The sequence below is a fragment of the Dyella terrae genome, assembly GCF_004322705.1.
GTDB lineage: Bacteria > Pseudomonadota > Gammaproteobacteria > Xanthomonadales > Rhodanobacteraceae > Dyella_D > Dyella_D terrae.
This window is the reverse complement of sequence record NZ_SIZZ01000001.1, coordinates 2,337,337-2,394,298: the sequence shown is the minus strand read 5'-3', so window position 1 is coordinate 2,394,298 and position 56,962 is coordinate 2,337,337. Positions and strand designations below refer to the sequence as shown.

Genomic DNA, 56,962 nt, shown 5'->3' with positions numbered 1-56,962 from the left:
CCTGGGGTGCGCAGGATTCGGGCCCGATCGTGCGCCGCATTCTCGAAGCCTGGATGGCAAGCGAGGGTGGGGCCGTACCGGCTCGCCCGACGGAAGAGCCGCCGACCAGCGTGCCACGCGCAGCACCCGTGCCCGAACCTGAGCCCGATGACATCGAAGATCAGCCCGTCGCGACGCCAGCTGACATGCCTGCGGCGCGCCCGTCCGACACCAGCAACAACCCATCGGACGACGGAGGCTCACCGTGATCGATACCCTGCAGGTCCGCCTCGGCCGCACGCTCCGCCGCATCATGACGCGGCCGCGCATCGATCTTCCCCTCGCGGGCGGGTTGTTCCTGCTTGCGATGGTGGGGCTGGTCACGCTGTACAGCGCTGGTGGCGGCAACATGTCGCTTGTCGGCGGCCAGGCAGGACGCTTCGTGCTGGGCGCCGGTCTGTTGCTGCTGATTTCGCGCATCCCGCCGACCGTACTGCGCAGTTGGACGCCATGGCTCTATGTCGCCAGCACCGGCCTGCTGGTTGTCGTAGCCCTGCTCGGTGAAGGTCGAGGCGCGTATCGCTGGCTTGATCTTGGCGTGATGCGCTTCCAGCCATCGGAACTCCTCAAGCTCACCATGCCGATGATGGTGGCCTGGTACCTGCATCCGCGCCAGTTGCCGCCGAGTTGGAAAGACATCATCGTCGTCGGCATCCTCATCGCGATTCCCGCCGGCCTGATCGCCGAGCAGCCCGACCTCGGTACGGCATTGCTCGTCGCCGGCGCCGGTGCCTTCGCGCTGTTCCTGTCGGGCATGGCGTGGTGGAAGATCGGCAGCCTGCTCGCCGTTGTCGGCGGCATGATTCCCGTTGCCTGGCACTTCCTGCACGAATACCAGCGCAATCGCGTGCGCACTTTGCTCGATCCCGAATCCGATCCGCTTGGCAACGGCTGGCACATCATCCAGTCGCAGATCGCCGTCGGTTCCGGCGGCATGTTCGGCAAGGGCTGGCAGCACGGCACGCAGTCGCGCCTGGACTTCCTGCCTGAGCACACCACGGACTTCGTGTTCGCCGTGTTCTCCGAGGAGTTCGGCCTGGTCGGCGTCATCGCCATCGTCTTGCTGTACGCCTTCATCATCGGCCGTTGCCTGTGGATCGCGATGGAAGCGCGCGATACGTACTCGCGTTTGCTCGCCGGCGCGATCGGCATGAGTTTCTTCGTCTACGTTTTCGTAAACGGCGGCATGGTCGCCGGTATGTTGCCGGTCGTCGGCGTGCCGATGCCGCTGGTGAGTTATGGCGGTACCTCGGCGGTGTCGTTGCTTACCGGCTTCGGCGTGCTGATGTCGATCCACGCCAACCGCAAAGTTCATTAGTAAGGCCGCTCACTTCGTTCGCTGTGAGGCCGGCCGCTGCGCGGCCTGTGAACAGTAAACGGAGTAAAGCGCGCGAGGTATCAGGGTACGGGTTTTTCTCTGTTCACTGTTTACCGCTTACAGGCCACGCAGTGGCCGGCCTCACAGCGAACGCAGCGGTCGACTTCACCCGTTCTTCTCCCCGCATCCGCTATCCAACGGCCTCCGGCCCGAGGAGAGCGAGATGCCATCCAAGCCAGAGTCCCCTTCGCGTCGTGTGTTCTTGCGACAGTCGCTGACGGCCGTACCTGCTGTCACATTACTTGGACCAGGTGCGCTCGCTGCACCAACGGCTGCCGCGGCACCGACCGCCGCAGCTGCCGACTACGCGCCGCGCTATTTCACGCAGCCCGAGTGGGACTTCATCAAGGCCGCCGTCGATCGACTGATTCCTTCCGATGCCGACGGCCCGGGTGCCGTTGAGCTGGGTGTGCCGGAATTCCTCGATCGCGAAATGGAAGGTGCCTATGGCCATGGCGGCTACTGGTACATGCAAGGCCCCTTCGTTCCGGATACGCCGCCGACGCTGGGTTATCAATTGCGCTACACGCCGCGCGAGTTTTATCGCGCCGGCATCGCCGCCGTTGACGCGTGGTGCAAGGGCCAGCACGGCAAGCACTTCGCCGAACTCACGCCGGAGCAACGCGACGATGTCTTGCATCAACTGGAGAAAAACCAGATCCAGCTGAAGGACGTTCCCGCTGGCATGTTCTTTTCACAACTGCTGACCAACACCAAGGAAGGCTATTTCTCCGACCCCATGTACGGCGGCAACAAGCAAATGGGTTCATGGAAACTCATCGGCTTCCCCGGTGCGCGCGCTGATTTCGCGGACTGGAGCGAGCAACCCGGCAAGCCCTATCCCTTTGGCCCGGCTTCGATTCGCGGGGACAAGACATGACGCGCATGAAACCCGTCGATGTAGTGATCGTCGGCTTCGGCTGGACTGGCGCGATCCTTGGCATGGAGCTGGCCGAAGAGGGCGTCAACGTGCTCGCGCTGGAACGCGGCAGTTACCAGGACACCTCGCCCGACTGGATCTACCCAAATATCGCCGATGAGCTGGCGTATGGCATTCGCGGCAAACTATTCCAGCCACTCTCGCGCGAAACCGTCACCATCCGCCACGCCTTGAGCGAAACGGCGGTGCCCTATCGTCAGTACGGCTCCTTTCTTTTCGGCAACAACGTCGGCGGCGCGGGTACGCACTGGAACGGCCAGCACTACCGGCCGTCACCCGAAGACATGGCCTTCGAAAGCCATATCCGCCAACGCTACGGCGCGAAGTTCATGCCGTCGGACATGCAGATCCAGGATTACGGCGTCAGCTACGACGAGCTGGAGCCTTTCCTCGATCAGTTCGAATACCTCTGCGGGACGTCGGGCCAGGCGGGTAATTTGAACGGCACCATCCAGGACGGCGGCAATCCCTTCGAAGGCGTGCGCAAGCGCGCATACCCCAATCCGCCCGTCGCCACGACCTACGGCGCGCAGCTGTTCGCCGATGCCGCCAAAAGCCTGGGCCATCATCCTTTTCCGCAGCCGGCGTCCAATGCGTCGCGGCCTTATACCAATCCGTACGGTGTGCGCCTGGGGCCATGCAATCTATGCGGCTATTGCGAGCGCTTCGGTTGCTACATGTACTCCAAAGCCTCGCCGCAAACGACGATCCTTCCCGTGCTGATGCGTCGCTCCAACTTCGAGCTGCGCACCAACAGCCACGTCATCAAGGTGAACCTCGACAGCACGGGAAAGAAAGCTACCGGTGTGACCTACATCGACGCGCAGGGCAGGGAAGTCGAACAGCCCGCCGACCTGGTCATCGTCGCCGCGTTCCAGATGCACAACGTGCGCCTGATGCTGCTGTCGGGCATTGGCACGCCGTACGACCCGAACACCGGCAAGGGCGTCATCGGCAAGAACTACGCGTACCAGATGATGAGCAGCATGTCGTTGTTCTTCGATCAGGACACGCACATCAATCCGTTCATCGGCGCGGGTGCGGGCGGTTCGCAGATCGTGGATGAGTTCAACTCCGATCACTTCGATCATGGCCCGTACGGATTCGTCGGCGGCGCCTACATCCTTGGCGGACAAACCGGTGGGCGTCCCATCCAGCAACTCGCGGTGCCACCCGGTACGCCCGGCTGGGGCTCGGCCTGGAAACGCGCCGCGCGCGACAGTTATCGACACACGCTGAGCATGCAGACGCATGGCTCCGTCATGGCCTATCGCGATCGCTATCTGGATCTCGATCCGACTTACAAAGATGCCTACGGCCAGCCCCTGCTGCGCATCACCTTCGACTGGCACGACAACGAATACAAAATGTCGCGCTACGTCACCGATCGCATGCTTGAGATCGCTGGCGCGCTGAACCCGAAACCCAAACAGCAATCGGTCACCATCCGCCAGTCCGGCGATCACTACGACATCCGTCAATACCAGACCACGCACACCACCGGCGGCGTGATCATGGGCAAGGATCCCCAGACCAGCGCACTCAACCGCTTCCAGCAAAGCTGGGACGTGCCGAACGTGTTTGTGACCGGCGCTTCCGCGTTCCCGCAGAACCTGGGCTACAACCCCACCGGCTTGATTGGCGGTCTCACCTACTGGGCGGCCAAAGCCATCCGTGAGACCTACCTGAAGAACCCCGGCCCGATGGTGCAGTCATGAACACGCAACGGCGTTCCCGCGGCGGTCGCGGCTGGCTGACCGCGTTGATCGTGATCATCGTGCTGGTGCTGCTGGCATGGCTCGCTACCAAGGTTTTCCGGGGCGGCGGCGATCCCGGCGCGAACCTGCCCACACCCGTCACCGATGCCATGGTGAAACAAGGCGAATACCTCGCCCGCGCCGGCGACTGCGCGGCCTGCCACACCGCGCCCGGCGGCAAGCCCTTCGCTGGCGGCCTGCCCATGGCCTCGCCGGTCGGCACCATCTACAGCAGCAACATCACGCCCGATCCGACAACGGGCATTGGCGACTACACCTATGGCGACTTCGAGCGTGCCGTGCGTCGCGGCATCTCGCGCGAAGGCCGCACGCTCTATCCGGCCATGCCGTATCCGTCGTACTCGCGGGTCAGCGACCAGGACATCCAGGCGCTGTATGCCTACTTCACCAAGGCCGTAGCGCCGGTCCAGCAGGCCAATCGCAAGACGGACATCCCCTGGCCGCTGTCGATGCACTGGCCGCTCACCTACTGGCGCTGGTTCTTCGCCCCGAAGGTCGAGCCGGCCACGACGCCCGCGCCGGATGCGGTGGTCGCCCGTGGCGCCTATCTCGTCGAAGGCCTCGGCCATTGCGGTGCCTGCCACACGCCGCGCGCGATCACGCTGCAGGAAAAGGCGCTCAGCGATCACAACGGCAAGGTCTATCTGAGCGGCGGCGAGAGCGATAACTGGATCGTCCCCAGTCTGCGCGGTGAGCCCGCCACGGGCCTGGGCAGCGTCAGCGAGAAGGAGCTGGTCACCTTGCTGCGCGACGGGCGCGGCGAGCGTTCGGCGACGTTTGGCGGCATGGCCGACGTCGTCGAACACAGCACGCGTTTCATGAATGACGACGACCTGACTGCCATCGCCCGCTATCTGAAGGCCCTCACACCCGCCCGGGAAGAGACGGCGATTACCTACGATGACGCCGCGCACCAGGCGCTCAAGCAGGGCAACGTGGCCGCCACGGGCGCGCAGCTCTACGTCGACAACTGCGCCGCCTGCCATCGCACCGACGGCAACGGCTACGGCGAGGTCTATCCGGCCCTGGCCGGCAATCCGGTGGTCAATGGCGACCGTCCTGGCTCGCTGATCCGCATGGTCCTCCACGGCGGCACCATGCCGATCGGGCGCGAAGCCCCCGCGCAGTTCACGATGCCGCCCTTCGACCATCGCCTCACTGACGAGCAGGTGGCGCAGGTGGTGACCTTCATCCGCACGAGCTGGGGCAATCGTGGTGCGGCGGTGACCGCGGCGCAGGTGCACGAGATGCGCGGCAAAGTGGGCGAGGGCAAGGCCGGCATGACGGCTTACGATCCGCGACGATCCGCCGAATGACGCGCGACGCAGGGATGCGTCGCCTTCGCCGCACTGCATTTTTCGCGGGAACCGTGCATTTTTCCGCCATCTTCCCGCCCTGACATGGCAAGCGATTTCATCGCGACACCGTGCTAGGCTTGCTCGCGGCAATCCGCAGGCGTGTTTCCCTACATGAAGTTGACCCGTTCGCGTACGTTCCGCATCTTCGCGGCCCTCTTTTTGAGCGCGCTCGGTTCCCCGTCCTTCGCCGAAACCCACCCTGGCCAAGCCCAGTTGGTGAACGAAGTGGCGCGCGAGACCGGCAAAAATCCGCAGCAGCTCAATGCGCTGCTGGATGGCGCGAGCAAGCAGCAAAGCATCCTCGATGCGATCAGCCGACCGGCCGAAGCCAAGCCGTGGAAGGACTATCGCCCGATCTTCCTCACCGACAAGCGCATCAACGACGGCGTCGCCTTCTATCGCGAACACCGCGAGCTGCTTGAGCGCATCGGCCAGGAATACGGCGTCCCGCCGGAATACATCGTCGCCATCGTCGGCGTGGAAACCTTCTACGGCCGCAACACCGGCAAGTACAAGGTGCTCGACGCACTGGTGACGCTGGGCCTGTACTACCCGCCGCGCGCCACGTTCTTCCGCGAACAGCTCAAGGTGCTGCTCAGCCTGCCCGACACGCAGTTGGGCGGCCCGCTCGACACGCTGACCGGCTCCTACGCCGGTGCGCAGGGCTGGGGCCAGTTCATGCCGTCCAGCATCCGCGATTTCGCGGTGGACGAAGACCACGACGGCCACATCGACCTGCACGATTCGCTGCCGGACATCTTCGCCAGCGTCGCCAACTACTTCGCCAAGCATGGCTGGGTCACCGGTGGCCCCGTCGCGGCACGCGCGCAGCCCGATGGCGCCGCCAAGCCGATCAGCGTGAAGGATTCCAAACCGCAGTGGGCACTGGAGCAGCTCGAAGCCTGGGGCTATGCGCCGCTGCAGTCCTTCAATCCGGGCATCGACACCAGTCTGCAGACGCTGGAGGGCCCCAATGGCCCGGAATACTGGTTCACCTTCCAGAATTTCTATGTAATTACCCGCTACAACCGCAGCCCGCTTTACGCTTTGGCCGTGCATCAGCTGGCCGAAGCCATCGCCAAGGGCGTGCGTGAAGGATCCAACCCGTGAAGAGGGCCCTTCAGGGGGTGGTCCTCAGCATGGCCGTGTTGGCGTTGGTGGGATGCGGAGGGAACAAGACGCGGGCCGGAAAATCCGGCAGCAGCTATCCGTCCAGCGGTTCGCGCACAAGTGGCGGTAGCAGCAGCGGCGGCAGCACGGCGCGCGGCGGCGTCAACGACGATATTTCCCGCTCGCAGAGCACGCGCTACCGCGACAACAACGACAGCGTGCCTTCGGGCCCGCCGCCGGACATCAGCAAGCTGATCGAACCGGTACCCAAGGTCGAGCCGCGCGCGCTGTACGGCAACAAGTCGCCCTATACGGTGCTGGGCCAGACCTACTCCGTCATGTCCAGCCCGACGGGTTACGTCGAGCGCGGTATCGCGTCGTTCTATGGCAACAAATTCCACGGGTACAAGACGTCGTCCCTTGAGGAATACGACATGTACCAGTTCTCCGCCGCTCACAAGACGCTGCCGCTGCCCAGCTATGCGCGCGTGACCAATCTGGAGAACGGCAAGAGCGTGATCGTGCGCGTCAACGACCGCGGCCCCTTCCACGACAACCGTCTGATCGACCTGTCGTTCGCGGCGGCCGTGAAGATCGGCGTGTGGCCCAAGGGCACCGGCCTGGTCGAAGTCCGCGCCATCACGCCGGGCGAGCCGCTGCAGGACCTGCCGCCGCCCCCGCCGCCGGTGGCCGCAGGCGGGCCCAAACCGGGCATCTACCTCCAGGTGGGCGCCTTCGCCGATGTGAGCAACGCCGAGCGCGTCGCACAGCAGCTGCGATCCGCGAATTTCGCGCCGGTACAGGTGGTGGATGCCCAAATTAACGGTCGTACCGTCCGCCGCGTGCGCGTTGGCCCCCTCGCCGACGTCGATCGCGCGGATGAAGTGACCACACGCATTGAAAATATGGGGCTGCCGCGCCCGCAGGTCGCGGTAGACTGAGACTTTTCGCACATACGGCGCCCGGGCGCCGGAAACACAAGACCGGATTGAAGAGAACGATGACCCTGATGCGCCGTACCCTGTCCACGTTTGCCGTCGCCGCCCTGGTGATCGGCACCGCCTTCGCCCAGCAGACCCCGCCCAAGCCTTCTCCGGTCCCGCGTCCGGTCGTGCCGGAAGCGCCGGTGCCGCCGCCGCCGGATGTGGACGGCAAGAGCTGGGTACTGATGGATTACGCCACCGGCCAGATCCTCGCCTCGAAGGATCCGGACGTGCGCCTGGAGCCGGCCTCCATCACCAAGGTGATGACCGACTACGTCGTCTCGGCCGAAATCGCCAACGGCAAGATCCACATGACCGATCCGGTCACGATCAGCGAAAACGCCTGGCGCGGCGGCGGTGCGGGCACCGACGGCTCCACCAGCTTCCTCAAGCTCAACAGCCAGGTGCCGCTCAAGGACCTGCTGTTCGGCATGATCATCCAGTCCGGCAACGACGCCGCCATCGCGCTGGCTGAGCACACCGCCGGCTCCGAGCCCGCGTTCGCCAACCTGATGAACGCCTACGCCAAGCAGCTGGGCATGGTGAACTCGAACTTCGAGAACGCCTCGGGCTACCCGATCAACAACCACTACACCACCGCCCGCGACATCGCGATCCTGTCGCGCGCGCTGATCCATGACTTCCCCGAGGACTACGCCATCTCGGCGGTGAAGGACTTCGAGTGGAACGGCATCAAGCAGCACAACCGCAACCTGCTGCTGTGGCGCGACCAGACCGTCGACGGCATCAAGACCGGCCACACCGCCGCCGCCGGCTACTGCCTGGCCGCCTCGGCCAAGCAGGGCGACTCGCGCATGATCGCCATCGTCATGGGCGCCGGCAGCGAGAAGGCCCGCGCCGATGCCGCGCTGGCGCTGATGAATTACGGTTTCCGTTTCTACGAAAGCCACAAGCTGTACGACGCCAACCAGCCGCTGGCCACGCCGCGTCTGTGGAAGGGCGCCACGAACACCTTGCCGCTGGGCGTGACCGAGAACGTGCTGGTGACCGTCAAGCGCGGTGACTACGACAAGCTCAAGGCCACCATGGACGTGCCGGCCACGCTGATCGCGCCGTTCACCAAGGGCCAGCAGGTGGGCATGCTGCGCATCACCCTTGACGGCCAGTCGGTGCAGAACGTGCCGCTCGTGGCCTTGAATGATGCGCCGCAGGGCGGCTTCTTCTCCCGCCTGTGGGACAGCATCATGCTGTGGTTCCACAGCGACAAGAAGCCTGACGAAGAAAAGAAGTAAGCGGAGGTTTCACTATGGATCTCGAAGCCATCAAGGCGGCCGACAAGGACAAGGGTTTCCAGTTTCCCGGCGAATTCGAAATCACCGCGATGGGCAACTCCAGCGCGGACCTGCCCAAGCGCGTGCCGCAGATTCTCGAAAGCATCGGCCTGCACGTGCTGCATGAGACGGTGAAGCACCGGCATTCACGCGAAGGCAACTTCCTGTCAGTCACGGTGAGTTTCCGTTGCGACAACCGTGAACAGTACGATCTGGCGCACAGCACCCTGCGCGCCGATCCGGACATCAAGTTCACGCTTTGAGCGATCAGGACAGGGGCGGGCATACCGCCCCTGCTTGTTGATGGCCCGGATTCAACCGGAGCCTTGCAACCGCAGCTGCCGCCCCCTACGTAGATTCGGTTCCCCAGCGATTACGTCCCCATGTCTCTCCCCCTTAAAGTCCGCCGCCTCGGTCGCCAGCCCTACGAGGTGACCTGGAAGGCCATGAGCGCGTTCACCGACGCGCGCGGCCCCGATACGCCCGACGAGCTATGGCTGCTCGAGCACGATCCGGTGTTTACCCTCGGCCAGGCCGGCAAGATGGAGCACGTGCTGGCGCCCGGCGATATCCCGGTCGTGCCGGTGGATCGCGGCGGGCAGGTGACCTATCACGGCCCCGGCCAGATCGTCGGATACCCCCTGATCGACCTGCGCCGCGCCGGCGTGGGCGTCCGCGAGCTGGTGACGAAGATCGAGCAGGCCATCATCGATACGCTGGGGCACTGGAACATCGGCGCAGAGCGCCTCGAGGGCGCCCCGGGCGTCTACGTGGCGGGCGCCAAGGTGGCGGCGCTGGGCCTGCGCGTGCGTCGCGGCTGCAGCTTCCACGGCCTGGCCTTCAACGTGGACATGGACCTGGAGCCCTATCACCGCATCAACCCCTGTGGCTACAAGGGTTTGGCGGTCACTCAAGTGCTAGACTTGGGCGGTCCGTCGCGGGTTTCGGACGTCGAGGACGCGCTGGTGGAGGAGTTCGCCCGCCAGTTCGACTTCGCGATCGAAGCCGCTGACCCGGTCATCCCCGTTCTTTCCCCCGAACTCCGCGCTCGCGCAGCGGTCTGAGCTTGTCTACATGAGCGAAATTTCCACCACCAAGGCCATCCCGATCAGCGTCGTCAGCGGCGCGCCTGCGGGTGAAAAACAGTTGGGCAACGACAAGATCGCGCTCAATCGCGCCGGTTTCGATGCCTCGACCCCCGCCTTGCGCAAACCCAGCTGGATCCGCGTGCGCCTGCCGCAGGGCAACGCTGTGCAGCAGCTCAAGGCGCGTCTGCGCGAAAACGCGCTGGTGACGGTGTGCGAGGAAGCCTCGTGCCCGAACATCCACGAGTGCTTCAGCAAGGGCACCGCCACCTTCATGATCCTGGGCGAAGTCTGCACGCGTCGCTGCTCGTTCTGCGACGTGGCTCATGGCCGTCCGGCCCCGCCCGACCCGATGGAGCCGGCGCGCCTGGCCGAGACGATCCGCGACATGCGCCTGCGCTACGTGGTGATCACCTCGGTCGATCGCGACGATCTGCGCGACGGCGGCGCCGAGCATTTCGCCTCGTGCATCCGCGCCGTGCGTCATGCCAGCCCGAACATCAAGATCGAAATTCTCACGCCCGACTTCCGTGGCAAGGGTCGCATGGAGCGTGCGCTGGAAGTCCTCAAGGATTTCCCGCCGGATGTGTTCAACCACAACCTGGAAACCGTGCCGCACCTGTACCGCGAAGTGCGCCCGGGCGCGGATTACCAGTGGTCGCTGGATCTGCTCAAGCGCTTCAAGGCGCAGCATCCGGACGTCCCGACCAAGTCCGGCATCATGCTTGGCCTCGGCGAGACGATGGACCAGGTGCTCGAAACCATGCGCGACCTTCGCGCGCACGACGTCGACATGATCACCATCGGCCAGTACCTGCAGCCCACGCCGCATCATCACCCGGTCGTGCGCTACTGGACACCGGACGAATTCGAAGCGCTGCGCGAAGCCGGTGAGGCGATGGGCTTCGGCCACGTCGCATCCGGCCCGCTCGTGCGCTCGTCGTATCACGCAGACCTGCAGGCCCACGCGGCCGGCGTCACCGAACACGCTTGATCCTCAAGAGTACCTTCATGAAACTGCGCCCAACGCTTGCCCTGCTGCTCGCCTTTACCCTGACCGGTGCGTACGCCCAATCGGCGGCCGACCTGGGCGCCGGCAACGGCGCGCGCAAAGTTTCCTCGCTGCCGTTGAAGCCCACGCCGGATCAGGCCACCGCCGCCAAGCTGTCGGCCGGTTTCCTCACGCGCTTCCATTACGCCGCGCAGCCGCTCGACGACGCGATGTCGGCCAAGATCTACAAGGCCTACTTCGACGCCCTCGACGGCGAGAAGGTGTTCTTCACCCAGGCCGACATGGCCCGTTTCGCGCCGCTGAAGGGTCAGTTCGACGACGCGATCTGGAACCAGGACCTCTCCGGTCCGTTCTCGGTGTTCAACCTGTATGTGCAGCGCGCCGTCGACCGCATGTCCTACGCGCGCAGCCTGCTCAAGGACGGTTTCGATTTCTCGGGCAACGAGAGCTACAACTACGATCGCAAGAAGGCCGACTGGCCGAAGGATCGCGCTGAGCTCGACACCCTGTGGCGCCAGCGCACCATGAACGACTGGCTGCGCCTGAAGCTCGCCGGCAAGACCGACGACGACATCCGCAAGACGCTGGACAAGCGTTACTCCAGCTACATCGATCGCGTGCGACAGCTGGACGGTGAAGACGCCTTCCAGGCCTTCATGAACGCCTACGCCGAATCCACCGATCCGCACACCGATTACCTCGGCCCGCGCGCGGCGGAAAACTTCGACATCTCGATGAAGCTCTCGCTTGAGGGCATCGGCGCCGTGCTGCAGCCGCGCGACGAATACACCCAGGTGCGCGAAGTGGTGCCGGCCGGTCCGGCCGCCAAGTCGGGCAAGGTGCACGTCGGCGACCGCATCGTCGCCATCGGCCAGGGCGACACCGGCCCCATGGTCGATGTCATCGGCTGGCGCCTGGACGACGTGGTCAACCGCATCCGCGGCAAGAAGGACACCACCGTCCGCCTGGAAATCCTGCCCGCCGACGCCGGCCTGGATGGCAAGCACGAGATCGTCACCCTGGTGCGCCAGAAGGTGAGCATCGAAGAGCAGGCGGCCAAGAAGAAGATCCTCGACATCAAGGAAGGCAACGTCACCCGCAAGATCGGCGTGATCGAGCTGCCCACCTTCTACTCGGACTTCGGCGCCCGTCGCGACGGCGACAAGAACTTCAAGAGCGCCACCCGTGACGTCGCCAAGCTGCTGGGTGAGCTCAAGGCCGCTGGCGTCGAAGGCGTGGTCATGGACCTGCGCAACAACGGCGGTGGTTCGCTGACGGAAGCCAACGAACTCACCGGTCTGTTCATCGACAAGGGTCCGGTGGTGCAGGTGCGCGATGCGCGCGGCGCCGTGGACGTGCAGGGCGATGACGAACCGGGCATGTCCTGGAGCGGCCCGATGGCAGTGCTCGTCAATCGTGGTTCGGCCTCAGCGTCGGAGATTTTTGCCGCTGCCATCCAGGATTACGGTCGCGGCCTGATTGTCGGCCAGCCGACCTTCGGCAAGGGCACCGTGCAGAACCTGGTCGACCTCGACCGCTTCGGCAACGGCAACAAGGAAAAGCCGCAGTTCGGCGAGCTGAAGATGACCATCGCGGAGTTCTTCCGCATCAACGGTGGCTCGACCCAGCTCAAGGGCGTCACGCCTGACATCGCGTTCCCCAAGAGCGGCGATGAAAAGGACTTCGGCGAATCCACCTACGACAACGCGCTGCCGTGGACCCAGATCCCGCCGGCCGACTACAAGCCTGTTGCCGATCTCAAGGCCTACCTCGGCCAGCTGCAGAGTAAGCACGACACTCGCGTCGCCAAGGCACCGGGCTGGAAGCTGATGCTCGACGAGCTGGCGCAGTACCGGAAGATGCGCGACAAGACCAGCATCTCCCTCAACCTCGCCCAGCGTCAGGCCGAGCGCAAGGACCAGGATGCCCTCCAGGCTGACTTCCGCGCGCGCCACAAGGCCATCGACGGCGACACCGGCAACGACGATGACCGTGCCTCGCTCGACGACGGCCTCAACGCCAACGAGCGCAGCCTGAAGTCCGAACTCAAGGCCGAGAAGGAAGCCAAGAAGGCGGCCGACCCGCAGCTCGACGAAACCGCGCGCATCCTGTTCGACGCCGTGGGCCTGATCAAGGGTGACTCGAAGCTCGCCGCGGAAGTACTCCCGTACGGCGGCCGCTACTCGGATTCGGCCGTGGCTTCGGGCTCGCCGGAAAAGCCGGCCACGCCTGTCAGCCACTGACCGGACCCCCGGCAGCAAACAAAAAGGGCGGCCCATGGGCCGCCCTTTTTTTTGTGCCTCGCTTCTCTCCGGCAGAGAGAAGCGAGGCACGACGCAAGCCTTACGACTTCTTCGCGTCCTTCATCTTCTTGAGCATCTGCTCTTTCTTCCAGTCCTGGAATTCCTTGAAGTGCGGCATCTCACGCAGCACCTTGCTGCGCGGATCGACGATCACCAACGCACCGGCCGGCGCTTCGATACTGCCTTCGCCGTTGGTCATCGGCACAGTAACGATCTTGTTGTCCACCTGCACGTCGATCGGCATGGGGAACGGCTTGTTCTTGGCCACTTCCCAATGCAGCTTCAGCGTATTGCCCTCGTGCTTCACGTCGAGCTTCGGCAGCGCGGCTTCATACAGGTACACATTGAAGAACCAGCTCAGGTCCTTGCCCGTCACCTTGTTGACGATGTCGATGTAGTCGCGCGTGGTGGCGTAATGCGGCTTGAAGTTGCCCGGCTTCGGATCAGGGCGGCCATAAACCAGGCGACGCACGGTGTCGAAGAACTGCTCGTCGCCGATCATCTGACGCAGCGTGTGCAGCATCAGCGAGCCCTTGTAGTAGATGTCGTTGCCCGGACCATGGTCCGCGTCGTACACCTCGTGCTCGAACTGGCTCTTGCCGGCGACGATCGGGAAGGCGTTCTTCACCATCGTGCGTTCGGTCTGCAGCATGGCGAAGTAGGGCATGTCGCCATAGATGTACTGGCCGTACAGCGGCTGCATGTAGGTGCCGAAGCCCTCATGGATCCACATGTCGTCCCAGTCGGCGTTGGTGACCTGGTTGCCGAACCACTCGTGCGCAAACTCATGCTGCAGCAGCCAGTCGAAATCGAACTCGCTGCGTGGGTAGCCATTGCCGTAGGCATTGAGGGTCTGGTGCTCCATGCCCAGGTGCGGCGTTTCCACCACGCCCATCTTCTCGTCGCCAAACGGATACGGGCCGATCTGCTGCTCGAAGAAATCGATCATGCGCGGGAACTCCGCGAACAGCTTCTTCGCCTGTGCTTCGTGGCCGCGCAGGTACCACATCTGCATCGGGAAGCTGTTGCCGTAGCGGCTCTTGTAATCGGCCTTCAGCACATCGAACGGACCAATATTGATCGAGATCGCGTAGGTGGTCGGGTGCTTGGCGCGCCAGTGATAGGTGTGGTTCGCGCCAGCGTCCTTGATGTCCACCAGAACGCCATTGCCCGGCGCGGCGAGATTCTTCGGCACGGTGATGTAGGTGTCCACCACATCCGGCTTGCCCATCGGCTGATCGATGCACGGCCAGAACAGGTCGCAGCCTTCGCCTTCCACCGCCGTGGCGATCCACGGCTGGCCGTCTTCGGTCTTGGTCCACACGAAGCCGCCATCCCACGGCGCGCGCTGCGCCACGTGCGGCTTGCCGCCGTACTGGATTTCCACCGTCGTCTTGCCACCCTTGGCCAGCGGCTTGGGCAGCGCAATGCGCAGGCGACCTTCCGGATTGCTCCACGCCGACGCCGCGACCGCCTTGCCGTCGAGCTTGATGCTGCCGATCGTCAGGTTGCGGTCCAGGTCCAGCACCAGGGCGTCCGTCGCTTCGCGCGCGGTGAAGGTCAGGCGGGCGGTGGCGTCGATCGTCTGCTTCGGGATATCGAAACCGAAATGCAGTTCCGCATGATCGAAATTCACGCGCTGCTGCTCCACCGGCATCGTGCCGCCGGAGTGCTGCGTCATCTCGGTGATCGGGGGCTGCGCAGGCGCCTTGGTGGCAGTGTCCTGGGCCCATGCGGCAGAGGTGCCAAGCACGGCGGCCAGGCCAAGGGCGAGAAGACGGGGACGCGGTTTCGTCATGGTGGGGACCAGTTGTCGGGACAAACCCGCAGGATGGCAGTGAAGCGGGGCGGGGCGACTGCGCCGAAAGTCATGGGTGCCTGCCATGGCAGTTTTTGGACGCCCCGGCAAATACCATGAAACGTCTGATGCACCCGCGTCCCATGCAGTCCTTTCGCATTGACGCTTCCTCACCCCGGCGCTACGCTCCCCTTGCCAACGGTGTGCATCCTTCTATCGCGATAGAGAGATGCAATTAAAAGGGAAGCCGGTACGGCCCTCGGGCCAACTCCGGCGCTGCCCCGCAGCGGTGTGTGGAAACGATCCTCGTCACAAGCACTGGCCCAAGAGGGGCTGGGAAGCGACGAGCCTTAGGCGAGGCCACCTGCCTCACGTCCACGAGCCCGAAGACCTGCCCTGGCCGGGAAGCCCTTGGCTTCCTGTCTGACCTGGAGCTTCCGAGGGGGAGCGGCTGGGGCGCGACGCCACCTTTCGTGGCGGCCGCCTCCGTGCGCGTCCTCGCAAGCCCGGTTCGCCCGCGGGGGCGAAGGTCGCTTGCGTGGCTGTCGTTCCTGGCGAAACAGCGCGCAGTTCCTTCGTTCCTCATTCACCACGAATCGAGGAATTGCAGTCATGACGCTTGTTACCAACCTCGGCTTCCCACGCATGGGAGCCCGCCGCGAACTCAAGCAGGCGCTGGAAACTTTCTGGCGCGATCCATCCACGCGTGAGTCGCTGCTCGCCACCGCGCGCGACTTGCGCATCCGCCACTGGCGACTGCAACAGGACGCTGGCGCCAACGTCGTTCCTTCCAACGACTTCTCGCTCTACGACCATGTACTCGACACCGCCTTCCTGGTCGATGCCATCCCCGAACGCTACCGCTCGCTGGCCGACGCCGATGCGCTGGACGGCTACTTCGCCATGGCTCGCGGCGTGCAGCGCGATGGCGTCGACGTGCACGCGATGGAGATGACCAAGTGGTTCGACACCAACTACCACTACATCGTCCCCGAGCTGCACGCCGGCCAGGACTTCCGCCTGCGTCACGAAGGGCCCGTCGACACCTTCCTTGAAGCGAAGGCGCATGGCTTCGACGCGCGGCCCGTCCTGCTGGGCCCCGTGAGTTTTCTTCTGCTGGCCAAGACCACCGATGGCAGTGACACCCTGGACCTGCTTGAGCGCCTCCTTCCCGCTTACGCCAGGCTCCTTGCCCGTCTCGCCGAGGCGGGTGCCGAGTGGGTGCAGATCGACGAGCCCTGTCTGGTGCTCGACCTGCCTGCCGGCGCCGATGAGGCCTACCGGCAAGCCTACGCACGACTCGCCGCCGGCACGCACCCGAAGATCCTGCTCGCTACGTACTTCGGCGCGCCAGGCGACAACCTGGCACTGACGCACGAACTGCCCGTCGATGGCCTCCATGTCGATCTCGTGCGCGCGCCCGGGCAGCTGGATCACGTTCTCGCAGCGCTTCCGGCAGATCGCATCCTGTCACTCGGCCTCGTCGACGGCCGCAACGTGTGGCGCGCCGACCTCGACATCGCCCTCAAGCACGCGCGACACGCCTGGGAAGTGCTCGGCAAACATCGCGTCTGGCTGGCGCCGTCGTGTTCGCTGCTGCATGTCCCTGTCGATGCCTCACTCGAAAAGTCGCTGCCCGGTGACGTCGGTTCCTGGCTCGCCTTCGCACGCCAGAAGATCGAAGAGCTTCGTGTCGTCATGGACGTATGCAAGGGCCTGGTCACGGCATGCCCCGCGCTCGACGATGCCCGCGAACGTATCGCTGCGCGTCGCGCATCGCTGCGGGTGCACCGCCCCGAGGTCGCCTCGCGCCTCAAGGCCGTCACGGCAAAGAATGCCCAACGCGAAAGCGCGTTCCCCGCGCGCCAGTCGGCGCAGCAAGCTCGCCTGCGCCTGCCGCTCTATCCCACCACCACCATCGGCTCCTTCCCGCAGACCCATGAAGTGCGCGAGGCCCGCGCCATGGTCAAGTCCGGCAAGCTCAGCCAAGCGGACTACGACACCTTCCTCGCCGAGCAAACCGCCCACTGCGTGCGCTTCCAGGAAGAGATCGGCATCGATGTGCTCGTGCACGGCGAGTTCGAGCGCAACGACATGGTCGAGTACTTCGGGGAGCAACTGGACGGCTTCGTCTTCACGCGCCACGGCTGGGTGCAAAGCTACGGCTCGCGCTGCGTCAAGCCGCCCATCATCTACGGCGACGTGCAGCGTCCGGCACCCATGACCGTGCGCTGGTCGTCCTACGCGCAGTCGCTCACGTCGCGCCCGATGAAGGGCATGCTCACCGGCCCCGTGACCGTGTTGCAGTGGTCGTTCGTGCGTGATGACCAGCCGCGCGAAGCCACCTGCCGACAGCTGGCGCTGGCGCTGCGTGACGAAGTGCTGGATCTCGAAGCCGCTGGCATCGGCGTCATCCAGATCGACGAGCCCGCCTTGCGCGAAGGCCTGCCACTACGCCGCAAGGACTGGGCCTCGTACCTGGCGTGGGCCGTCGAGAGCTTCCGCCTCACCGCCGCAGGCGTGGCCGACGCGACGCAGATCCACACCCACATGTGCTACTCGGAATTCAACGACATCATCGAGGCCGTCGCCGCCATGGACGCGGACGTCATCTCCATCGAGACCTCGCGCTCGCGCATGGAACTGCTCGATGCCTTCGTGAAGTTCCGGTACCCCAACGACATCGGCCCGGGCGTCTATGACATCCACTCGCCGCGCGTGCCGGATGTCGCCGAAATGGTCGGCTTGCTGGAGAAGGCCAGCGACGTGCTGAAACCCGAACAGATCTGGGTGAATCCCGATTGCGGCCTGAAGACCCGCGGCTGGCCGGAAACACGTGCCGCGCTGGTGGCTCTGGTGGAAGCCGCCCGTCACCTGCGCGCGCAGGCTGGCGAGGGCGCCGAAGCCACCGAAGAAAAACGCGCCTGAGCACCCTCAGTCGCCCTGAAACACGAAGCGGTCCCCTTCAGGGGGACCGCTCCGCCAAACATGCTCAGCGGGCGTAACGCTGCTGCAGGAACGTGAAGAAGGCACGCACGCCCATCGCTTCGCCACCACGCGGGCGGCCCGGGCGATCGGCATCGTTCCATGCGTACGTATCCAGGTGCATCCACGCCTGGTCTTCCGGCACGAAACGCTCCAGGTACAAGGCCGCCGTAATCGCACCGGCATGACGCGACGGGCCGGCATTGGCGAAGTCCGCCAGGTATGACTCCAGCATCTTCCGGTACGGACGCCACAACGGCAGCTGCCACAGCGGATCGTTGACCTTGCGGCCGTCGGCCAGCACGGCATCGACCAGGTCCTGGCGATTGGCGAACAGCGCCGGCAGATCCGGGCCGAGCGCCACGCGCGCGGCACCCGTCAGCGTGGCGAAGTCGACGATCAGATCGGGCTTGTGCTCGCTCGCGTAAGCCAGCGCATCGCACAACACCAGGCGACCTTCGGCGTCGGTGTTGTCGATCTCCACGCTGTGACCGGCGCGCGTGATCACCACTTCACCCGGGCGCAGCGCGTTGCCGCTCACCGCGTTCTCCACCGCCGGGATCAGCAGCGTCAGCCGCACCGGCAACTTCGCTTCCATCACCAGCTGCGCCAGCGCGATCGCATGCGCGGCACCGCCCATGTCCTTCTTCATCCAGCGCATGCCGTCGGCCGGCTTCAGATCCAGGCCGCCGGTGTCGAAACACACGCCCTTGCCAATGATCGCCAGCTTCGGATCGCTGGCCTTGCCCCAGCTCAGCTCGATCAGGCGCGGTGCGCGATGGCTGGCGCGGCCCACGGCGTGGATGGTGGGGAAATTGTGCTTGAGCAGGTCATCGCCCACCCATTCGCGCACCTTGCCCTTGAAGCGCTTGCCCAGCTGCGCGACAGCATCGGCCAGCTGCTTCGGGCCCATGTCTTCGGTGGGCGTGTTGACCAGGTCGCGCACGTGAGCGGTGGCGTCGATCAGCGGCGTCAGCAGCTTCAGGTCGGCGGCCGATACCGCCAGCTTTGCCGGCGCGCGGCGCGGCTTGCGGTAGCGCGTGAACTCGTAGGCGCCGAAAGCCCAGCCCAGGGCGGCCTGCGTGGTGTCGGCCAGCACGCCCTCGTTGGCCAGCGCATACGTGCCTTCCGGCAACACGCGCGGCAGATGCGCGATCGCGTTGAGGACATCACTGCCATCCACACCGGCCAGCACGCGCACCAGCTTGCCGTTCTCATCGGCGACCAGGGCAAAGCTGCCCGGCGCGGCCACGAAGCCGGAGTCGGCCAGCAGGCGCCGCTGCGGCGCGCTCAGGCGGCGCTTGCAGGCAGCGAGATGGTTGCTGTCGACGGTTTCGAGAAGGACGGTCTGGCGGTCACCGGACTTGCGTTCGATCAGGGCGGACATGGCACTCCAACGGCTCAGTTGCAACGGAAACATTCGTGGAGCGAATGATGCGCGCTTTTGACTGGGAACGGGAGAACGGGGAACCGAGAACTGTGAACGGAAGAGCGGGGAATGGGGAATGGTGAATGGGGTAGAGCGGAGTGCTGACTTTAGTGATTGGTTTTTACGTGGGTGTCCAGCCAGTCGGCCAGGGCGGACATGTCGGGCAGGTCGAGGTCGGGGGCGGGGCCGAGGGCGCCGGGCCAGGGGTGGCGAGAGCGGTTGATCCAGGCGGTGCGGAGGCCGGCGTCGCGTGCACCGACGACGTCCAGTTCCGGATCGTCACCCACGTGCAGGATGTTCGACGGGGCGATGCCCAGCATCTCGGCGGCGGCCGTAAAAATGCGCGGATCGGGCTTGGCGACACCCGTATCCCGCGCGCAGACGTGATGCGCGAAATGCGTGTGGATGCCAATCATCTGCAGGTCGGCGTTGCCGTTGGTCAGGCTGGCAATCGGCCGCAGTGCGGTGATGCGCTCCAGCGCCGGCAGGCTGTCGACGTAAAGCTCCACGCTGTTGCGCGCGGCGAAGTAGATGTTCCACAGCGCCTCGATGGGCGCCTCTTCGATGCCGCAGGCAAGGAACGCGCGCCGCATGGTGAGGTGGCGCTGGGCGGTGAAATCGTGGGCGAGGTCGACGCGCTCGGCGGCGACCTCGGTCCGCAGCGCGCGCATGGCCGGAATGGGCCAGGCGCGCGCCACAGCGGGATAGTGCTGACGCAGATACGCATCCACGTCGCGATCGGCCTTCTCGAGGGCCGGCAGCACCGGCCACAAGGTGTCATCGAGATCCAGCGTCAGCGCGCGGATGCGCATCGATTCATGCATCAGTTCGGGCTCACCTTCAGTACCTGGTCCACCTTCACGCTATCACCCTTGAGGTCATTCCACGACTTCAGGTCCGACACGCTCACCGAATACTTCTTGGCGATGGTGGACAGCGTCTCGCCCTTGGCGACGGTGTGCGTGCCACCGGCGGCCTCGGCCTTCTTGGCGGCGCTTTCGGCGTTACGCGCGTCGAGCGACTGGCGGGCCTGCTGGGTCAGCTCCGAGGTCGGGGCGACGGCAGCGCGAGCGGCGTAGGACGCACCCGGGGCGGACACCTTGGTGGTATCGGCCGTCATCTTCGAGCCCACTTCGGCCAGGATCTTGGCGCGACGCTCCACGTCCATGTCCACCAGCTGCGGTGCATCGGAGAACGGCACCAGCTGGTGCTTCTTGGCGATGTCACGCACGGCGTCGGACTGCACGAATTCCATGAAGGTCTGGATCTGCGCGCCCTTCGGGTTGTTCTGGTTGGTCACCAGGTAGATCGGCATGTACAGCGGGTAGCTGCCATCCGTGACGGTGCCCGTGTTGGCCGGGACGCCGTTGATGGTGACCAGCTTCACCTTGGTGTTGCCGGCGATACCGGCCAGCGTGGTCACGCCCATCGCCTTCGGATCGAGTGTCACGGCCTCTTCGAGCTTGGCGGTGTTCACGTACAGGCGCGGGGCGGCGACCGGCTGGTTGCCGCGGCCGAACACCAGCTTGCGGAAGCTGTACTCGACGCCGTCACCGGGGCTGGCCACGGCGTACAGGTTGATCGGCTCGTCGCGACCACCCACGTCCTTCCAGTTGGTGATCTTGCCGTAGTAGATGTCGTGCACCTGCTTGAGCGTCAGGTTGTTGACCGGGTTGGACGGGTAGGTAATCAGCACCAGCGCGTCCCACGCCACCGGCGTGAAGACCAGGTTGCTCTCGGCGGCCGTATCGGCGCCGCGGGCGCTGCCGGCGAAATCGGCGGTGCCGATGGCCACGGCGTCCAGGCCCGAGGCGGTGTTGAACGGCTGGACTTCGATCTTGCCCTTGCCGGCCTTCTCGTAGGCCTTGGCCACGTCAATCACGATGCCGCGGGCGGTAGCGACGTCACCGCGCCACACCAGGGTGGGAACGGCCGGCGCAGCGGCCTTCTTGGTTTTGGCCTTGGGGGCCGGGTCGGCGTGCAGCGCGGTGGCCGCGCAGACGCCCAGGAGCGCCACCGAAAGGATACGAGCGAGACGGAAGGACATGATGGTTGGAAACCTCGGTTCGACTAGTGAGATTCGCGTACTGCCGTCAATGGGCGCATGCGTAGGAAAAAGCCCCGGTATTTCAGCCGCACGTGTAGGAAACATCAAGCGCGAACACCAGCTTGTACTAGGGAAATGTCCGACATGTGCGAAGCATCGCATCCTTAATTCAGGTTGCTGCGCTGCAACCTGAGTCTGCGCTGTACATATCAGGGCGTTTGCGACGCCATTAGCAGACGCGAAAGCCTTCATCGCGATACCTCCCCCGCCCAGGACGACACCAATGTCAGGGGGAGATGACACAACTCAGTAAGTCGCCCCGCACATCATGAGGCGATAACTGACAGACCGGCCATCGGACGACGGCTCAAGTTGCGGCCCGTGATTTCCGAACCTCCCCGGCAGCATCGGCCGGGGAGGCCGCGAAACGTCCTAGCGAATATCGACGTAACGGACGCCGTCGTCACCCGAAACGATCAGCACCAGCTGGCGCGGATTGATGCCCGCCAGCCGCTTGAGCGTGCTGAGATTGGGAATGCGGGCATTGCCCACGCCAATCACCACGTCGTTGGCACTGAGACCGGCCAGTGCCGCGCGACTCCCGCTGCGCACGTGGCTCACCGCCACGCCCGCCACGCCCTGGCTGCGCAGGTTCTGCGACAACTCGCTGAAGGTCACGCCAGCCAGGCGTGCATCGAGCGTCGCGCCATCCACCGTGGCGAGCTTCTCCGGCGCAAGCGTCGCGGTGATATCGCGGGTCGCGCCGGCCCGTTGGACCGTCAGCTTCACGGTGCTGCCCACCGGCATCAGGCCCTCGGCATTGCGCAGCTCCTGTGCGTTGCGCAGTGGCTTGCCGTCGATGGCGGTGATGACATCGCCGATCTGCAGGTCGGCGCTGTCGGCCGGCGAGCCGGAGCTGACGCGCGTGACCACCGCACCCGACGTGCCCTTAAGCCCCAGCACCTGCGCGATGCGCGGCGTGATGTCCTGCGTCTCCACGCCCAGGTTGCCGCGACTCACCTTGCCGTGGGCGATCAGCTGCTCCATCACATCGCGGCTGAGATTGGTGGGAATGGCGAAGCCGATGCCGACGTTGCCGCCCGACGGCGAGAAAATCATGGTGTTGATGCCGATCAGCTCGCCGCGCAGGTTCACCAGCGCGCCGCCGGAGTTACCCGGATTGATCGAGGCATCGGTCTGGATGAAATTCTGGTACCCCGTGCCGCCCAGCCCCGAACGGCCGAGCGCCGAGACGATGCCTGACGTCACTGTCTGACCCAGCCCGAAGGGATCGCCGACAGCCACTACGAAATCGCCCACACGCAACTTGGCCGAATCCGCCAGGGGCAAGGCCTGCAGATTCGTCGCCTGGATCTGCACCACGGCCACGTCCGTATCCGGGTCGGTGCCGATCAGCTTGCCCTTGAAGTCGCGCCCGTCCTGCAAGGTCACCGTAATGTCGTCGGCGCCGCCGACCACATGGTTATTGGTCAGGATGTAACCCTTGGCCGCATCCACGATCACGCCCGAACCCAGGCTTTGCGCGATGCGCTGGCGCTGGTTGCCGGGCAGGCCGAAGAATTGCCGGAACATGGGGTCGTCGAAGAACGGATCGCGCACCTGCACGCGCGTCTTGGTCGAGATGTTCACCACAGCGGGGGTGACCTTTTCGATCATCGGCGCGAGCGAGGGCAGGGGTTGCCCGTCCACCGACGGCGGCAGGCCCGCCTGGCTGGTCACCGGCACGCCTACGCCCAGCACGAGGGCGAGCAGGGCAGCGAGGGAACGGAAGGTGCGTCGGAACATGCTGACTCCTCAACAATCTGAAACGGCCGGCGTTCGACTCCTCACCGGCACGGACGGTTCCGTCACCTATGGTGTCGGCGCCTCATTTCTCCAAGGCAACGCGCTCAATCAAAACCTCCACCGCACACTCCCCGCGCCGTCATGCCGGCGAAAGCCGGCATCCATAGGCCGCCACATCGTGCACCCACCAGCACGTGTCCGAGCGCGCTCCGCTTCGATCGAACCCAAAGCCCGCCACACACGCCACGCGCCGTCATGCCGGCGAAAGCCGGCATCCACGGACCGCCACATCGTGCACTCACCAGCACGTGTCCGAGCGCGCTCCGCTTCGATCGAACCAAAAGCCCGCCACACACCCCACGCGCCGTCATGCCGGCGAAAGCCGGCATCCATGGACCGCCACATCCTGCACTCATCAGCAGGTGTCCGAGCGCGCTCCCCTTCGATCGAACAAAAAGTCAGCCACACACCCCACGTGCCGTCATGCCGGCGAAAGCCGGCATCCACAGGCCGCCACATCGTGCACTCACCAGCACCTGTCCGAGCGCGCTCGGCTACGACCGATCAAAGTGCCCGCCACACCCCCCACGCCACACGCCCCACGTGCCGTCATGCCGGCGAAAGCCGGCATCCACGGACCGCCACATCGTGCGCTCACCAGCACGTTTCCGAGCGCGCTCTGCTACGACCGATCAAAACGCCCGCCACACACACCACGCGCCGTCATGCCGGCGAAAGCCGGCATCCACAGGCCGCCACGTTATGCACTCACCGGGCATGTGTCCGAGCGTCCTCAACTACGACTTCCGATATAGCAAGCCGGCGTGAATACCTCCGTCACGTCATCGACTCTTTACATCGGCCAGTCGCAGGGGTAATTTCCACTCCGTTGCAACCACAACATGTTGTGTATCGATGCCAAGCCTTTAACAAGTGCTGGTGTCACAAAGACAGCTCTGGGGGGAGTTGTCGAATACCAAGGCAGGGAAAAGTCCAGGCGCTTAGGCAGTGCTTAGGACTGAGCCATACAACAAGAACCGAAAGCTCCGCGAGGTCAGGAAGCCGATGAGCACACTGCGTGCACCAGCCGTGGGTAAGACAATCAACCGAGATGGCAACGCCGTGATACCGCTGCAACCTGCGTCCTACGACATCTGGGACAAGAAATACCGCCTGAAATCGAAAACGGGCGCGCCGGTCGACGGCAGCGTCGACGAGACTTACCAGCGCGTCGCGCGCGCTTTGTCCGACGTCGAAGCCACGCCGGAACTTCGCGAACACTGGAACGAACGCTTCCTCTGGGCCCTGCGCCGCGGTGCCATTCCCGCCGGCCGCATCACGTCCAACGCGGGCGCGCTGGAACACAAGCCCGCCACCTCCACGATCAACTGCACCGTGTCCGGCACGATCCGCGACTCCATGGACGACATCCTGGAGAAGGTGCACGAGGCCGGCCTCACGCTGAAAGCCGGCTGCGGCATCGGCTACGAATTCTCGACGCTGCGTCCGCGCGGCGCCTACGTCTCCGGTGCCGGCGCCTACACCAGCGGCCCGCTGTCCTTCATGGATATCTACGACAAGATGTGCTTCACCGTGTCCTCGGCCGGTGGCCGTCGTGGCGCGCAGATGGGCACGTTCGACGTCAGCCATCCGGACGTGAAGGAATTCATCCGCGCCAAGCGCGAAGACGGTCGCCTGCGCCAGTTCAACCTGTCGCTGCTGGTCACCGACGGCTTCATGCAGGCCGTCGAGCACGACCAGGACTGGCCGCTGGTCTTCCCGGTGCACGTCAAGGAGCAGGACGAGGTCGACCTCACCGACGCCGCCAAGGTGGTGTGGCGCGAGTGGCCGACCCACGAAAACTACGTCGAGCGCGAAGACGGCCTGGTCGCCTGCAAGATCTACGGCCACATCCGCGCGCGGCACCTGTGGGACATGATCATGGTGTCCACGTATGACTTCGCCGAGCCGGGTTTCATCCTGATCGACAAGGTCAACGAGATGAACAACAACTGGTGGTGCGAGCACATCCGCGCCACCAACCCCTGCGGCGAGCAGCCGTTGCCGCCCTACGGCTCCTGCCTCCTGGGCTCGATCAACCTCACCACCTTCGTGCGCGATCCCTTCGGCCCCAAGGCCCGTTTCGACTGGGACGAATACCGCGAGGTGGTGAAGATCTTCACCCGCATGCTCGACAACGTGGTGGAGATCAACGGCCTGCCGCTGGAACAGCAGCGCAACGAAATCCTCTCCAAGCGCCGTCACGGCATGGGCTTCCTGGGCCTGGGTTCGACCCTCACCATGCTCAAGTTGCGCTACGGCAACGCCGACGCGGTGTCCTTCACCGAAGACGTGTCCCGCGAAATGGCGGTCGCCGGCTGGGAAGTCGCGCTTGAGCTTGCCCGGGAAAAGGGCCCGGCCCCGATCCTGCTCAAGGACTTCACCGTCACCGGCGACATGCTGCGCAAGCGCCCGGAAATGGTCGCCGACGGCTACAAGGCCGGCGACACGATCCCCGGCCGCATCCTGCACGCCAAGTACAGCCGCTACATGCAGCGCGTGGCCGAGGTGGCCCCGAACCTGGTGGCGGACCTGGCCGAAACCGGCGCGCGCTTCACCCACCACAGCTCGATCGCGCCCACCGGCACCATTTCCCTGTCGCTGGCCAACAACGCCAGCAACGGCATCGAGCCGAGCTTCGCCCACCACTATTCGCGCAACGTGATCCGCGAGGGTCGCAAGACGAAAGAGAAGGTCGAGGTGTACAGCTACGAGCTGCTGGCCTACCGCGCCCTGATCAATGCGCAGGCCATGCCGTTCACCGATGACGCCCAGGCCAAGCTGCCCGAATACTTCGTTTCGGCCGACGACATCAGCCCCAAAGAGCACGTCGACATCCAGGCGGCCTCGCAAAAATGGATCGACTCGTCGATTTCCAAGACAGCGAATGTCCCGACCGATTATCCTTACGAAGATTTCAAAGACATCTATTTTTACGCTTATAAACAGGGCCTCAAGGGTTGCACGACGTTCCGATTCAACCCCGCCGCGTTCCAGGGCGTGCTGGTCAAAGAGGCCGATCTTGAGAGCACCCTCTACCGCTTCGAATTAGAAGACGGTAGCGTTATCGAACTGAAAGGCAATGAAGAGGTGGAGTACGACGGTGAAATGCACACCGCGGCCAACCTCTTTGATGCTTTGAAGGAAGGCTATTACGGTAAGTTCTGAGCACAGGCCGGCAGCTTGACTGAAAGCTGCCGGCCTGTTCCCGGAACCACGTTCGAAGCCTTGTTGATAACTACCCGTAGGCCCACGCCAAGTACTGAACCAACGTCGGAGGGGAAACCCACATGTCCATCGATACCGAAATGAACGCTGTTGAAAACACCGCCGCTGCCGAAGCTCCGGCCGCTGCTGCCCCGGCCAAGAAGGCCCGTCGCAAGCCGGCCAAGAAGGCCGCAGGTGCCAAGAAGGCTGCTGGCGCCAAGAAGACCGCCAAGAAGGCCGTGAAGAAGGCTTCCGCCAAGAAGACGGCGAAGAAGGCTTCGACCAAGAAGGCTGCTGGCGCCAAGAAGGCCGTCAAGAAGACCGCGAAGAAGGCTGCCAAGAAGGCCGTGAAGAAGACGGCCCGCAAGGCAGCTGCCAAGAAGGCCGTGAAGAAGGCCGTCAAGAAGACCGGCGCCCGCAAGGCCGCTGCAAAGAAAGTCGCCAAGAAGGCCGTGAAGAAGACGGCCCGCAAGGCTGCAAAGAAGGTCAGCAGCAAGAAGACGGCCAAGAAGGCCGCAACCCGTAAGGCAGCCCCCAAGAAGGCTGCAGGCAAGAAGAAGACGGCCGCCAAGGCCGTCAAGCGGTCCACTGCCAGCAAGAAGGCAACCAAGGCTGCGCGCAAGCCGGCCCGCAAGGTCGCCCGCAAGAAGAAGTAAGTTGCTTTAAAACGCCCGGCCCGGCCTTTGCGCCGGGCCGGCGCGTCTCCGGCCCACGCCGCTCCTCGCGCCAACGCATCCAGACAAGAAGCACACGACCATGGCGATCAAGATCGAAAAGAAGATCAAGGGCTACAACGTCGTCAAGCCCGAGGACAAGGCAGCCACCCCCGCCGCACCGGCACCCTCCGCCACGCCGGCCGCTTCCCGCGAAGCGCCCATGGCCGAGGTGATCCAGATGCACGAGAGCCTTGAGCGTCCCGAGATGCTCGTCGGCTCCACCTACAAGATCAAATCACCGCTGTTCGAGCACGCGTTGTACGTCACCGTCAACGACATCGTCCTCAACGCCGGCACCCCCCATGAGCAGCGCCGCCCCTTCGAGATCTTCATCAACTCGAAGAACATGGACCACTTCCAGTGGATCGTGGCCCTCACCCGCATCATCTCCGCCGTCTTCCGCAAAGGCGGCGACGTCACCTTCCTGGTAGAGGAGATGAAGGCCGTCTTCGACCCCCGCGGCGGCTACTTCAAAGCCGGCGGCATCTACATGCCCAGCATCGTCGCCGAGATCGGCGCGGTGATCGAGCAGCACATGAAAACCATCGGGCTCATCCATGATCCCGATATGGACGAATCCACCAAGAAGTTGATCGCTGAGAAGCGGGCGGCTTATGAAGGCAAGAAGGCAGAGGCTGGCGCTGCTGAGAGCGCGTCGGAAAATGGCTTCCCGGCCGGGGCGACCCTTTGCGCCAAGTGCAATACGAAGGCGCTGGTGCTGATGGATGGGTGTCAGACTTGTTTGAATTGTGGGTATTCGAAGTGCGGTTAAGCCGGACATCGCAATTAAGTTACTAAGAAAGGGGTGGCAGTGATGCCGCCCCTTCTTGTGACTGAGTCCGGAATGAGCGACCTCCATGCGCGCGGATGCCAGCTTCACGCCCAAGGCAAGCCGGCTGACGCTCAGAATATCGCGGTAGTTCTGAAGCCGATTTCTCGGGGGTAAGGATGAGCTGGTCTCGAATCCTATCGCCAATCGCGGCCGCAAGTGCGATGTCAGTGAGCGCCCATGCCTCTGGTAAGGAACAACCCATGCTGAAAAGCGTTACCTACATGAGTGCATGGGGGCCACGCCCACGAGGCAGAAGTTGCGGCTCAGTACGGTTTTTGGATCGCACTACGCAGAGTATCGAGCGGAAGGGTTTGAAAGCCTCGCCGTCGCGAAAGCTGTCAAGTGAGGAGTGGCGCAACGTGGAAAACCTTGTGAGCCGAGCCGTTCGACAGGCTTCTGATTGCGCGTCTTCGCCTACGGATGTTTTCGAAACGCTGAAGATCGTGAATGGTGACGACACTCAGATCTCAGTTGAACTCACTGGATGCGTATTCGATCAGGGCGCCAACCCTGCAAAGAGGCTGGTAGGTTGGCTTGAACGGCACGAATAAAGCCTCCCGCATCTGGAAGATAAGCCACAGGAAGCCGACCAGTGATTACTCATCCCGAGCTTGCTCTTCTGTTCTGCATACTGGTGCTTCCAGCGGCACTGGTTGGCCTGGCGATTAGTCTCTTCCTTTGGAAAAAGGCCGGATTGGACATCGTATCCATGCGCGTCGCCCTGCTGGCGCTATTTGCGGTTGCTTGCACTACCGTGGTTACATTCTTTCTGTGGGTGGGCGTTCCAGCGCTCTCAGATGGGATTGTCTTTAAATCCATCCTCCGGCAGATGATCTTCGTCCCGGCGATCATCGCAGCTCTTGTTTCGTATCCGATCGTTACGTGGATTGCATTCAAAACGCGCAGAACTTAGAAGATCGGGACTTCGAAAGGACGATGGTGAAACCAGACCTGGAAGTGTCTGTTGTAGACCCTTGGCGGACATCAGTGACAAAGGAACATCTAGGGGCGCAGATGTATTGATCTCTGCCAGCGATGTGGCCTTTGCCAGGCTCAGTGATGTCGGCGGAAATTTGTGGAGTCGCAAAATAACTTTGCCGAGGGGCACCATGGACCTGGTCCAGACAATCACCGAAAACGAACTCGGGTTCATTGCCGGCCTCGACTACGGCCAGGACCGAGACCGCCATGAGGCGGCACTGCGTCTCGTAATCAACCAGCAGGGAGGTCAGCTGAAGAAAGCCCAGCAATGGTTCCCTTATGAAGTGATTGAGCTGGGGGCACATCATCTGCAGGTTGGTCACGAGCGGGAGTTTGCGATCTGCACGCTTCTTGTGATCCGCTCGGTCAGGTCGGGGTTCGACAAGGCAACCGACCTGGCTGAAAAGCGGGCCGCTAGGGATGATGACTATCGGCTTCTTCCTGCCAACCTACGGGACGCGATTGATGTGGAATTCTCCGATGCAATCCGTGCAGGGCCCAAACATTGAGAGCACCGAAATGTTCGCCATTAGGTCAGCTTCATCTGACAGTGAGGTTCGATTCCTGGATCGCCTTGGCGACGAGTTCGTCGTAGAGCTCCAGGGCCATGGCGTGACTGCGACGCAATGGGTGTCTGCGTTCACTGATCCCCAGGGCCTTCCCGGATGGTTTAAAGATCTGGCGTCGTGTGCGCTTCCCTGGAAGGGAGTGAAGTCCTGGGCGACGCTTGAAGGCGAGTTCGATATCTCTGCGACTTGTTCCCCTGGCGGGAGCGTGACTTTCACGGTGTCTCTTAAGGGGCTTCCCGGTAGTGCCGAAGAGTGGTGTGTTACGGCGGGAACTAGCAGCGAGCTGGGGCGTTTGACGGTCATTGCCGGCGAGGCTCAGAAATTCTTTGAGAGTGTTGCGTGCTGAATGGGCGCCCTCTCATGGAGCGTGCGTCTACGAAGTACAGGCGCGTAAGGAGCGCGCGGTTAGGCATGGACATTTTAAAAGTATGGAACACACTTGAAATGTTTCGAATGATGGTTGCGGATATGCCTTCATCAGACCCAAAGTTTCGGGCATGGCTGGGGATCTATCCGATCAATCCCAATTCCGTGGCCGGTTGTCAGTTCCTCACCAGACAGGGTGTCGCGAAGTTTACGGGGCAGTCATTTTTTCATGTCAGGTTCTTGGAGCTGGACGTGAAGTTTCTTAGCGACAACTATCATCCATGCGAATCCGACTTTGCGACGATTACTAGCCAGCTGGTCAGGGGGAGGCTTGGTCTTGCCACAGCGTTGCACGAATTCGGTGTTGCAGTTGTTGATCTAAAGATGCCTTACGAGTCCGACTATCCCATCTGAACGTCGAAGATTGCTTTAAGGCGAGTGGAAAATGAACCCGCCGCCATTAGGTGCTGGCGTTGCCGATGATTTGGGGCGGATCGTCGTATTGAGAGCTTTGGGAAGCGCTGTGGAGAAGGCCGTCTCAGGAGCCAGGCGACGTGAGAAGCCTCAAGTCGACCGCCCTTCAAAGCCAGAAACACCGAGGAGATCGCGGTGCTTGATGTTTTCGTTACATGGGTAAATAGCATCAGGTCCCGTCATCCGTGCAATCGACGGGATGTGCGAATTTGGATGGCTGTACCGAGTTCCAATCCTTCCGCTTATGTGGATATTGACGCGCCGAATGTAGTTGCTCGAATTACCTTCTGGAATAGTGGTGACTATCACGCCGAGGTCCTTTCTAAGGGCACCGGCGACAACATTTATGCATCGCTCGGGCACTTTGAGAGCAACGTGTCGTTGGATGATGAGTTCGCGGAGTTCTTCGAATCGTTGAATCAAGCCAGGAAGTGACTCGCATGGGCAACAACATTGAAGAGCCCCTTGAGCGAGCTTGCCTTTATGGGCATGAAGGTGCGGTCGTGACAATCAAGATGGACGGAGCGCGCCTCCTGACCGGCATTCGAGCGATCTATACGGACGTCATATCTGGTGGAAGGTTGGCGGTCGATGATTTATTTCGTCAGAAAGGCGAGAACCTCGCCGAACTGGTTCATGAGACCTAAGGGGTCAGAATACTTTTCCTGGAGACCTAAGGGGTCAAACACATTTCCTGCAGCAACGTGCTCTGATGTCGAGTCGAATTCACGCAGCCATCGAGGCCGAGCTGCAATGCGCTTCCCAGATTCAGCTCCGAGTGCGGACGCCTTAAAGCTTTCTGACGCCTTAGATGTTGTCAGGGCCGGCTTCGACACGGCAACCGACTTGGCCGAGAAGCGGGTGGCCAGGGAAGTTGAGTATCGGCTTCTTCCGGCCATCCTCCGGAATGCGATTGATGCGGAATTTCGCGATGATATCCGTGCGGAACCTGGATACTGAGAGCGCTGAAATGTTCGCCATTGGGTATTACCCCAAAGCGGATGCGGTCATTAGACAAGGTGCCGGCAACTCAAGGAAATTTATCCGGATTTTCCGAGCAGCGTCCAAGGAATAGACACAGCATGGCTGATCGAATCATTCTGGCCGACTATGTCCGGCCCGACCGCCGTTACGCTATTGATGTTGATACCGGTCTGTACACCCGCGACCAATCCAGCGCATACAAGCTCTCGCGCAAGGGGGCGTCAGGCTTTGGCTCAGAGAAACGCTTGTTGATCAACGGGAGGCGTAGGGTCGCGCTGGTCAGTGCTTACGTCAGAGATGACCGTTGGATCGTTCGAATCGACGGTGCCACGTTCGTGTTTCCAGACCCAGATAAGTCCGTCCTGCTCAAGAGGAGGGGGCTCTTCACCTGGCTGTTTCAAGTTGAAGATGCCCGCGGAAAAGTCCTGGAGGGGGCGTACAGACATATTGGTCTGGGAGACTGGCCTGATCATGGAGACATCTTTCAGTTCATTCAAAGGAGCACTTCAAGCAAGGCATCGACCGTTGGTTTTTGTAAGGTTTGGCATCGAGTTCAGAGCGGACTGAGCATCACAGACCCTGAGTTCATTTCTTCCCTCACAAGCATCCCATAGCCAGGCCAAGTTCCACTTGGGTGTGCCCGCTCTTCTTGACCAAGGTAAATTGAATTGTCGAGATCACAATCCAAAAGGGACGTTGGATTTCATGGGATGTTCCTTGAGGTAAAAGAGAAGGCTGATCGGATGCTATCGGCTCGTGGATTCCTTGCGCTTCCGATTGATCCAAATGAACCTGAAATGGCTCTTTGGCAAAAAGAGATCTTTTCTGGATATGACTTCTTCGTCATGTTTTCCATCAGCAGACGGGACGCAGAGAAAGGCTTGCTGAGTTTGTCCGTGCATCTCGGCGTGGACTCTCGCTGGCAGTTTGAATTTGAGTCAAACGCGGGTGTTCGTACCAAGTTTCATCCTGGTGACGAAAAGGCATACGTAGGGAACGTGGTCGTCCCCCTTCAATGGCTAACGGCGATCTGGCCGCCGGCGCTTCCGTCATTCACCGATTCCATGCTTCGATGGAGGGATGTGCCTGTGGCGAACGCCCTCAATACCATGGATGACGTCTTTTACTATTTTGACCGTCAAGGTTTGGCCTTTCTTGAGATGGTGGGCACCGAAGAGGGGTTGATTTCCACGCTGCTTAATCTCGAGAATTTTCCGGGAAGGCGCGGTAGCGGTGGTCCAGTTGGGCCTCGGCCATTGCTTTCCGCGGCTGCTTTATTGTGCAGGCGCAGGCAGTTCGATGAGGCCATTGGTGCGGTTGGCAAAGCTGAGGCAAAAGCTGAGAACGACCTGCGCTCCGACAATATCAGCCAGGCCTCTTTCGAGGAGATCAAGTCGCTATATGGCTTGTATCGTGGCGCCATCATTGACCAATCCCTGCAGGCACTTCACTAAGCGATCGTTCGCATTTCGGTCTGGGGCCAGGGCGTGCTTTTCCAGTTGGCGACATGCCTGGCGAAGTGGGAAGTCGATCCATAGGTCTCAGCCGTTCGACGGGCCGCCTTTGTACAAATAGTCTGAACGTGCTCTCCCAGCAATTGCAGACCCCGAATGCAGCGTAGATTGAGTCAGCGTTGGTTGAGGCGCCCGTTGCACGCATGGGGCGAGAGCAGGCCAAGGAGGAGTCATGACAACTCTTGGATACACCCTGGTGACAACATTTGCCGCCCTATGCATCGTAGGCGCGGGAGCACTCATCTGGGCGCTCTTCTTCTCAATCCGAATGACTTTCCAGTTCGAACAGCGAGGCGTCGCCTATTCCCGCGCCACGCTCTGGAATCCCATGAACGCCATACTGCGCCCGGCGCTGCTCAGTGATGCTGGACGCCAGTCGCGACGACTCGCCCTGAAAGGGCTTCTAGTGTTCGCGGCAGCCTATGTATGCGCAGGCGCACTTGGACTGGCAATCAAATGGATGGCCTGAGGGATTTTTCTCTTGCAAAAGCCAGCTCAACAGTTGCGTTGCACATTCGCGAATGACCAGCAAAACAAGGCATTTTCGCAACGCCCACCAAGCCATTCCCTAAAGACACTCATCCCCAACTTTTGTTAGTGTCCCTCCCGCTGCGTGTCATCACCGTTCAAACGTCGACACGCAGCACATCGCCCAAACACATGAAGCGATGGAAGCGCGGGCCAAGGGTGCTGTAACACCACAAGGCCCGCTGACCACCACCAATACGGATGGTATTGAAGATGGCTAAGCCGAATTCTACGGCATTCCCCTACGCGTCGCGTTCACTGAGCGACCCTCTCACCGATCCCCGGGACGTCAGCACTCTCCGCAGACGCGGTTGACGACCTGCGGCTGCTCGCCGCGCGCGGGTCGTTACGAGCGAATTCGAGCAAGTCAGTCCTATTAGCGGAGGACTGACGGCGGTCGGCCGTTCCCACTCGACAACCAAGCCTTCCGGTGCCCGGTCTCGGGCAGGCCGGTGAGCCTTCATGGTTTGAACGATGTTGCGCGGCACGTCGTGCGTGCATGGCGTGTCGCGCGCTTGAGGGAGAGGTAACCCATGCATATGCACGTCGGCGCGTTCGTGTGCCATGCGCTTCGCAATCCTCATTGCGAACCAACGCAGCAACTAAGAGATATCCAAAACAATCGGAAGGCACTTCTTAAAGAGCAGGGCGCTCGCTCGCACCACGCCAGGGGCGGCGCATGACGCCGTCGTCCCGACCCACCATCCGCACCGACTTGACGGACAACCTCGCCACCCTCTGGCAGGACCCGATCTGGGACATCCTGATCCCCGCCGTTCTGCTCACCATCTCCGCCATGGTCGTCGTCGGCCTCATGCTTTGGTGTGAGGCACTAAACGCGATGGAAAGACGCTCCCTCTGCTCTGCCATTACCTCCTGGACGCCTGACAGGCTGCCCACACAAGTCGTCCACTCCAAACGCGCCCTGTCCATCGAAGAGGACGGCATCGCGTGTCCCACCTACGTCATCGAATGCGACGACGGTCGTCTCCTGTGCCTGCGCGGCATGTACCTGCGACAACTGGTAAGACCCCACTTCCGCACCTTCCCCTCAACCCAGTTCAGGCTGATCCGCTACACCGACGACGCGAGGCAATTCGTCGTCCGGCCCATGGGCGACGTTTACCTGCCCGAGGTGATCCGGGTGTCTATGGGGCGGGCGAGTGGTCTGGGTATCGATCTTGTCGACGGGACCTTTCTGTCACGCTGGACTTATGAGTGGTTGAGGAACGTGCTCTTGGCGGACGATCGGGGAGCGTGACGGCGGGTCCGCCGCATTGCTGGGTCGGGTTCAGGCAGTCACAGGATCAGAGTGCACTTCTTCGGCAGAACGCTTGCCAGCCTTAGCCAAAGGGCAACGCACAAACATGACTCTGCCAATCGAAGGAATTTTCGAACTCGCGTTGAAGGCTTATCGTCGCTCTGAGCCGAGCTATCCGAGAACCGCCAGGTTCAAGCCACACTCATGCTGAGTGACAACGTGCAATGCGCTTCGCTCCGCACTGCTTGATGCACAACAATCAGCCGACAGATTGCCGTCAGCCAAACGAAAGGCGCCCCATAAGTATTCCGAAAGGAGCCTCAGGAAATACTTAAGTGACTGAAGGACACAGCCAAGCCAGGGGTCATGCTGGTACACCGCATGAAGCGATGGTCACTTGTGACAGATGCCTGATATCGGTGCTTCGTGAAAAAAACCACGGCTCATGCTTTACCGCAGCCTTTGCCGCGCCGCGGCATCTACAGAATCCTTGTTTGCCGACCTAATCATCGGTTGGGCAACACCATCTTGCTTACGCCGCTTATTCAGGAGCTGGAGCAGCTCTATCCCGGCGCGGAGATTGATGTTCTTGCGGAAGGCGACATCGCCGAAGAAGTGTTCTCCCATTTCTTCAGCATCAAGAACGTGTTCTGCCTTCCCAGGCGTGGATTCAAGCATCCCGTAGCGTTTCTTTCGCTGCTGCACAGCGTGCGGCAAACGTACTACGACCTGATTATTGATCCGTGTCTCGGCTCCGGCTTCAGTCGCGCCATGACGCTGCATATGCGTGGTCGGTTCACGCTTGGTTTTAGTGATGACCGCCGTGGGTCAGGCCTGACGCACGCCGTGCCAACGGATGTTGCGGGCAAGCACATGGCTCGCAGGGCCATCCATCTGGTTCGCTGGGCCTGCACGGAACACACAGGCCAGGTGCAGGCATCGGCATCGTATCCTTCACTCGACATCCGCCTGTCGAGCGAAGAGCGGGTACAGGGTTTGGCCGCATTACGACAAGTCCTCGATGAGGGTGAGCGCGCGGCAGATCATCCTGTCGTCGGCATATTTGCGAACGCAACGGGCGCGAAGCGCTATTCGTCGGAGTGGTGGGCGCAGTTCATTCAGAGCTTCAAGAGCAATTGCGCTGCCTCAAGCATCGTCGAGCTGATTCCGGCGCATGGTCATTCGATGCTGGGCGAGACGTGCGGGGGCTACTACTCATCCGACATACGCCGGATGGGCGCGGTCATGGCGAACGTCGACCTGATGATCTCAGCCGACTGTGGCGTGATGCATCTGGCCGTGGCATCGAAGGTGCCGACCGTGGGCTTGTTCAGTGTGACGGACGCTTCGGTCTACGCACCGTACGGGTCCGGCTGCTGTTCACTGCTAACAACGGGACGCTCACCGCAGGATGCCGCGTCACAGGTGGTGCTTTCGTTTGCCTCGATTCTGGGTAGCCCAAGACAAGGCGGAAGCCGGCGCGACGCACCGTCCAACGAGCTCGGCGCTGGCGCGCATCGGCAAAGCCATTTCGACCAGCTTGGACTTTCTATTTGATGGTGCGGCGCGTCTCATGGGAGCAGGCGGCCATCGGCGCGCAAGCGCCCGCAAAGGCGAAGGGTCCCTACGAGCTACTTGAACGATGGCTGCTCATGCTCGCTGCCGTGGTGCTGTTGGCGGCGGGCATCGGCATGCGTACGCCGACCCCATCCGACGAACCCCGCTTTGCACTTGTCGCACACCAGATGGTGGCGTCGGGCAACTGGCTCATTCCTCATCGAGGAACCGATTGGTACTCTGACAAGCCGCCGCTGTTCATGGCGCTGCAAGCGGCATCCTTCAAGGTGACGGGAGACTGGGAGATTGCTTTCCTGCTCCCCTCATTACTCGCATCGCTCGGCACGCTGTGGCTTGTCTATGACCTGGGGCGGCGGTGGTGGGGTCATCGCGCGGGGCTGATGGCCGCGCTTGCACTCCTTTGCACGGTGCAGTTTGTCTTTCAGGCCAAGCGCGGCCAGATAGATCCCACGGTGACGTTCCTGATCACTGCTGCCAATGCTGGCTTGTTGCGGCACCTCGTGCTTGGCCCCAGCCGACTGGCTCTATGGGCAGGGTGCTTTGCCGCAGGTTTGGCGGTGATCACCAAAGGGGTTGGCTTTCTGCCCTTTTTGATACTCGTGCCATGGTGGTTCGCCAGGCGGCTTCGCTGGAACGGGCTTGCTCCGACCGGCGACGGCGCCAAGGCGTGGGCCGGAGGCATCGTCGCGTTTTTCGCGGCGATGGCGCTTTGGCTGGTGCCCCTTGCGCTCTACCTCAATACGCACCGGTCACCCGCTGCGCAAGCGTACCTGGACGACATTCTTTTCAATCAGACATTCCATCGGTACGTGCACCCGTGGAATAGCTTTCAGCCGCCCTGGTTTTACCTGGAAGTGATAGCTACTTCGTGGCTGCCGCCCGCACTGGCACTGCCATGGCTGGTCCCTGCATGGCGAACGGCGTTGAAGGGCAAGGACGCGCGCTTGCTGTTGCCCCTGGCCTGGGTCGTGATCGTCATCCTGTTCTTCAGTTTGACTCGCGCCAAGCGCGACGTGTACATCATGCCCGCGCTGCCCATGTTTGCGCTTTGCAGCGGGCCATGGCTGGCCGGGATCCTTGAACGGAAAGGGGCGCAATGGGTTGCCATTGGGTTCCTTCTGGCGCTCGCGTCCGTGACTTTGACGATCGGAACGCAGGGCCTGATTCACCCCTCTGCGTGGATCAACCGATTTGTCACGGCGCGTCAGTTGGAACCGTCACAGGCGCGCGTCATCTGGTGGAGTCTGACTGTCGTCGGCGCGTGGCTGGCGGGGTGTGCGGCGATACTCCGGCTGCGCAACGCGGGCCTGGCCGTATTGGTCGGTCTGGGCGGCATGTGGATCGCGTGGGGAGTGGTCATGGCGCCCGTGCTCGCTCGTGCCAGCTCGCCTGCACGACTGGTCGATCGCGTTGAGCAGGTCGTGGGTCCCGATAGCCTGGCGTTAGTGGCATGGAAAGAAGAGATTCCACTCGGGTTTGACCGACAGCTGACCGATTTTGGATTTGTCACGCCGTGGCATGAGCAACTCGCTGATGCCATTCGTTGGCTGGAGCAGGCGCCGCAAGATCGGTGGGTACTTGTCCAGGCGGCGGTGATGTCGCCCTGTGTGCGCGAGGACATGACGACGGATGTCGGGGTGACCAGTGGCCGCCACTGGCGGCTGTTTCGTCTGGACGCGGTGCGTCCCGAGTGTCACGGCGGTGAGGTGCCGACGGGGCGTGCTGAGTCATGGGGCGACATCGATCGCTTGCCATAGATGTTGCCAATCCCACCACCGTGAAACCTGTCCTCCCATCACCCGACCGATACCCGCATCACGTGACTACGACTGATCCAGAACGCCCCATGACGTCGGTCGTTCTCCGCAATCCCATCAAGTACGTTCAGGCTGCGCCCTGGCTATGGTGCTGGTTGCTCGCTGCACTCGTCGCCATCTTTCAGCACGGCCCGATGCCGATGTACTCGACGCGCACCTTATCCGTCGCGTGGGAGATGTGGATTCGGGACAGCTTCCTCGTTCCCTATCTCAACGGCATCCCGTATAGCGACAAGCCGCCGTTGTTGCTGTGGCTGATTCACCTGGGTTGGGCCGTGGGCGGAGTGGGGGATGTATGGCCGCGTCTCCTTGAAGTCGCCCTTGGGGCCGTTCAACTTTTACTCGTCCATCATTTGGCCAGGCGCCTGTTTCCGGAGCGGCCAGCGCTGGCGCACGCGGCGCCATGGATGCTCGCGGCATTCTCGTTTGCGTTCCTGTTTGGCTTGCAGGTGATGTACGAGGTGTTGCTCGCGGATGGTGTGTTGTTGGCGTTCCTCTGCCTCGTGCCCACATCGAAGCGCCAGTCGCCCCGGTTGACCTGGTTCGCGCTGGCGGTGGGCCTCGGCTTGCTGAGCAAAGGGCCGGTGATGTTTCTCCACGTCGTGCCCCCTTTGCTGCTCGGGCCATGGTGGAACGAGTGGGCTCGCGCCAATAAAACCCGCTGGTATCTCGGCGGCATGGGTGCGCTGGTCGCCGGATCGTCGATCTTGCTCGCCTGGGTGCTGTTGGCAACGTCGTCAGGGGGCGAGGCCTACAGTCAGAAGCTTGTGGTGCATCAAACCGCTGGGCGCGTGGTTGATGCCTTTGCACACGCGCAACCGTTCTGGTGGTACTTGCCGCTGGTGCCGGTGCTGCTGCTTCCTTTCGCCTTGTGGCCGAGAATGTGGCTGTCCATGGTCACGCTAAGGCGCCCATGGGACATGGGGGTGCGCTTCCTGGCCGCCTGGATCGTTCCCGCGTTCATCGGCTTTTCGATCGTGAGCGGCAAGCAGCCGTATTACCTGCTGCCCGAGCTTGGTGGGTTGGCGCTTCTGGTCACGTACGGTCTTGACCGCGCCGCGAACCGGTTTGACTCGCCGTGGCTGGGCCCATGGCCCGTCGCTCTTGCCAGCGCCGCGGTGGGTGTCACGTTGATCGCCTTGGGTCCACTCGTGCGTAGTGGCTATGTGACCGATCACACGTACACCATGCTGGTGCCTTACAGCGTTGCGTTCGGCATGCTGTTTGTTCTGCTTGCCATCCCGTTGGCACGGTCCAGGCGTGGGCAGGTGCAGGGCATCGCCGTGGTGGGGCTCATCGCGCTCGTCGCGGCCCATGGCATGTTTTCGCTCACGCTATGGCCCGCGTACGACTTCACGCCGGTGGCGAAAATGATTGCCAAAGCAGAGAGCGCAGGCGAACCGATCGCCAACCTGGAATCCAATGACGGGCAGTACACCTTCCTCGGGCGCCTGCAGAAGCCTGTCACCCAGCTGCATGGCATGGATGAAGTGAAGCGATGGGCTGATACGCATCCGAACGGACTCATCATCACGTACCCGCGGCGGCTTTCGGATTCGGACCGGGAAGATGCGGTTTATATCCAGCCGTTCCGTGGCATCTGGCTGGCTATCTTGCCTGTACGCGCTTTCGAAAACGCGCAAGCGAAACAGTGACTGGATGATTCACTGGTTTGAATGCGATCGCGCGGCACGTCGTGTCGTGGTCTTTAGCGAGTGAAAGACCGCGGTGGAGCACGTCGATTGGGTCGACGTGCTCCACCGTATCACTTCACGTCTTCAGCATTCCCCTGAGCCACGCCCGATATCTCGAACGGGGCCATCACAACACCGGTCGACCTTGAGCTTCCCGAGTGTGCTCAGTGGGCGAGCGCACCCTCATCTCCCGGTCTAACCATCCGCTTGGTCATCCAATGACCGCGGCGGTGTGCGATCACGAGCAGCATGACCGCTGCGATGGTCCACGTGATGCCGGTGACGACTGAGCCTTCGACACCGTAAGCGCCTCCGGAAAGCCATTCGGGGCCGCTCGTGGTTATCTGCACCCAGCCACGCGCCGGATGTCCAGAGACGGGCACCGCGAAGACCGCGTCGTTCAAGAAATTCCAGGCGAAATGCATGCCGATCGGCAGCCACAGGCGGTTGGTGGCCAGGTAGGCGCCGGACAGCGCCAGCGATGCCGCTGCGGTCATCAAGGCTCCCAGCACACTGAAGCCTTCGTTCGGCATATGCGAAGCCACGAAGATCACGGTGGAAACGACCAGGGCGATCTTCGTGCCCCACGATTTCTGAAGCAGGCCGAAGACGATGGCGCGGAACACGATTTCCTCGAAGCAGGCCACCATCACTTGCTCGGGCAGTGGCTTCAACAGAACGATCGGATCGGCCGTGCCGGTCACGGCAAAGGCGCCGCAGGCGAGCAGCACGGAAGACGTCGCCACCACCAGCAGTGCGCCGATGCCGAGGCCGTGCAGCAGTTCGCGACCCGCGCCATCCACGGCCAGTTCCGATATAGGACGGCGCTCCAGGTGCGTCACGTACAGTCGATAGCCGGCGACCGCAAAGCCCGCCGCCAACAACATCGGCCAGCCGACACGCAGCGCTTTGGGAACGAGTTCAGTGAGGCCCAGCGTCACGAACATCGGCACAATCGTTGCGAGGATGCCCAGGATCGCCAGGGTTAACGGGTAGCGCAGGATACGAGTGCGCAGCGGCAGCGATGCGGTCACGGTGTACGGCTGGGTACTCATGTGGGCTCCTTGTTGTGGGTCCGCTCTCGCGCGTCACGAATCCTTGCGCCGAACGGTTGTTGCTCCAGCGCGGCGATGGCCTGCGCCAGTACTTCCGAAAGCGGGTACGGCAGGTCAGCATCCAGGCTCGCCGCGGCCGCCGTCGTCGCCGCCCAGCAGCGATGGAGTTGCGGCAACAGCGCGCGTCCCCGGTCGGACAGTCCAATCAGCCGCTGCCGCCCATCGGCGGCGGACGAGACACTGTTGAGCAGGTCCTTTTTCAGCATCAACGCAACCGTCTGCGTTGCCGCCGGCTGGGTGATGCCGGCCGCCGTGGCGATGTCCCCGATGGTTCGTGGTTCCTTCGCCGCCAGGGCGCGGATCACAGGGGTAAAGCGCGGGCGATAGTCGAGGCCGGCTTCCGCGTACGAGGTGGCCACCGCGCTATCGAGCAGTTCGATCAGATGGCGTAACTGGGTGCCGAGTCCTTGTTTCATGGTTGAGATGCTATCTCATTTACATAAGGGCTTATATAAACTTATGGCATGCCTGATCGACCCCGCCTGCACGGCAAATCGCCCATCGGTTCTGGCGACTTAAGTGCACTCTGACCCCGGTTTGCCGTTTGGCCTCACATCGGATGGATGAACCACCTCGCGGCCCGCGTCGCGTGTCCGGTGGCATCAGTCACGCGCACGCGGGGCTTGTCGAGGGAAAGGCCGAGTGCGACCCGGTGATCGCTTAGCCACCTGCCAAAGGCGGCGTTGCGCGACCGACGGGCTGGTGTGTCTCGCTCGGATACAAAGGCGCCCGTGAGGTCTTTGATGATGTCACTTGTATGGATGAGGGCAGATCCGCTGGCCAGACGCCGGGCAAGGACACGCCTCACGTCCTCGCCCCACTCGCTGAAGCTTGCCGGCCAGGGACGACGCCCATGGCCCGTATCCTGGCCAATCAGTCCTGCGATCATGCCGAGAGCTTGAGAAAGCATCGATGTAACGGCCTGTAATGGTTCGATGGGATGGTTCATGGTTTCCTCGCGTCAAAAGGGGTTCTCTCCATAGCGCGTGGCCATAACGTGTTAAACACTTCTGATCCTGTCTTGGTCCGCCGGGAGCCGTATGAATTCGGATATTGAAAGGCAGCTCCAAGCCAGCTATCCCGCCCTTTACAGCCACCTCGCACCGCGCTGGGAGGGAGCGCCCCTCTTCGAGTGCGAAGACGGCTGGCGCGCCATCGTCGAGGCCCTGTCGCTGCGGCTCATGCCGTACGCCGACCTGGGGCTGTCCGTGACGACGGTCAAGCAGAAGCTCGGTGCCTTGCGTATTGGGATTGAGCTTGTACCGGGCGACCGTCGAATCGAAGACTGGACGAGAGTCGATCGATGGATCCACGAGGCGACCGAACAGAGCCGCGTGACATGCGAACGATGCGGTGACGTTGGTTGTATGCGGACCGAGCAGGGCCGCAGGCACCCGCAGGTGCTTTGCACCCAGTGCGCCAAGGCGCGGGGGTGTGCCGCTCCCTGATAAGTATCGGGGATGCCGTTGAGTTTCCCGGACGCATCCCATAGTGCAAACTGGAACGGTTCTTCGTCAGGGGCCAGCAGGCCCGGACGACAGCCGACAGGGGGCCATGAGAAGGAACATCTCCACACACTCACAGAGGCGACCGGTCACTGACCGCACTCGACCCCGGGCCAACAACGCAAACAGGGAGAGGGATATGTATCGGACATTTGCGCGATGGACCATGGGCGTGATCGCCGCGCTGGGTGCCACGGTGTCAGCGGCGCAGGCGCCACCCGCCGGAGGATTGCCGCCGTGGCGTTTCCAGATGACGCGGGAACAGGTCATGGCCTTCACGGACTACGGTCCCTACAAATCCTTCAGCAATGGGGATCTCGAAACCTATGCCGGGCTGTTCAATGGCCACAGGCAGAACGTCCAGTTCTTCTTCAGGGACGGCAAGCTGGCGAGAATCGGTATCTATCTCTATGAAGGCCAGGATGCCAAGGCGGGAGCCAAAGTCTGGGGCGAGGCGTACGCCGCCCTGAAAGCGAACTTCGGCGCTATGGAACTCCCCAACGTGCAGGTTGAGCCGGGCACCGACAAGGATCTTCCGCCCGAGGCGGTAGGCGTCGCAGGTGGCGTCAACGTAACGACCACGGGCAAGGATCAGATGGCTCCGCTCAAGCAGCCGTCCGACAAATTGGTCTTCGCCAGCTTCAGGAGCGCACTCGTGCGAGGCGAAACCTTCTATTACGTCGTTGTCTACTACGACCCACCGCACAGCTGAGCCTGAGGGCGAGTGCTTTCGGCGGTTGCTCCTTTTTCAGGGCAGCCATGGGGATTCAGCGCGGAACACACGAGATCAACCTCAGGGGGCGATGGTCATGCAACTAAAGTACGAAACTCACTACATACCAGCGCTCTACACGATCGTTGGGATACTTCTGGTGGTCAACCTTCTGGCCCTGATGAGTGGCGCCTGGCTAGCGCTCATAGCCATCGGCATACAAGTCGTCATCATCGCGTCAGTCTACGCGCGCAAGACGTGGGCCTATCTTGTCGTCAGAGTCTGGTCGGCGATCTGCATCCTCGCTGGTGTGCTGATTTGGTTGGCGGTGCTTCTGCGTGGCTTCGAGTTTTCACACTCCGCCGGATACATGATCTTCCAGACGTTGCTTTTGCTCGTGGGTCTCTATTTCTTCAAGGGCGCCAAGGTGGCGCTAATGGCGCGAGGCCCTGCGGAATCGACGCCTCCGGAGATGCATCAAGAGGACATTTGATGTCCGCTTTCAACCTGTGTCGGGCATGCACCATCGTGGCGGGGCAGGGGTGTGCGACACGCCGTCTGGAAACGTCGGCTTTCGCGGATATCAAACATGTCAGGGCGTTGCGGGGGATAAGCGTATGAGCTGGACGTCCTGGGGTACGCGTCTGGCCATCGAGGGTTCTCCGTCGAGACTGGTCAGGAGAGCGGGCCTTTTCTGGTCCAGGTGGATTGAACTGGATCGCGTGACTCAGGTGGTGGCGAACAATACGGACGCATGGACGCACGACTGCATCTGGCTGACCTTGACATCGGATGACAGACGCATGCTCCAGATATCGGAGTTTGATTCGAACTTTAAGCGCGTCATTGAGCAACTGGCTACGCAGTTTCCGGGGATTGAACGATATGCCGAAGCAGTGCCCGCCGTTCCGCTTGAATACACCCGGCTGGTGCTTTGGGTGGCGCCGGGACTGTCGCAGTCGGTGTGACGGGACATCGCCACTGGCATTCCCGTTTGCCGTTTGGACGATTCTTTTGGTGCTCGCCTGCATACGCGAGGAAGCAGTCAAACCCGAGGCTGTGTTTGCAGCCATGTTGGTGGCCACTTCATGAAGACCCTTCGCTCCATCCTGATAGCACTGACGATCACGTTTCTCTGCACCGCGTGCGCTTACTCGCGCGATTTTCCAAAGCGGGATCGTTCGTCGGGTTTGGATCTGTCATCCACTGCCAAGCGATTTAGCGTGCCTCATTGCGAGGTATCGGTGCCACTAACCCAGGAAGAGGTGCTCCGCGCGGTCGAGCTGCAGGGCGTCCCGCATCCGGAAGACAGGCCGGACTGGCAGGCAATGATTAAGGATCTCAAGCCGAACGATCAACTTCGTCAGGTTACTTGCCTCACGACGGGCAGCAGCGGATTGGCCGCAGGAGACGTCTTCTACGGCCTGTTTCGGGATGGAGAGATGGTCGCTGAGATGCACACGATCATCATCAATTAGGCAACTCAATGTCGCCCGACCCATCCGTTGAGGTGGAGTCCGCAGGCGAATGAACCAACGGGACCGGACGTGACCGATCCCGTTGGTGCGAACCGCTGGCAGTTACTTGATCTGCGGCAACGTGAAGTCGCCGCCATAGACGATACCCACCACCGTTTCCAGAAACGCATTGGTCGGGATGCGCTCACCGTTGGTTGAGTACGCGATCGCCACGCCATCCTTCGGGTTATAGATGACCCGCGAATGAGAGCCCAGTACGTCTCCGCCGTGACCAAGGAAGCGATTCTCTCCGTACGGGAACTCCGCCAATCCTCTGCCCCAGCCATCGTGGCCCGGAATGGGCTTCATCTGCTCCAGCGTTGCCTTGTTCAGAATCTTGTGCTGAAACAGGCTGACGATCAGCGTATTCAGATCCCGTGTGGTGCTTGCGATATCGCCAACGCCGATCACATTGGAGTAATTGATGTCCTTGATCTCCACCCAATGCCCCGCGAACGTATACGACTTGAAGGTATTGGAGGGATGCGACTTTGTTGACGCAAAATTCTGAAGCCCCAGCGGTTCTGCAATCTCCTGCGCGACGATCTGATGGTACTCACGCCCATATTTTTTCTCGAGGATCATCCTCAGCAGAAAGTAGGCGGAGTTGGAGTAGGCGACGCGCTCACCGGGCTCGAATGCAACTCCCTGGCTTTTGATCTCGTCCAGGATGTCCCCCTGGCTCACTTCGTCAACGACCCAAACCGAGCCGTCCTTGATCGCGAAGTTCTTCAGGCCACTTGTATGTTCCAGCAAGTGCCTGATGGTGATCTTTTGCGCGGATGGCATGTCGGGGAAAAAGTCCGATAGCTTGTCATCCAGGCTCAATCGCCCGGCTTCAACCAGCTTGAACGTGAGGATCGCCGTGACCATCTTGGTGACTGACGCGATCTGATACTTGCTGTATTCATCATGGGCAACGTCAGGCAGGTTTTTCTGTCCGAAGCTTCTGGCATAAACCTCGCGGCCGCCTTTGAAAATGGACACGCTGCCGACGCCACCATCGTTGGCTTCGACATCGTTGAGAAAGTCATCCAGCCTTTTCTCGTGCACGCCTTGTTGTGAGGAAGGGGCCGCGTGCACCGCTTGCGAAAGCGCGAACACCGGAAGGAACAACAGCAGTGCAGCCAATCTCGTCATATCGCCCGATTCGATTCAATGGTTTCCGTTGCGTCCATGGCGTCATTTCCCTGCAACAAGCAACATCCTCGCGCGGGACTGGCGTCCCTTTGCATGATGAGCAGGGCAGCGCGGATCGCGCAGTGTCTTGATGAAAGGTCAAGTGAGCGGGCCGTCCCTTTACCCGGATGATCCCGTGATTCCATCAGGGTAAAGGCTAGCCTTGTTGGGATGGATTTCAGAATGGGTCATTGGTCACTGTGTTGCCAGATGCGCTTCGGTCCCTTTGCGTTGCTTCTGGAGTTACCGGTCCGTCCCGATTTCCCCGGTTGTGAGCCCGATATAGCAACGATAAGCTTTGGTAGGACCCGTGTACGGCGCGGGATCTTCTCTCGCGTTTGGGACGTATCGCCGGACGACGTGTCCGGGTATTCAGCCTGAAGGTGTCTGGCCTGCCCCATGCAAATTCGTCAAGCAACGGATGCGGATCTCGAAGCCATGTGGCGCATCTGCCAGGCAGTGATTGCCGCAGGGGATGGCCTGCCATTCTCGGGTGACTTCGACCGGGAGACTTTCCGGTCCCACTGGTTCGGGCCGCACACGCCATTCGTTGCCGTTTCGGGCACGGACATTCTGGGCATGTACAAATTTGGCGCCAACTATCCCGGGCACGGTGCGCACGTGGCGAGCGCCACCTATCTGGTCAGCCCGGAAGCCCAGGGCCAGGGGATCGGGCGCGCGCTCGTCCAGCACAGCCTTGCCCAGGCGCAGGACGCGGGCTATATGGCGATGCAGTTCAACTACGTGGTGAGTACGAATGCACCGGCGGTGGAGCTGTACAAGAAACTGGGATTCGCCATCGTCGGAAACTTGCCCAAGGCTTTTCGCCATCAACAGCTGGGCCTGGTGGATGCCTATGTCATGTTCCGGTTCCTGGCATCGCCAGACAGCTGAGCATTGGCACAGACCCGTGACCCCAAATCGGGGCCAGGTTCACTTCATGCGATAGGTGAAGGTCGCCAGCGCGGAGCCACGGGAGGTGCCTGCCGTCGACGCTGGCGCGCGGATAGCGCGACGTTGCGACCCGCGACCCATGCCTTGGGTTGGCCACCCCGCCAATCGCGAGCGCTGGTGCAGCCACCTTTAGCCGACAGTCTGCCCGTGGCCCGCCAACGCATCGGCAGCGATAGCCCCGTTCAATATGTCTTTCACGGCCACCAGCGCATTGCGCACGGCCGCCCCGCCTGCGTAGAAAAGCAACTGCAGGATGGCCTCGATGATTTGCTCCCGCGTTGCGCCCGCTTGCAGTGCCGCCTGGGTATGGGCGCGCAGCTGGACCACCGGATGCCCCAGCGTGACGCAGGAGGCGATGACCACCAGTTCCCGCGTCACCTTGTCGAGGCCCGGGCGACACGCCACGCCGCCCAATGCCCACTCGATCGACATATCGGCGAAGTCCGGGCACAGGTCGGCCATGTCGCTGATCAGCGCATCCGCCGCACCACCACCGAACGCTTGCTCCAGATAGGCCATGCCGCGTGGACGTAGTTCCTGGTTGGGAATCAAGGCACATCTCCTTAATCAAGTGGTTTGCGATGACCGGGTCGGCCATGGGTCAAACCTTAATTCCGCATACACGATCGATAAATGGCGATATATTTCATTCTTCCGATAATGGCATTTAATAATCATGGACAAACTGGAGAACATGGCCGTCTTTGTCCGTGTGGTCGAGCGCGGAAGCTTCGCCGCCGCTGCCGAGGATTTCCGCATCTCGCCCGCCATGGCCGGCGTCCATGTGCGTACCCTGGAGGAGCGCCTGGGAGCGCGCCTGATCCACCGCACCACGCGCAGGCACAGCACGACTGAAATCGGGCGGCTCTATTACGAGCGCTGCAAGCAGATCCTGGCCGACGTCTCCGATGCGGACGCCTGCGCCGCCCAACTCAAGTCGCGACCGCAGGGCCGGCTCAGGGTGGCCTCGCCCGTCTCCTTCAGCGTGCACGCGCTGGCACCGTCCTGCCGTGATTACATCGCCGAGAACCCCGAGGTATCCATTGATCTGGTGGTCAGCGATCGCCCGGTCGACATGCTGGAAGAGGCGATTGATGTCGCTGTACGCATCGGCGAACTGGAAGACTCCTCCATGATCGCCAGGTCTCTGAGGCCTTACCGATCCCTGATCTGTGCCGCGCCGGACTATCTGGACCGATACGGCCACCCGGAGAAACCGTCGGACTTGTCGAGCCATCGTTGCTTGGGCTTCGCCCACCCGGTGGCTTCCAGCGAGTGGACGTTGAGTGGGCCCCAGGGCACGATCCGCGTTCCCGTTACGCTCGCTTTGACGGCCAATAACGGGGAGGCTTTGCGCATGGCTGCACTGAGCGGGCTTGGCATCATCATGCAGCCCGAGATCCTGCTTGGCGACGACGTTCGAGCTGGGCGGCTCGTGCCGCTACTCGCGAAATTCCTGGTACGCCCCAAGCCGATGCATGTCCTTACTTTTCCCGATCGAAAGCCGACACCGAAGATCCGTAGTTTCGTCGATTTCCTGGTGGCCCGTTTTGGCGAGTCCGATCGAGCTTCATCGTTGAAAGACGTCCCGTAGATCAAGCTGGAGTCCGCACCAAAAGAGGGATCAGCCGAAGACGGTTACTTCCTTGACCGTAAGGGGGTCGGGTGTAGTTCGCCGGCGATATTGCGTCGACCGTAAGGGGGTCAGGTGTAGTTCGCAGGCGATATTGCGTCGAGTGCGATCTTCGGCCGCCGAACTGCTGGCGCATCCAGCCCTGGGAAGTAAAGCTGGCCCCGTTGATTGCCCCGTTGATTGGGAAGTAAGCCTGGCCCCGTTGTTGCAAAGTAGCCATGGTCGGCATCAGATCGCCGAGACGAGTGTCAGGCGCAGATTTCATTCAGGAGTATGGGTATGCGAAACGTGGATGCGGCCATGCGAAAGCTCGTCACATGCGGCCTTGTGGGCGCGGCCATGTGGATTGCCGTGGCGGCGGAAGCTCAGACCGCCCCGGGAGATGTCAGCGATCTGGTGGGGGCCCGGGCTGCCGGCGGGGAAACGCAGCTCACGGCGCGTGGGTATGTAAACGTGGGTGGTAGTGAGGGGGATGGTCGCAAGTGGACGTACTGGTGGAACGAGCGGCACGGCACCTGTTTGTCCGTCACCACCAAGGACGGGCGCTACGCATCCATCCTCGCAACGCCGCCCACGGATTGCCAAAATGGCCCGCGATCACAAAGTGACGGTCCGGCCGATGCCGGGGGCCATGCCGACCACTTGTCATTGATTTGCTATGGCAAGGGGCAACACCAAACCAGCCAGTCAAAATCCGGCTACGAGTGGGACGACGATAAGCACAAGTACGTGCCTCGCAGTGGCATGGAGGTCACCCAGCAGGAGTTCGATACGTCGATGGCGGTAGCGATCGACGGGGATCAGGGGCGAGTTCGGCTCGCCAAGGACATGGTGCCGGCGATCCATGCCGGTGACGATGCCGGCTGGTTCACCCTGACCAACCTCTCGGTCTCCGGCGACTTCATCCGCGGCGAATTCAGGATCAACGGATTGAACCACCCAAAGCTGACGATCGATCGCCGGGCCGGGCACATTGCCCTGGAGGGTTTGACGAAGTTCAGTGGCACATGCAATCGGACCGACAGCGATCGTAAATTCTAGGCATCGAACGTACGACGCCGTCGGAGAGGCAAATGCGTGGAACCGTCGCGATCTTCGGTGCAACGCTCATTGCGCCGCTCGTGCCAACCTGTACCTGCGCACACTAAGTTCCACGGGGTTTTTGGGGCCGCTACCGCAGTCGCTTTCTGGTCGATTTGGCGGGCGGTAGTCAGAACTGGCAAGCCTTAGAGGCGTGCGTTCGCGGCGGTGCACGCTGGGCCGACTCAAGCCAAAGCGGTCCTGTCAGTAAGCAGTTCTCCATCAGGGTCTTGCACGGGAGAGGGGCGATGTCGATCGATATCATAGTTTTCCTGGCGCTGGATCGCGCCCCAAATTTCGACGCCTGGCAACTTGCCCTGGGGGCAAGGCACCCTGAGATGCATTTTGCCGTTCCCGCGAACCTGGCCAGGGATTCTGGCTTTCTTCCCATGATCGTGAATGGCCAGACGTCCGGTTTCTACCTCTTCAGAAATGACCCGAAGGAGGTCGCCGCAGACTATCCCGCGGCAGCCATCGCTGGAGGGAATTTCGGCGTTGCCTATCAGCTGTCATTCGGTGCCCATGCCAACGAATGCGTCGCGGCCAGTCTCTCTGCTGAGGTGCTCGTGACGAACTTTGGCGGCGTTGCGTTTGACCCTCAGGGTGGCAAGGTCATGTCGATCAAAGAGCTGCAAGACTTTGCGGCATTCTGTCGGAATTCGCTGGACCCTTAGCATCAGATCCATCCAGGATGCGCAGGCGACTCCAGTCGGGCTTTGGAGTCGGCTGGCCATAACCATTCCATACACGTTTCGATGGCAGCGGTGATCCATGAAGAAGGCGGATAAGCCGGTCGACCAGCTTGCGATGGTTTCTTCGGAGTTGAGGTCCGGAGAGTGGCTTGCCCATGCCCAGCGTCGATCGTCTCGACGAAAGAGCGCCTGGAATCTTCTTCTTCTTCCGCTCTTTGCCATCCCCTTGTGTGTCACGCTCATGAGCGTATGGCTAAAGCTCGCCGCGATGGCCTTTGACGCGTTTCATCCGTTGCATGTTTCAACGTTCAGTCATCTGCGCGGACCCCTGATGGCGCTCGTTGTCTTTCCCATCTTCGTGAGTTCACTTCTGTGCTCGATGATTGGAGCCAACTTTCTCGCCTATCGCATCCCGGCTGCGCGTCGTGCCATGGACCAGGAGGACAGCACATGTCCCGGGGTGGCTTATGCTTCGTCGCAGCGCGCACTCATCAAAGTCGTCACTTATGTTTTCAGCGTGGGCCTCGTGTTAGTACTCCTGACGTTATGGTTGGCCTAGCCAGGGGTGGATGCATGGGCCACCACATGAGTCGCGGCCGCCGTCCCAGGCAGCAACAGCAGGTTGCAGAGTGGCATTTCAACGACTCGCGCGCGCGCGAGTGGCTTGTTCAATGCGGCTCATCTCAAGGGCGATGCGGAGTCGTTTGGGGCCCCTGCCGGAGCCGTCCATGCTGTCTTCGATCTGCCCCGCACGGTCGCCTTGACTTACATCGGCGGCATTCCTGCAGGCGTGCCATCTGACCACGTGGCGACTCCGACCAGGAAGACGGACAGTGGCGGAAACGCAGCCGCGTCAGCCTGATGTTCGGGCGAAAAATACCAATAATTGCCGCCGAAGATGGGCGAGCCCGTCGCGTTGGCGCCCCAGTTGGCGCCATCCTTGAACGGCACGTAGAACATCACGTGCGCCATGTCGTGCTCGCCGTCCGCCGTCAGATACGCGGACTTGGACATCATGTAGCACATCGCGCCCGGCTGCAGCGGCGGAATGTCCTTGCTGCGCATGGCTGCCTGGATGCGATGGGCGATGTCCGTGTCTGATTTGCCGGCCAGCGTCATTGCCGTGCGAAGCTTGGCGATTTCGGTGACCGTGCGCGCGGCCTGCGGGTTGTCACATCCGGCGGCGCGTATCTTCGGGTTCCATCGCTCCGGCCAGTCGGGCGCGCCGCTGAAGCCCCGCGCCACCCAGCAGACAAAGCCGTTGGTGCCCGTTGCGGCGGTTTCATAGCCGGTGCGCGTCAGCACGAGGATGGTCGCATCGTTTGAAATGGACGCTGGCGCGGCACTTCTTGCCAGGGAGATCTCCTGGGTGCGGTCCATGAGGTAGGCGTCGACCGGAGCCATGCGGGGATAGGTTTCCGCCGCGTTCGCCGCCGCGGCGATGACGGCAAACAAAGCGAGTACGACACGCGCTGGTCGCTTGCCCGTGGATGTCCTGCCCCGCATTCCCCAGATCGTCGTGGGCATGGTTACGCCCTCCCGGTTGAGTCGTTCACGCGACCCCGGTCGGGGCGCATGCTGGACGCGCCTCACGGGCGCTTATTCAAATGACGAACGAGACTCACCGAAATCGACATCCACGGCAGAGGCAGGGGTCCCTGACGGGTGTCGGCGAGCGGTATGGCCCACGCAGCGCAGCTGGAGTAGCTTTGAGCCCCGACTCAGCGCCCTGTTGAACACGGGGTGTTGCGTACCGGGACTGAAGCCCGGACCCCAGCACGTTCCGGACAACCTTCATGGCATCCGATCGAGGCATCGACATGGGCGACATGCATCAAGATGTGTCTGCACTGAAGCAAAGGCTGGAAAGCCTGGCCGGCGCCAACGCGGTTGAGACGGTATTGGTAAACGGGTTCGCGAAGTTGGCAAGTCAACTGGAGCCGCTGGCTGAATTGGCGCCGCCGCGGACCGCATGGAAAGCGTCGGAAAAACGATGGCTTTCCGATCTTGCCAGCCATCTTGTCCTGCTGCGGTCGCATCTGGAACGAGCCGACACGAGCCATGCTGCCGAGGTCGCAGAAGCGCTCCATCTGGTGGCTCATATCCAGATGAGGATTGACGCGGTCCGGGGTCCATAGCGGAGCAGCGTTTCGCCTCCATGGTTCATGCAGGTACCTCAGAAGAGATACGCTTCACCGTTGAGCCGGTCGCGATGTTGGGTCCGTCCGACACCCCGCCGAGACGAATCAATCGAAGTTGGGCCAATGGATCGATGGAGGGGTGATGCGCCCATGGAAACGATATGCCGGATTCAGCCTTTGGCTGGCCCTGGCCACCCTGTCGTCGGCGGGCCACGCCACGTGCTGGGAATCCGGTGAGGGGGCGACGGCGGTCTATCGCGACCCAACGGTTGCGACTGAATTCAAAGACGCGCCCTATGTGTTGACCGGGCGGGTCCTGAGTGCACGCCATATCGCCACGCCGGACGATCCGGAAGGCGTCGAGTGGACCGTCTATACCATCCGGGTCCTTGAGACGTTCAAAGGGAAAGCGCAACCAACGATCCGCCTGGTGTCAGAAAATACGTCCGCCCGGTTCGATATGGACATCGGAGCAAGCTATCTCCTGTTTGTCCGCCATGTCGACACGCGCGAAATGGCCGGGAAGGAGCGCCTTCCGGCTGATTTCGTCGACAACTGCGGTAACTCGGCGTTGGTCAAAGATGCCGGGCAGGCCATCAGGACCGTAAGGCGTCTGTCGACGGGACCGTAAGGAGGTCAGGACCGTAAGGGGGTCAGGTGTAGTTCGCCGGCGATACTGCGTCGAGGCGATCTTCGGCCGCCGAACTGCTGGCGCATCCAGTCCCGGGAAGTAAAGCTGGCCCCGTTGTTGGGGAAGTAAGCCTGGCCCCGTTGTTGCCCCGTTGTTGAGGCTCGTCATCATGAGACTCGGCGTCGAGGCCATGCTGGGCCGCGGCTCCCGCGATTGCCGGCACCGCGATGGCCTGCATCATCCGGAGGTTGGCTCTGGATGCTTGGCCAGGTACGCACGCAATTCCTTCGCTGATCCTGCCCAGCGAGGCTCGTCGCCAAAACGGTTAAGGACGTAGTGAATTGCTTCATAACGTTCAGGTGAGTTCGCGTTCATCAGATAGCAGGCCCGCACGATGTAACCGGCTGGATGGTCGGGGTGAAGCTCGATTAGGCGACGTGCTACTTCAGCTGCTTTCTCAGGTTGATGGGCTTGGTGGTTATAGAGATCGCCAAGAAATCCCAGGGCCAGCACGTCGTAGGGATCGCGTGCAACGATGGCAAGGAACGTTTCCTCCGCTTCCTTGATGTGACCGGTCTGGCGGTAGATTACCGCCAACTGTCGAGCGACCTGATTATCGGCAGGAAAGCGCCTTGCCATGGTAAGCATCACATCAAGCGCGCCTTTTGAATCACCCGCATCGATCATTACCTCCGATCGCCAGCGTAAGATCTCTTCATTGCGCGGGTCGAAGCGCAGGGCTTCGGTGTACAACATGATCGCAAGATGGCGGTTGGAGTCGTAAATGACGCTTGCGAGCTTGGTCAGCTGAACCGGCGCCAGGTCAGCGTCCGATGCTTCGAGTACGAGCTGCAGGGTATAGGCGTCTGGATAGTTGCAGTCACAGAACGCTTTGTAGACAAGCGGCAACTGGGTCACCATTCGCAATAGTGGATTACGCGACACCAGCGCCGCGCTTTCGTCGCGTTGATTCTCCACACCACCGAATGCGCTGCCCCACATCGGTTGCGACTGGTTCATCAGTTGCGAGCGAATGACAAGATTTGAAGGGTCGACATCCAGGGCCAGGTTCGCGTTGTGTTCCATCGCGTCGCCATCGCCGTCCATGGCGGATGCATAAATCAGCGGTGGATAGGCCGAAGTAACCCGTGGATCTATTTCAACGGCGCGATGCAGATCGGTATTTGCAAGCCGAATCTGTTCACGCATGCGGTTCCACTGGCCTTCCGTCACGCGCGAACCAGATGCGCCACCGCGCGCTTCATGGGCTGCGTCAACGTATTGGAGTCCGCTGGCGGTCAGTGCGAACGCGCTGGCAGGTGCCTGTCGTTTCCATTCGTCTATGATCTTGCGGGTGCGTGCGTCAGCCTTGCCAAGACGTGCATTTTGAAACGCTATATCGATCAACCCTTTTGGCCCTTCCTCGCTTTCCTGGGCCGTGAGATAGCTGGCAAAGGCGCGATCGATTGCGTCGGCCTTCTTGTCTCGCAGTAATGCTTCGATATCGGCAAGCTCAAGCGTCTTGAATGTGCGCATTCTGCAATGGGCGACTGTCGTCTCCCGGTTCCAGTGCGCGTGGGGGAGATCCGGCGATTCCAGGCACCGCTGCAACGGATCCTCTATGGCATCGGCCTTCATGGCATTCGCCATGAAGACCGTGTAGTCATTCTGAGTCACCGACGCCACATTGGCGGCGCGGGACTGCATGATCAGTCGAGCCCCCACTGAAATGACAAGCCCCACGAGAATGGTAGTCAGCCAGATGGTGCGTGCAGGTAGGCCGGGCCGCGTCATTTCGCTGGTGTCACCAAGGCATGGTGATTCCGCAGGCAGCATGTCGAACCTGACTCGATCGCTTGCCGATTCGATTGAATCATCTTCATTTGCAACGTCGTGATTCGTGTCACCCCGTGCGCGGCGGCGGGCCAGAGTAAGCGCAGCCCAGATCATCAAGCTCAACGCGGCAAGCGAGCCGGCGTTGAGCTGCCAGCTTCTTGACCTGAAGCTCATGACGAGGGCAGCGATCAAGATGAGCCCATACGCACAGACAATGATCTTCATTGCCGTGGGGCCAATGAGTCCCTTGGGTCGGTCACGGCCGAACAGCAGATCCGCCCCCTTAACGAAGGTCCAAAGTGCACCTGCCTCAATAACGAAGCCGGTGATCAGCCAGGAAAGTTCGAATCCGTTGGGCGGGCCAAGAAACATCGCGATACCGCACACCATCGTCAGTACGCTGTACGCGGCGATGAAAAGGCCACCCAAAATCTGCGTCGGACGATTGAGTGACATGTGGAATCCATTCCCCCGTTAAGCGTTGACTTGAACAGCACGCGTGCCCCAGTCGCCGCATCGGCGAACGACGAAGTTCGGCTGCCCGCGAGCGATGCGGCAGGTACTAGCGAAGTGAGTGGTTGTCCCCTGCCATTTGCCCCCCTCCCGAGGGTGCCCATGGCTTGCTCAAGCGTAGCGCAGCCGGAAGACGAGCGGCATCCCTTGCCGACCTCGGGGCTTCATATCGTTACCACAATCTTTCCAAACTGCTCATTGGACTCCAGGAATCGATGTGCCTCGACGATCTGATCGAATGGAAAGCTTCTGGCGATGATCGGTAGAAGTGTTCCGGATGTGAGCCCCTCGAGAATGAAGGTCCTGGCCTCTTCCAGCCGCACCGGATCGACGAGGATTTCATGAACAAGGTATCCGCGTAGCGTGAGTGTCTTTGCGAGCACGCTGGATAATGGAAAGGGCGTCGCCTCGGGGCTCAGTCCACCGTATTCGATCAGAATGCCGCCGCGGGCCATGGCTGCCGTCAGCGTCTGGAAAATAGGCCCGCCGATGGGATCCAGGACAACGCGCACACCTCGATGCGATGTGATCTCCCTGAGTCGGTCGGCCAGATCCTCTTCGGCGAGGGCTATGACATGTGAGGCACCAGCAGCCAACAGGGCCTCTCTTTTAGCCGACGTTCTTGTGACGGCAATCGGCGTTGCGCCTATCTTGTTGGCTATCTGAATGGCGGCAAGGCCCACGCTGCTGGAGGCTGCCGTGATGACGACGAAGTCGTTCCTCTCCAGTCTGGCGATGTCTATCAGGGCGCCGTAAGCGGTGAGGTAGGCCATCCACACGCCCGCAGCCGCTTCCCAGCTCAGAGACGTCGGATGTGCGACGACAAGTTCCGCAGGGAAGTTGATGAGTTCTCCGTAAGCGGGCCATCGGACCATTGAGACCGGCGGGATCAAGCTCACGGCGTCCCCTGGAGAGAACCCACTCACGTCGTCGCCAACGGCCTCCACCCGGCCAGACGCTTCCAGTCCAAGTCCCGAGGGCAGGGGCGGATTCTCGATATACGCACCCGCGCGCAGCAGGGCCTCGGCCCGATTCAACCCCAGTGCTTTGACGCGAATCTGTACCTCCCCGCGCGACGGTGGCGGGACATCCACATGCTCGATGCGCAGCATCTCGGGGCCACCGTGTTCGTAAAAGCGGACTACGCGTGCCATATCGCCTCACTCGAAAGCCGTTGAATTGAATACACTGTAGAAATCCGCTGGGCGCGGATAAATGGCGAAAAGCGGAACCCATTAGAAATTGGGAGTTTCTAATATGGATCGTCTTACCAGCATGGCGGTTTTCGTCAGGGCCGTTGAACTGGGCTCTTTTGCCGCCGCCGCGGACGCGCTTGAGCTGTCCGGGCCGATGGTGGGCAAACACGTCCGATGTCTTGAGGAGCGCCTTGGCGTGCGTCTCCTTACCCGTACCACGCGCCGCCAGCACCTGACGGACATCGGACGTGCCTATTACGAACGTTGTCGGGTCGTTCTGGCCGAAGCGGAGGCGTCGGACGCGCTGGCGGCCGACAAGCTGGCCGAGCCGCGC

At 61.9% G+C, this 56,962-nt stretch carries 55 protein-coding genes and 1 riboswitch (2 of these 56 running past the window's edge); of the genes, 42 read left to right on the top strand and 13 right to left on the bottom strand.

Annotation, left to right across the window (positions count from 1 at the left end; all coding sequences use genetic code 11):
- From mrdA to EYV96_RS10775, 12 genes are all read left to right on the top strand, one after another.
- On the top strand, window positions 1-248 hold the 3' portion of the coding sequence (gene mrdA / locus EYV96_RS10830; RefSeq protein WP_131151590.1) for a penicillin-binding protein 2. 1,771 nt of this gene lie to the left of the window's left edge; 248 of the gene's 2,019 nt are visible here — the last part of the coding sequence; the start codon falls outside the window, past its left edge; the stop codon is at window positions 246-248.
- Window positions 249-292: 44 nt separating this feature from the next.
- A complete protein-coding gene (gene rodA / locus EYV96_RS10825) occupies window positions 293-1,357 on the top strand; it encodes a rod shape-determining protein RodA (protein WP_425478731.1) in 1,065 nt (354 codons plus the stop codon).
- Between the two features lie 223 nt (window positions 1,358-1,580).
- Complete coding sequence (locus EYV96_RS10820) at window positions 1,581-2,297, top strand: gluconate 2-dehydrogenase subunit 3 family protein (protein WP_131151418.1); 717 nt, start codon at window positions 1,581-1,583, stop codon at window positions 2,295-2,297.
- Entirely contained in the window at window positions 2,294-4,075 is a 1,782-nt protein-coding gene (locus EYV96_RS10815) for a GMC family oxidoreductase (RefSeq protein ID WP_131151417.1), read from the top strand. Before EYV96_RS10820 ends, EYV96_RS10815 begins: the two co-directional genes overlap by 4 nt.
- Window positions 4,072-5,451: a cytochrome c gene (locus EYV96_RS10810; RefSeq protein ID WP_131151416.1), complete on the top strand. Its 1,380-nt coding sequence runs from the start codon at window positions 4,072-4,074 to the stop codon at window positions 5,449-5,451. The genes EYV96_RS10815 and EYV96_RS10810 overlap by 4 nt, the downstream gene beginning before the upstream one ends.
- Window positions 5,452-5,604: 153 nt before the next feature.
- On the top strand, window positions 5,605-6,603 hold the full coding sequence (gene mltB, locus EYV96_RS10805) for a lytic murein transglycosylase B (protein WP_131151415.1): 999 nt from the start codon (window positions 5,605-5,607) through the stop codon (window positions 6,601-6,603).
- 29 nt (window positions 6,604-6,632) lie between these two features.
- Complete coding sequence (locus EYV96_RS10800) at window positions 6,633-7,544, top strand: septal ring lytic transglycosylase RlpA family protein (protein ID WP_131151589.1); 912 nt, start codon at window positions 6,633-6,635, stop codon at window positions 7,542-7,544.
- Window positions 7,545-7,603: 59 nt separating this feature from the next.
- Window positions 7,604-8,839, top strand: a complete 1,236-nt coding sequence (locus tag EYV96_RS10795; RefSeq protein ID WP_131151414.1) for a D-alanyl-D-alanine carboxypeptidase family protein — start codon at window positions 7,604-7,606, stop codon at window positions 8,837-8,839.
- Window positions 8,840-8,853: 14 nt separating this feature from the next.
- On the top strand, window positions 8,854-9,141 hold the full coding sequence (locus tag EYV96_RS10790; protein WP_131151413.1) for a YbeD family protein: 288 nt from the start codon (window positions 8,854-8,856) through the stop codon (window positions 9,139-9,141).
- Window positions 9,142-9,261: 120 nt separating this feature from the next.
- A complete protein-coding gene (gene lipB / locus EYV96_RS10785) occupies window positions 9,262-9,942 on the top strand; it encodes a lipoyl(octanoyl) transferase LipB (RefSeq protein ID WP_131151412.1) in 681 nt (226 codons plus the stop codon).
- 10 nt (window positions 9,943-9,952) lie between these two features.
- Window positions 9,953-10,957 carry a lipoyl synthase gene (lipA, locus tag EYV96_RS10780; protein WP_131151411.1) on the top strand — a complete coding sequence of 335 codons (1,005 nt, stop codon included), beginning with the start codon at window positions 9,953-9,955 and terminating at the stop codon, window positions 10,955-10,957.
- Between the two features lie 17 nt (window positions 10,958-10,974).
- Window positions 10,975-13,218: a carboxy terminal-processing peptidase gene (locus EYV96_RS10775; protein ID WP_131151410.1), complete on the top strand. Its 2,244-nt coding sequence runs from the start codon at window positions 10,975-10,977 to the stop codon at window positions 13,216-13,218.
- A 100-nt stretch (window positions 13,219-13,318) separates the two neighbouring features.
- On the opposite strand, the gene EYV96_RS10770 is transcribed toward EYV96_RS10775, so the two are convergent.
- Window positions 13,319-15,076: a M1 family metallopeptidase gene (locus tag EYV96_RS10770; RefSeq protein WP_131151409.1), complete on the bottom strand. Its 1,758-nt coding sequence runs from the start codon at window positions 15,074-15,076 to the stop codon at window positions 13,319-13,321.
- A gap of 181 nt (window positions 15,077-15,257) precedes the next feature.
- Window positions 15,258-15,489, top strand: a riboswitch (cobalamin riboswitch).
- A gap of 199 nt (window positions 15,490-15,688) precedes the next feature.
- Here EYV96_RS10770 and metE point away from each other — a divergent pair.
- Window positions 15,689-18,004 (top strand): 5-methyltetrahydropteroyltriglutamate--homocysteine S-methyltransferase, encoded by a 2,316-nt coding sequence (gene metE / locus EYV96_RS10765; RefSeq protein ID WP_131151408.1) that lies wholly within the window; start codon window positions 15,689-15,691, stop codon window positions 18,002-18,004.
- 64 nt (window positions 18,005-18,068) lie between these two features.
- Here metE and EYV96_RS10760 read toward each other — a convergent pair whose 3' ends face one another.
- From EYV96_RS10760 to EYV96_RS10745, 4 genes are all read right to left on the bottom strand, one after another.
- Window positions 18,069-19,448 (bottom strand): leucyl aminopeptidase family protein, encoded by a 1,380-nt coding sequence (locus EYV96_RS10760; RefSeq protein WP_131151407.1) that lies wholly within the window; start codon window positions 19,446-19,448, stop codon window positions 18,069-18,071.
- A 149-nt stretch (window positions 19,449-19,597) separates the two neighbouring features.
- Complete coding sequence (locus EYV96_RS10755; protein ID WP_131151588.1) at window positions 19,598-20,302, bottom strand: HAD family hydrolase; 705 nt, start codon at window positions 20,300-20,302, stop codon at window positions 19,598-19,600.
- A gap of 11 nt (window positions 20,303-20,313) precedes the next feature.
- Window positions 20,314-21,537, bottom strand: coding sequence for a LysM peptidoglycan-binding domain-containing protein (locus EYV96_RS10750; protein WP_131151406.1), 1,224 nt, complete (start codon window positions 21,535-21,537; stop codon window positions 20,314-20,316).
- 432 nt (window positions 21,538-21,969) lie between these two features.
- Window positions 21,970-23,343: a DegQ family serine endoprotease gene (locus tag EYV96_RS10745; protein WP_131151405.1), complete on the bottom strand. Its 1,374-nt coding sequence runs from the start codon at window positions 23,341-23,343 to the stop codon at window positions 21,970-21,972.
- Between the two features lie 1,065 nt (window positions 23,344-24,408).
- Here EYV96_RS10745 and EYV96_RS10740 point away from each other — a divergent pair.
- The 16 genes from EYV96_RS10740 (at window position 24,409) to EYV96_RS10670 (ending at window position 39,885) form a co-directional block, all read left to right on the top strand.
- The gene (locus tag EYV96_RS10740) at window positions 24,409-26,571 is read left to right on the top strand and encodes an adenosylcobalamin-dependent ribonucleoside-diphosphate reductase (RefSeq protein WP_131151404.1); all 2,163 of its coding nucleotides are present in this window, start codon (window positions 24,409-24,411) and stop codon (window positions 26,569-26,571) included.
- Between the two features lie 122 nt (window positions 26,572-26,693).
- The gene (locus tag EYV96_RS18785) at window positions 26,694-27,266 is read left to right on the top strand and encodes a histidine biosynthesis protein HisIE (protein ID WP_165488656.1); all 573 of its coding nucleotides are present in this window, start codon (window positions 26,694-26,696) and stop codon (window positions 27,264-27,266) included.
- Window positions 27,267-27,366: 100 nt separating this feature from the next.
- Window positions 27,367-28,098 carry a TSCPD domain-containing protein gene (locus EYV96_RS10730; RefSeq protein ID WP_131151403.1) on the top strand — a complete coding sequence of 244 codons (732 nt, stop codon included), beginning with the start codon at window positions 27,367-27,369 and terminating at the stop codon, window positions 28,096-28,098.
- 652 nt (window positions 28,099-28,750) lie between these two features.
- Window positions 28,751-29,071: a hypothetical protein gene (locus EYV96_RS10725; protein WP_131151402.1), complete on the top strand. Its 321-nt coding sequence runs from the start codon at window positions 28,751-28,753 to the stop codon at window positions 29,069-29,071.
- 196 nt (window positions 29,072-29,267) lie between these two features.
- A complete protein-coding gene (locus EYV96_RS10720) occupies window positions 29,268-29,648 on the top strand; it encodes a hypothetical protein (RefSeq protein WP_131151401.1) in 381 nt (126 codons plus the stop codon).
- A complete protein-coding gene (locus EYV96_RS19085) occupies window positions 29,560-30,054 on the top strand; it encodes a DUF6228 family protein (RefSeq protein ID WP_425478725.1) in 495 nt (164 codons plus the stop codon). The genes EYV96_RS10720 and EYV96_RS19085 overlap by 89 nt, the downstream gene beginning before the upstream one ends.
- 65 nt (window positions 30,055-30,119) lie before the next feature.
- Window positions 30,120-30,488 (top strand): hypothetical protein, encoded by a 369-nt coding sequence (locus EYV96_RS10715; RefSeq protein ID WP_131151400.1) that lies wholly within the window; start codon window positions 30,120-30,122, stop codon window positions 30,486-30,488.
- 195 nt (window positions 30,489-30,683) lie between these two features.
- Entirely contained in the window at window positions 30,684-30,983 is a 300-nt protein-coding gene (locus EYV96_RS10710; protein ID WP_425478724.1) for an immunity protein TriTu family protein, read from the top strand.
- A gap of 5 nt (window positions 30,984-30,988) precedes the next feature.
- Complete coding sequence (locus EYV96_RS10705) at window positions 30,989-31,195, top strand: hypothetical protein (RefSeq protein ID WP_131151398.1); 207 nt, start codon at window positions 30,989-30,991, stop codon at window positions 31,193-31,195.
- 435 nt (window positions 31,196-31,630) lie between these two features.
- On the top strand, window positions 31,631-32,146 hold the full coding sequence (locus tag EYV96_RS10700) for a hypothetical protein (RefSeq protein WP_131151397.1): 516 nt from the start codon (window positions 31,631-31,633) through the stop codon (window positions 32,144-32,146).
- Window positions 32,147-32,242: 96 nt separating this feature from the next.
- The gene (locus EYV96_RS10695; RefSeq protein ID WP_131151396.1) at window positions 32,243-32,986 is read left to right on the top strand and encodes a hypothetical protein; all 744 of its coding nucleotides are present in this window, start codon (window positions 32,243-32,245) and stop codon (window positions 32,984-32,986) included.
- Window positions 32,987-33,218: 232 nt separating this feature from the next.
- A complete protein-coding gene (locus EYV96_RS10690; RefSeq protein ID WP_131151395.1) occupies window positions 33,219-33,515 on the top strand; it encodes a hypothetical protein in 297 nt (98 codons plus the stop codon).
- Between the two features lie 738 nt (window positions 33,516-34,253).
- Window positions 34,254-34,835: a hypothetical protein gene (locus EYV96_RS10685; protein ID WP_131151394.1), complete on the top strand. Its 582-nt coding sequence runs from the start codon at window positions 34,254-34,256 to the stop codon at window positions 34,833-34,835.
- Between the two features lie 426 nt (window positions 34,836-35,261).
- Window positions 35,262-36,392 carry a glycosyltransferase family 9 protein gene (locus EYV96_RS10680; protein ID WP_131151393.1) on the top strand — a complete coding sequence of 377 codons (1,131 nt, stop codon included), beginning with the start codon at window positions 35,262-35,264 and terminating at the stop codon, window positions 36,390-36,392.
- Window positions 36,392-38,170, top strand: a complete 1,779-nt coding sequence (locus tag EYV96_RS10675) for an ArnT family glycosyltransferase (protein WP_131151392.1) — start codon at window positions 36,392-36,394, stop codon at window positions 38,168-38,170. The genes EYV96_RS10680 and EYV96_RS10675 overlap by 1 nt, the downstream gene beginning before the upstream one ends.
- Window positions 38,171-38,259: 89 nt before the next feature.
- A complete protein-coding gene (locus tag EYV96_RS10670; protein ID WP_131151391.1) occupies window positions 38,260-39,885 on the top strand; it encodes an ArnT family glycosyltransferase in 1,626 nt (541 codons plus the stop codon).
- Between the two features lie 203 nt (window positions 39,886-40,088).
- Here the strand turns inward: EYV96_RS10670 and EYV96_RS10665 are convergent, their stop codons facing one another.
- The 3 genes from EYV96_RS10665 to EYV96_RS10655 all read right to left on the bottom strand — a co-directional run bounded on the left by EYV96_RS10665 (window position 40,089) and on the right by EYV96_RS10655 (window position 41,988).
- The gene (locus EYV96_RS10665) at window positions 40,089-40,958 is read right to left on the bottom strand and encodes a CPBP family intramembrane glutamic endopeptidase (protein ID WP_165488655.1); all 870 of its coding nucleotides are present in this window, start codon (window positions 40,956-40,958) and stop codon (window positions 40,089-40,091) included.
- A gap of 17 nt (window positions 40,959-40,975) precedes the next feature.
- The gene (locus EYV96_RS10660; protein WP_131151389.1) at window positions 40,976-41,455 is read right to left on the bottom strand and encodes a MarR family winged helix-turn-helix transcriptional regulator; all 480 of its coding nucleotides are present in this window, start codon (window positions 41,453-41,455) and stop codon (window positions 40,976-40,978) included.
- Window positions 41,456-41,589: 134 nt separating this feature from the next.
- Window positions 41,590-41,988, bottom strand: a complete 399-nt coding sequence (locus EYV96_RS10655) for a hypothetical protein (RefSeq protein ID WP_131151388.1) — start codon at window positions 41,986-41,988, stop codon at window positions 41,590-41,592.
- Between the two features lie 91 nt (window positions 41,989-42,079).
- Between EYV96_RS10655 and EYV96_RS10650 the strand changes: the two genes are divergently transcribed.
- From EYV96_RS10650 to EYV96_RS10630, 5 genes are all read left to right on the top strand, one after another.
- On the top strand, window positions 42,080-42,487 hold the full coding sequence (locus EYV96_RS10650; protein ID WP_131151387.1) for a hypothetical protein: 408 nt from the start codon (window positions 42,080-42,082) through the stop codon (window positions 42,485-42,487).
- Between the two features lie 196 nt (window positions 42,488-42,683).
- Window positions 42,684-43,256 (top strand): hypothetical protein, encoded by a 573-nt coding sequence (locus EYV96_RS10645; protein WP_131151386.1) that lies wholly within the window; start codon window positions 42,684-42,686, stop codon window positions 43,254-43,256.
- A gap of 97 nt (window positions 43,257-43,353) precedes the next feature.
- Window positions 43,354-43,749 carry a hypothetical protein gene (locus EYV96_RS10640; protein ID WP_131151385.1) on the top strand — a complete coding sequence of 132 codons (396 nt, stop codon included), beginning with the start codon at window positions 43,354-43,356 and terminating at the stop codon, window positions 43,747-43,749.
- Between the two features lie 124 nt (window positions 43,750-43,873).
- Window positions 43,874-44,224 carry a hypothetical protein gene (locus EYV96_RS10635; RefSeq protein ID WP_131151384.1) on the top strand — a complete coding sequence of 117 codons (351 nt, stop codon included), beginning with the start codon at window positions 43,874-43,876 and terminating at the stop codon, window positions 44,222-44,224.
- A 120-nt stretch (window positions 44,225-44,344) separates the two neighbouring features.
- Complete coding sequence (locus tag EYV96_RS10630; protein ID WP_131151383.1) at window positions 44,345-44,734, top strand: hypothetical protein; 390 nt, start codon at window positions 44,345-44,347, stop codon at window positions 44,732-44,734.
- 102 nt (window positions 44,735-44,836) lie between these two features.
- Here the strand turns inward: EYV96_RS10630 and EYV96_RS10625 are convergent, their stop codons facing one another.
- Entirely contained in the window at window positions 44,837-45,904 is a 1,068-nt protein-coding gene (locus EYV96_RS10625; protein ID WP_240732409.1) for a serine hydrolase domain-containing protein, read from the bottom strand.
- Between the two features lie 447 nt (window positions 45,905-46,351).
- Between EYV96_RS10625 and EYV96_RS10620 the strand changes: the two genes are divergently transcribed.
- Complete coding sequence (locus tag EYV96_RS10620; protein WP_131151381.1) at window positions 46,352-46,846, top strand: GNAT family N-acetyltransferase; 495 nt, start codon at window positions 46,352-46,354, stop codon at window positions 46,844-46,846.
- Between the two features lie 189 nt (window positions 46,847-47,035).
- On the opposite strand, the gene EYV96_RS10615 is transcribed toward EYV96_RS10620, so the two are convergent.
- A complete protein-coding gene (locus EYV96_RS10615; RefSeq protein ID WP_131151380.1) occupies window positions 47,036-47,458 on the bottom strand; it encodes a carboxymuconolactone decarboxylase family protein in 423 nt (140 codons plus the stop codon).
- 124 nt (window positions 47,459-47,582) lie between these two features.
- Here EYV96_RS10615 and EYV96_RS10610 point away from each other — a divergent pair, with 124 nt between their 5' ends.
- The 4 genes from EYV96_RS10610 to EYV96_RS10595 all read left to right on the top strand — a co-directional run bounded on the left by EYV96_RS10610 (window position 47,583) and on the right by EYV96_RS10595 (window position 50,870).
- Entirely contained in the window at window positions 47,583-48,500 is a 918-nt protein-coding gene (locus EYV96_RS10610; protein ID WP_131151379.1) for a LysR family transcriptional regulator, read from the top strand.
- Window positions 48,501-48,839: 339 nt separating this feature from the next.
- Window positions 48,840-49,580, top strand: coding sequence for a hypothetical protein (locus EYV96_RS10605; RefSeq protein ID WP_131151378.1), 741 nt, complete (start codon window positions 48,840-48,842; stop codon window positions 49,578-49,580).
- A gap of 287 nt (window positions 49,581-49,867) precedes the next feature.
- Window positions 49,868-50,293, top strand: coding sequence for a hypothetical protein (locus EYV96_RS10600; RefSeq protein ID WP_131151377.1), 426 nt, complete (start codon window positions 49,868-49,870; stop codon window positions 50,291-50,293).
- Window positions 50,294-50,390: 97 nt separating this feature from the next.
- The gene (locus EYV96_RS10595) at window positions 50,391-50,870 is read left to right on the top strand and encodes a hypothetical protein (RefSeq protein ID WP_131151376.1); all 480 of its coding nucleotides are present in this window, start codon (window positions 50,391-50,393) and stop codon (window positions 50,868-50,870) included.
- A gap of 206 nt (window positions 50,871-51,076) precedes the next feature.
- Here the strand turns inward: EYV96_RS10595 and EYV96_RS10590 are convergent, their stop codons facing one another.
- Window positions 51,077-51,838: a hypothetical protein gene (locus EYV96_RS10590; RefSeq protein WP_131151375.1), complete on the bottom strand. Its 762-nt coding sequence runs from the start codon at window positions 51,836-51,838 to the stop codon at window positions 51,077-51,079.
- A gap of 269 nt (window positions 51,839-52,107) precedes the next feature.
- On the opposite strand from EYV96_RS10590, the gene EYV96_RS10585 reads away from it, so the two are divergent.
- Together EYV96_RS10585 and EYV96_RS10580 are read left to right on the top strand one after the other, a co-directional pair.
- The gene (locus tag EYV96_RS10585) at window positions 52,108-52,449 is read left to right on the top strand and encodes a hypothetical protein (RefSeq protein WP_131151374.1); all 342 of its coding nucleotides are present in this window, start codon (window positions 52,108-52,110) and stop codon (window positions 52,447-52,449) included.
- Between the two features lie 145 nt (window positions 52,450-52,594).
- Complete coding sequence (locus EYV96_RS10580; RefSeq protein WP_131151373.1) at window positions 52,595-53,083, top strand: hypothetical protein; 489 nt, start codon at window positions 52,595-52,597, stop codon at window positions 53,081-53,083.
- A 237-nt stretch (window positions 53,084-53,320) separates the two neighbouring features.
- Here the strand turns inward: EYV96_RS10580 and EYV96_RS10575 are convergent, their stop codons facing one another.
- Both EYV96_RS10575 and EYV96_RS10570 read right to left on the bottom strand, forming a co-directional pair.
- Window positions 53,321-55,375 (bottom strand): tetratricopeptide repeat protein, encoded by a 2,055-nt coding sequence (locus EYV96_RS10575; protein ID WP_131151372.1) that lies wholly within the window; start codon window positions 55,373-55,375, stop codon window positions 53,321-53,323.
- Between the two features lie 221 nt (window positions 55,376-55,596).
- Window positions 55,597-56,586: a zinc-dependent alcohol dehydrogenase family protein gene (locus tag EYV96_RS10570; RefSeq protein WP_131151371.1), complete on the bottom strand. Its 990-nt coding sequence runs from the start codon at window positions 56,584-56,586 to the stop codon at window positions 55,597-55,599.
- A gap of 121 nt (window positions 56,587-56,707) precedes the next feature.
- On the opposite strand from EYV96_RS10570, the gene EYV96_RS10565 reads away from it, so the two are divergent.
- Window positions 56,708-56,962, top strand: partial view of a LysR family transcriptional regulator gene (locus EYV96_RS10565; protein WP_240732408.1) — the start only. The gene runs 627 nt beyond the window's last position; only the first 255 of its 882 coding nucleotides appear in the window; the start codon lies at window positions 56,708-56,710; the stop codon falls past the right edge of the window.

Coding starts and splice junctions, on each gene's coding strand:
- rodA (WP_425478731.1), top strand. CDS start 293: ATGACGCGGCCGCGCATCGATCTTCCCCTCGCGGGCGGGTTGTTCCTG.
- EYV96_RS10820 (WP_131151418.1), top strand. CDS start 1,581: ATGCCATCCAAGCCAGAGTCCCCTTCGCGTCGTGTGTTCTTGCGACAG.
- EYV96_RS10815 (WP_131151417.1), top strand. CDS start 2,294: ATGACGCGCATGAAACCCGTCGATGTAGTGATCGTCGGCTTCGGCTGG.
- EYV96_RS10810 (WP_131151416.1), top strand. CDS start 4,072: ATGAACACGCAACGGCGTTCCCGCGGCGGTCGCGGCTGGCTGACCGCG.
- mltB (WP_131151415.1), top strand. CDS start 5,605: ATGAAGTTGACCCGTTCGCGTACGTTCCGCATCTTCGCGGCCCTCTTT.
- EYV96_RS10800 (WP_131151589.1), top strand. CDS start 6,633: ATGGCCGTGTTGGCGTTGGTGGGATGCGGAGGGAACAAGACGCGGGCC.
- EYV96_RS10795 (WP_131151414.1), top strand. CDS start 7,604: ATGACCCTGATGCGCCGTACCCTGTCCACGTTTGCCGTCGCCGCCCTG.
- EYV96_RS10790 (WP_131151413.1), top strand. CDS start 8,854: ATGGATCTCGAAGCCATCAAGGCGGCCGACAAGGACAAGGGTTTCCAG.
- lipB (WP_131151412.1), top strand. CDS start 9,262: ATGTCTCTCCCCCTTAAAGTCCGCCGCCTCGGTCGCCAGCCCTACGAG.
- lipA (WP_131151411.1), top strand. CDS start 9,953: ATGAGCGAAATTTCCACCACCAAGGCCATCCCGATCAGCGTCGTCAGC.
- EYV96_RS10775 (WP_131151410.1), top strand. CDS start 10,975: ATGAAACTGCGCCCAACGCTTGCCCTGCTGCTCGCCTTTACCCTGACC.
- EYV96_RS10770 (WP_131151409.1), bottom strand. CDS start 15,076: ATGACGAAACCGCGTCCCCGTCTTCTCGCCCTTGGCCTGGCCGCCGTG.
- metE (WP_131151408.1), top strand. CDS start 15,689: ATGACGCTTGTTACCAACCTCGGCTTCCCACGCATGGGAGCCCGCCGC.
- EYV96_RS10760 (WP_131151407.1), bottom strand. CDS start 19,448: ATGTCCGCCCTGATCGAACGCAAGTCCGGTGACCGCCAGACCGTCCTT.
- EYV96_RS10755 (WP_131151588.1), bottom strand. CDS start 20,302: ATGCGCATCCGCGCGCTGACGCTGGATCTCGATGACACCTTGTGGCCG.
- EYV96_RS10750 (WP_131151406.1), bottom strand. CDS start 21,537: ATGTCCTTCCGTCTCGCTCGTATCCTTTCGGTGGCGCTCCTGGGCGTC.
- EYV96_RS10745 (WP_131151405.1), bottom strand. CDS start 23,343: ATGTTCCGACGCACCTTCCGTTCCCTCGCTGCCCTGCTCGCCCTCGTG.
- EYV96_RS10740 (WP_131151404.1), top strand. CDS start 24,409: ATGAGCACACTGCGTGCACCAGCCGTGGGTAAGACAATCAACCGAGAT.
- EYV96_RS18785 (WP_165488656.1), top strand. CDS start 26,694: ATGTCCATCGATACCGAAATGAACGCTGTTGAAAACACCGCCGCTGCC.
- EYV96_RS10730 (WP_131151403.1), top strand. CDS start 27,367: ATGGCGATCAAGATCGAAAAGAAGATCAAGGGCTACAACGTCGTCAAG.
- EYV96_RS10720 (WP_131151401.1), top strand. CDS start 29,268: ATGGACCTGGTCCAGACAATCACCGAAAACGAACTCGGGTTCATTGCC.
- EYV96_RS19085 (WP_425478725.1), top strand. CDS start 29,560: ATGATGACTATCGGCTTCTTCCTGCCAACCTACGGGACGCGATTGATG.
- EYV96_RS10715 (WP_131151400.1), top strand. CDS start 30,120: ATGGACATTTTAAAAGTATGGAACACACTTGAAATGTTTCGAATGATG.
- EYV96_RS10705 (WP_131151398.1), top strand. CDS start 30,989: ATGGGCAACAACATTGAAGAGCCCCTTGAGCGAGCTTGCCTTTATGGG.
- EYV96_RS10700 (WP_131151397.1), top strand. CDS start 31,631: ATGGCTGATCGAATCATTCTGGCCGACTATGTCCGGCCCGACCGCCGT.
- EYV96_RS10695 (WP_131151396.1), top strand. CDS start 32,243: ATGTTCCTTGAGGTAAAAGAGAAGGCTGATCGGATGCTATCGGCTCGT.
- EYV96_RS10690 (WP_131151395.1), top strand. CDS start 33,219: ATGACAACTCTTGGATACACCCTGGTGACAACATTTGCCGCCCTATGC.
- EYV96_RS10685 (WP_131151394.1), top strand. CDS start 34,254: ATGACGCCGTCGTCCCGACCCACCATCCGCACCGACTTGACGGACAAC.
- EYV96_RS10675 (WP_131151392.1), top strand. CDS start 36,392: ATGGTGCGGCGCGTCTCATGGGAGCAGGCGGCCATCGGCGCGCAAGCG.
- EYV96_RS10670 (WP_131151391.1), top strand. CDS start 38,260: ATGACGTCGGTCGTTCTCCGCAATCCCATCAAGTACGTTCAGGCTGCG.
- EYV96_RS10660 (WP_131151389.1), bottom strand. CDS start 41,455: ATGAAACAAGGACTCGGCACCCAGTTACGCCATCTGATCGAACTGCTC.
- EYV96_RS10655 (WP_131151388.1), bottom strand. CDS start 41,988: ATGAACCATCCCATCGAACCATTACAGGCCGTTACATCGATGCTTTCT.
- EYV96_RS10650 (WP_131151387.1), top strand. CDS start 42,080: ATGAATTCGGATATTGAAAGGCAGCTCCAAGCCAGCTATCCCGCCCTT.
- EYV96_RS10645 (WP_131151386.1), top strand. CDS start 42,684: ATGTATCGGACATTTGCGCGATGGACCATGGGCGTGATCGCCGCGCTG.
- EYV96_RS10640 (WP_131151385.1), top strand. CDS start 43,354: ATGCAACTAAAGTACGAAACTCACTACATACCAGCGCTCTACACGATC.
- EYV96_RS10635 (WP_131151384.1), top strand. CDS start 43,874: ATGAGCTGGACGTCCTGGGGTACGCGTCTGGCCATCGAGGGTTCTCCG.
- EYV96_RS10630 (WP_131151383.1), top strand. CDS start 44,345: ATGAAGACCCTTCGCTCCATCCTGATAGCACTGACGATCACGTTTCTC.
- EYV96_RS10620 (WP_131151381.1), top strand. CDS start 46,352: ATGCAAATTCGTCAAGCAACGGATGCGGATCTCGAAGCCATGTGGCGC.
- EYV96_RS10610 (WP_131151379.1), top strand. CDS start 47,583: ATGGACAAACTGGAGAACATGGCCGTCTTTGTCCGTGTGGTCGAGCGC.
- EYV96_RS10605 (WP_131151378.1), top strand. CDS start 48,840: ATGCGAAAGCTCGTCACATGCGGCCTTGTGGGCGCGGCCATGTGGATT.
- EYV96_RS10600 (WP_131151377.1), top strand. CDS start 49,868: ATGTCGATCGATATCATAGTTTTCCTGGCGCTGGATCGCGCCCCAAAT.
- EYV96_RS10595 (WP_131151376.1), top strand. CDS start 50,391: ATGAAGAAGGCGGATAAGCCGGTCGACCAGCTTGCGATGGTTTCTTCG.
- EYV96_RS10590 (WP_131151375.1), bottom strand. CDS start 51,838: ATGCCCACGACGATCTGGGGAATGCGGGGCAGGACATCCACGGGCAAG.
- EYV96_RS10585 (WP_131151374.1), top strand. CDS start 52,108: ATGGCATCCGATCGAGGCATCGACATGGGCGACATGCATCAAGATGTG.
- EYV96_RS10580 (WP_131151373.1), top strand. CDS start 52,595: ATGCGCCCATGGAAACGATATGCCGGATTCAGCCTTTGGCTGGCCCTG.
- EYV96_RS10575 (WP_131151372.1), bottom strand. CDS start 55,375: ATGTCACTCAATCGTCCGACGCAGATTTTGGGTGGCCTTTTCATCGCC.
- EYV96_RS10570 (WP_131151371.1), bottom strand. CDS start 56,586: ATGGCACGCGTAGTCCGCTTTTACGAACACGGTGGCCCCGAGATGCTG.